Origin of the sequence: Veillonella parvula (assembly GCF_032472435.1) — a bacterium.
Classification (GTDB): Bacteria; Bacillota; Negativicutes; order Veillonellales; family Veillonellaceae; genus Veillonella; species Veillonella parvula_N.
In genome coordinates this window covers 115,343-173,013 of sequence record NZ_JAWEGM010000001.1, presented here as the reverse complement: position 1 = coordinate 173,013, position 57,671 = coordinate 115,343, and the positions used below count along the sequence as shown (strand labels likewise).

45 protein-coding genes, 1 tRNA gene, 1 other RNA gene, 1 pseudogene, 1 riboswitch and 1 other annotated feature (2 of these 50 running past the window's edge) are annotated in these 57,671 nt (G+C 35.6%); of the genes and pseudogenes, 4 read left to right on the top strand and 44 right to left on the bottom strand.

Going from position 1 to position 57,671, the window contains the following annotated elements; translation table 11 throughout:
- Positions 1-1,249, bottom strand: the 5' portion of a protein-coding gene (locus E7A03_RS00750) for a hypothetical protein (protein ID WP_316073571.1). It extends 95 nt beyond the left edge of the window; only the first 1,249 of its 1,344 coding nucleotides appear in the window; the start codon lies at positions 1,247-1,249; its stop codon lies beyond the left edge, outside the window.
- 124 nt (positions 1,250-1,373) lie between these two features.
- On the opposite strand from E7A03_RS00750, the gene E7A03_RS00745 reads away from it, so the two are divergent.
- Entirely contained in the window at positions 1,374-2,033 is a 660-nt protein-coding gene (locus tag E7A03_RS00745) for an HAD family hydrolase (protein WP_316073570.1), read from the top strand.
- A gap of 647 nt (positions 2,034-2,680) precedes the next feature.
- Here the strand turns inward: E7A03_RS00745 and E7A03_RS00740 are convergent.
- On the bottom strand, positions 2,681-3,277 hold the full coding sequence (locus E7A03_RS00740; RefSeq protein WP_287501529.1) for a hypothetical protein: 597 nt from the start codon (positions 3,275-3,277) through the stop codon (positions 2,681-2,683).
- Between the two features lie 307 nt (positions 3,278-3,584).
- Positions 3,585-3,672, top strand: a riboswitch (ZMP/ZTP riboswitch).
- Between the two features lie 89 nt (positions 3,673-3,761).
- Between E7A03_RS00740 and E7A03_RS00735 the strand changes: the two genes are divergently transcribed.
- Entirely contained in the window at positions 3,762-4,973 is a 1,212-nt protein-coding gene (locus tag E7A03_RS00735) for an L-lactate MFS transporter (RefSeq protein ID WP_195394670.1), read from the top strand.
- Between the two features lie 171 nt (positions 4,974-5,144).
- On the opposite strand, the gene E7A03_RS00730 is transcribed toward E7A03_RS00735, so the two are convergent.
- The 9 genes from E7A03_RS00730 to E7A03_RS00690 form a co-directional block, all read right to left on the bottom strand.
- Entirely contained in the window at positions 5,145-6,404 is a 1,260-nt protein-coding gene (locus E7A03_RS00730; protein ID WP_316066416.1) for a hypothetical protein, read from the bottom strand.
- A 66-nt stretch (positions 6,405-6,470) separates the two neighbouring features.
- Positions 6,471-10,358, bottom strand: coding sequence for an AAA family ATPase (locus E7A03_RS00725; protein ID WP_316066417.1), 3,888 nt, complete (start codon positions 10,356-10,358; stop codon positions 6,471-6,473).
- Between the two features lie 277 nt (positions 10,359-10,635).
- Positions 10,636-12,696 carry a protease Lon-related BREX system protein BrxL gene (gene brxL / locus E7A03_RS00720; RefSeq protein ID WP_195394667.1) on the bottom strand — a complete coding sequence of 687 codons (2,061 nt, stop codon included), beginning with the start codon at positions 12,694-12,696 and terminating at the stop codon, positions 10,636-10,638.
- A 14-nt stretch (positions 12,697-12,710) separates the two neighbouring features.
- On the bottom strand, positions 12,711-15,230 hold the full coding sequence (pglZ, locus tag E7A03_RS00715) for a BREX-1 system phosphatase PglZ type A (RefSeq protein WP_195394666.1): 2,520 nt from the start codon (positions 15,228-15,230) through the stop codon (positions 12,711-12,713).
- A gap of 56 nt (positions 15,231-15,286) precedes the next feature.
- Positions 15,287-18,922, bottom strand: a complete 3,636-nt coding sequence (gene pglX, locus E7A03_RS00710) for a BREX-1 system adenine-specific DNA-methyltransferase PglX (RefSeq protein WP_195394665.1) — start codon at positions 18,920-18,922, stop codon at positions 15,287-15,289.
- 14 nt (positions 18,923-18,936) lie between these two features.
- Positions 18,937-22,548, bottom strand: coding sequence for a BREX system P-loop protein BrxC (gene brxC, locus E7A03_RS00705; protein ID WP_195394664.1), 3,612 nt, complete (start codon positions 22,546-22,548; stop codon positions 18,937-18,939).
- Positions 22,549-22,560: 12 nt separating this feature from the next.
- Positions 22,561-23,136, bottom strand: a complete 576-nt coding sequence (locus E7A03_RS00700) for a DUF1788 domain-containing protein (protein ID WP_195394663.1) — start codon at positions 23,134-23,136, stop codon at positions 22,561-22,563.
- Entirely contained in the window at positions 23,137-23,739 is a 603-nt protein-coding gene (locus E7A03_RS00695) for a DUF1819 family protein (RefSeq protein ID WP_195394662.1), read from the bottom strand.
- Positions 23,740-24,159: 420 nt separating this feature from the next.
- Complete coding sequence (locus tag E7A03_RS00690) at positions 24,160-25,368, bottom strand: hypothetical protein (protein ID WP_316073567.1); 1,209 nt, start codon at positions 25,366-25,368, stop codon at positions 24,160-24,162.
- 111 nt (positions 25,369-25,479) lie between these two features.
- On the opposite strand from E7A03_RS00690, the gene E7A03_RS00685 reads away from it, so the two are divergent.
- On the top strand, positions 25,480-25,716 hold the full coding sequence (locus tag E7A03_RS00685) for a hypothetical protein (RefSeq protein ID WP_038125447.1): 237 nt from the start codon (positions 25,480-25,482) through the stop codon (positions 25,714-25,716).
- A gap of 122 nt (positions 25,717-25,838) precedes the next feature.
- Here E7A03_RS00685 and E7A03_RS00680 read toward each other — a convergent pair whose 3' ends face one another.
- The 5 genes from E7A03_RS00680 to infC form a co-directional block, all read right to left on the bottom strand.
- Positions 25,839-26,480 (bottom strand): PdaC/SigV domain-containing protein, encoded by a 642-nt coding sequence (locus E7A03_RS00680; RefSeq protein ID WP_227037082.1) that lies wholly within the window; start codon positions 26,478-26,480, stop codon positions 25,839-25,841.
- Between the two features lie 268 nt (positions 26,481-26,748).
- Entirely contained in the window at positions 26,749-27,303 is a 555-nt protein-coding gene (locus E7A03_RS00675; protein WP_316073566.1) for a hypothetical protein, read from the bottom strand.
- A gap of 143 nt (positions 27,304-27,446) precedes the next feature.
- On the bottom strand, positions 27,447-27,797 hold the full coding sequence (gene rplT, locus E7A03_RS00670; RefSeq protein WP_004696335.1) for a 50S ribosomal protein L20: 351 nt from the start codon (positions 27,795-27,797) through the stop codon (positions 27,447-27,449).
- A gap of 46 nt (positions 27,798-27,843) precedes the next feature.
- On the bottom strand, positions 27,844-28,041 hold the full coding sequence (rpmI, locus tag E7A03_RS00665; protein WP_004696338.1) for a 50S ribosomal protein L35: 198 nt from the start codon (positions 28,039-28,041) through the stop codon (positions 27,844-27,846).
- A gap of 20 nt (positions 28,042-28,061) precedes the next feature.
- A complete protein-coding gene (infC, locus tag E7A03_RS00660) occupies positions 28,062-28,580 on the bottom strand; it encodes a translation initiation factor IF-3 (protein ID WP_008601314.1) in 519 nt (172 codons plus the stop codon).
- Positions 28,581-29,015: 435 nt separating this feature from the next.
- Here infC and E7A03_RS00655 point away from each other — a divergent pair.
- Positions 29,016-30,511 (top strand): annotated as a pseudogene (locus E7A03_RS00655) (DASS family sodium-coupled anion symporter).
- Between the two features lie 164 nt (positions 30,512-30,675).
- Here E7A03_RS00655 and E7A03_RS00650 read toward each other — a convergent pair.
- The 28 genes from E7A03_RS00650 to dnaG all read right to left on the bottom strand — a co-directional run.
- Complete coding sequence (locus E7A03_RS00650; protein WP_315307279.1) at positions 30,676-31,881, bottom strand: MFS transporter; 1,206 nt, start codon at positions 31,879-31,881, stop codon at positions 30,676-30,678.
- Positions 31,882-32,039: 158 nt separating this feature from the next.
- Complete coding sequence (thrS, locus tag E7A03_RS00645; RefSeq protein WP_316073565.1) at positions 32,040-33,950, bottom strand: threonine--tRNA ligase; 1,911 nt, start codon at positions 33,948-33,950, stop codon at positions 32,040-32,042.
- A gap of 141 nt (positions 33,951-34,091) precedes the next feature.
- Positions 34,092-34,324, bottom strand: a binding site (T-box leader).
- A gap of 236 nt (positions 34,325-34,560) precedes the next feature.
- On the bottom strand, positions 34,561-35,550 hold the full coding sequence (locus tag E7A03_RS00640; protein ID WP_316073564.1) for a hypothetical protein: 990 nt from the start codon (positions 35,548-35,550) through the stop codon (positions 34,561-34,563).
- A gap of 101 nt (positions 35,551-35,651) precedes the next feature.
- Positions 35,652-35,927 (bottom strand): DUF4911 domain-containing protein, encoded by a 276-nt coding sequence (locus E7A03_RS00635; protein WP_060919163.1) that lies wholly within the window; start codon positions 35,925-35,927, stop codon positions 35,652-35,654.
- A 3-nt stretch (positions 35,928-35,930) separates the two neighbouring features.
- Positions 35,931-37,175 carry a peptidase U32 family protein gene (locus E7A03_RS00630; protein WP_287518687.1) on the bottom strand — a complete coding sequence of 415 codons (1,245 nt, stop codon included), beginning with the start codon at positions 37,173-37,175 and terminating at the stop codon, positions 35,931-35,933.
- The gene (locus E7A03_RS00625; protein ID WP_004697053.1) at positions 37,175-37,783 is read right to left on the bottom strand and encodes an O-methyltransferase; all 609 of its coding nucleotides are present in this window, start codon (positions 37,781-37,783) and stop codon (positions 37,175-37,177) included. Before E7A03_RS00625 ends, E7A03_RS00630 begins: the two co-directional genes overlap by 1 nt.
- Positions 37,784-37,806: 23 nt before the next feature.
- Positions 37,807-39,240 (bottom strand): endolytic transglycosylase MltG, encoded by a 1,434-nt coding sequence (mltG, locus tag E7A03_RS00620; protein WP_316073563.1) that lies wholly within the window; start codon positions 39,238-39,240, stop codon positions 37,807-37,809.
- Between the two features lie 243 nt (positions 39,241-39,483).
- Positions 39,484-39,780 carry a DUF1292 domain-containing protein gene (locus tag E7A03_RS00615; RefSeq protein ID WP_008601328.1) on the bottom strand — a complete coding sequence of 99 codons (297 nt, stop codon included), beginning with the start codon at positions 39,778-39,780 and terminating at the stop codon, positions 39,484-39,486.
- A gap of 26 nt (positions 39,781-39,806) precedes the next feature.
- Positions 39,807-40,226, bottom strand: a complete 420-nt coding sequence (ruvX, locus tag E7A03_RS00610; protein ID WP_004696363.1) for a Holliday junction resolvase RuvX — start codon at positions 40,224-40,226, stop codon at positions 39,807-39,809.
- Positions 40,226-40,486: an IreB family regulatory phosphoprotein gene (locus E7A03_RS00605; protein WP_004696366.1), complete on the bottom strand. Its 261-nt coding sequence runs from the start codon at positions 40,484-40,486 to the stop codon at positions 40,226-40,228. Before E7A03_RS00605 ends, ruvX begins: the two co-directional genes overlap by 1 nt.
- A gap of 154 nt (positions 40,487-40,640) precedes the next feature.
- Positions 40,641-43,256, bottom strand: a complete 2,616-nt coding sequence (alaS, locus tag E7A03_RS00600; protein ID WP_316073562.1) for an alanine--tRNA ligase — start codon at positions 43,254-43,256, stop codon at positions 40,641-40,643.
- Between the two features lie 277 nt (positions 43,257-43,533).
- Positions 43,534-44,346, bottom strand: coding sequence for a C40 family peptidase (locus E7A03_RS00595; RefSeq protein WP_008714242.1), 813 nt, complete (start codon positions 44,344-44,346; stop codon positions 43,534-43,536).
- A gap of 84 nt (positions 44,347-44,430) precedes the next feature.
- Entirely contained in the window at positions 44,431-45,441 is a 1,011-nt protein-coding gene (locus E7A03_RS00590) for a glycosyltransferase family 2 protein (RefSeq protein WP_316073561.1), read from the bottom strand.
- Between the two features lie 376 nt (positions 45,442-45,817).
- A complete protein-coding gene (locus E7A03_RS00585; RefSeq protein ID WP_008714244.1) occupies positions 45,818-46,195 on the bottom strand; it encodes a hydrogenase expression/formation C-terminal domain-containing protein in 378 nt (125 codons plus the stop codon).
- 68 nt (positions 46,196-46,263) lie between these two features.
- Positions 46,264-46,842, bottom strand: coding sequence for a HyaD/HybD family hydrogenase maturation endopeptidase (locus E7A03_RS00580; RefSeq protein ID WP_316073560.1), 579 nt, complete (start codon positions 46,840-46,842; stop codon positions 46,264-46,266).
- Positions 46,835-47,644, bottom strand: coding sequence for a Ni/Fe-hydrogenase, b-type cytochrome subunit (cybH, locus tag E7A03_RS00575; protein ID WP_004698529.1), 810 nt, complete (start codon positions 47,642-47,644; stop codon positions 46,835-46,837). Before cybH ends, E7A03_RS00580 begins: the two co-directional genes overlap by 8 nt.
- A gap of 14 nt (positions 47,645-47,658) precedes the next feature.
- Positions 47,659-49,560 carry a nickel-dependent hydrogenase large subunit gene (locus tag E7A03_RS00570; RefSeq protein WP_287501482.1) on the bottom strand — a complete coding sequence of 634 codons (1,902 nt, stop codon included), beginning with the start codon at positions 49,558-49,560 and terminating at the stop codon, positions 47,659-47,661.
- Entirely contained in the window at positions 49,560-50,699 is a 1,140-nt protein-coding gene (locus tag E7A03_RS00565) for a hydrogenase small subunit (protein ID WP_119563196.1), read from the bottom strand. Before E7A03_RS00565 ends, E7A03_RS00570 begins: the two co-directional genes overlap by 1 nt.
- A gap of 273 nt (positions 50,700-50,972) precedes the next feature.
- On the bottom strand, positions 50,973-51,302 hold the full coding sequence (locus E7A03_RS00560; protein ID WP_004698670.1) for a thioredoxin family protein: 330 nt from the start codon (positions 51,300-51,302) through the stop codon (positions 50,973-50,975).
- Positions 51,303-51,359: 57 nt separating this feature from the next.
- Positions 51,360-51,710: RNase P RNA component class A (rnpB, locus tag E7A03_RS00555), an RNA gene on the bottom strand.
- Between the two features lie 49 nt (positions 51,711-51,759).
- Positions 51,760-52,863: a Nif3-like dinuclear metal center hexameric protein gene (locus E7A03_RS00550; RefSeq protein WP_316073559.1), complete on the bottom strand. Its 1,104-nt coding sequence runs from the start codon at positions 52,861-52,863 to the stop codon at positions 51,760-51,762.
- A gap of 15 nt (positions 52,864-52,878) precedes the next feature.
- A complete protein-coding gene (locus E7A03_RS00545; RefSeq protein ID WP_077708558.1) occupies positions 52,879-53,610 on the bottom strand; it encodes a tRNA (adenine(22)-N(1))-methyltransferase in 732 nt (243 codons plus the stop codon).
- A 244-nt stretch (positions 53,611-53,854) separates the two neighbouring features.
- Positions 53,855-53,929, bottom strand: a tRNA-Ile gene (locus E7A03_RS00540).
- A gap of 65 nt (positions 53,930-53,994) precedes the next feature.
- Entirely contained in the window at positions 53,995-54,558 is a 564-nt protein-coding gene (gene folE, locus E7A03_RS00535) for a GTP cyclohydrolase I (RefSeq protein WP_287552508.1), read from the bottom strand.
- Positions 54,559-54,644: 86 nt separating this feature from the next.
- On the bottom strand, positions 54,645-55,400 hold the full coding sequence (locus E7A03_RS00530) for a 4Fe-4S cluster-binding domain-containing protein (protein ID WP_316073557.1): 756 nt from the start codon (positions 55,398-55,400) through the stop codon (positions 54,645-54,647).
- Positions 55,387-55,725, bottom strand: coding sequence for a 6-carboxytetrahydropterin synthase QueD (gene queD / locus E7A03_RS00525; RefSeq protein ID WP_012864569.1), 339 nt, complete (start codon positions 55,723-55,725; stop codon positions 55,387-55,389). Before queD ends, E7A03_RS00530 begins: the two co-directional genes overlap by 14 nt.
- A gap of 205 nt (positions 55,726-55,930) precedes the next feature.
- Positions 55,931-57,091 carry an RNA polymerase sigma factor RpoD gene (gene rpoD / locus E7A03_RS00520; RefSeq protein ID WP_004696398.1) on the bottom strand — a complete coding sequence of 387 codons (1,161 nt, stop codon included), beginning with the start codon at positions 57,089-57,091 and terminating at the stop codon, positions 55,931-55,933.
- A 28-nt stretch (positions 57,092-57,119) separates the two neighbouring features.
- Positions 57,120-57,671, bottom strand: partial view of a DNA primase gene (gene dnaG, locus E7A03_RS00515; RefSeq protein ID WP_316073555.1) — the final stretch only. 1,221 nt of this gene lie beyond the right edge of the window; only the last 552 of its 1,773 coding nucleotides appear in the window; its start codon lies beyond the right edge, outside the window; the stop codon is at positions 57,120-57,122.

Genomic DNA, 57,671 nt, shown 5'->3' with positions numbered 1-57,671 from the left:
TTATCATATTACGAAGTTGTTCTTTAGTATAAGACATATTTCTATTATAACTCAATATACTAGTTAAAGCTGTCGTTCCGTCCTGAATATAAAATACCATTATACCCTCTTTATTAGCTTTCTCTTGTTCCACTAAAATACCTGGTACACCATCATTCCATACAATGCGTTTAGAGAAATGGACAAAGTCTTCAGGCGATTGGACTGCATTCATAATCACCTCATCCATAAAGCTAGCTAGCGCAATAGAATCAGTTCCACGCTCCTTAGCTATGGAATCTATAAAGATAGTTTGTGTTATACCAGAAGGACTTTTATAAAATAAACCACTTTTAAAATCTGCTAAAGTAGCACTAACTTTTGCATCATTAAGAATACGATAAATAAAATTTTCACCGTCTATTTTTGTTGTATGAGAATATACATTGCTATCTGTTAAAGGTTTAATAGATGGTAACACATAATTAACCAGTATGGGACTAATTACCTGCCCCATATCCCGCTTAGCTTCAGTTATACCTACATGATATCGAATAGTCGAATCATTATCAAAAGCAAAGTTTAAATTAGAGTAAAATTGAGCTTTATTATTTTTCTTAATTTCGGCATACAAAGAATCCCAATAGCTATCCATTAAACCAGCATAAGAAAAACTCGCTCCGTGAATATCTTCTGGTTTATAAGAAATCGATTCAAACTCTTTTATGTTTGTAGGTCGTTTATAATCTTTACGTAAATCCTCTTCCGTGATCGAATTAAATGGCTTTCCCATATAATCAGAACTTTGCCAATTCTGCTTATTTTCAACTATTAAGCCTGTTGTCATATTATGAGAGAAAAGTTCATACCCTATATATTTATCAGTTATATTATGTTTCTGCACTTTATAATAACTCATATAAGGTACAAGGAAACGAATCCCTTTTCCACTATGATCAATAACCTCTGTTTGCCCCTCATACAGATTAAGGGGACCTACATAGCTTTCTCGAATGACTGTTTCAGCCTCTTTTTCAGATAGGCCATTATCTCTATATAGCTGCTTAGTTTTATCATACTGTTTACTCTTTTGAAAGTCTCTCAAGGCTTCCTCTTGTATATTTCTAATTAAGGAATCATGATGTATATAACTTTCATAAGCATTTGCAGAAATTCTATTATCCGCACCGGGAATATTAACATCAACAGCCCCTACTAAACCAGTAATTAAGCTGATATATACTGAAAATACTATTGTTTTACGAATCATTTATCTCTCCAATTTTAAAATTCCCAACTATAGTACGTTAATTGTAACATAGTCCAATTTTTTATGAAAATTTTCTCCGCCTGTCATATAATAGAATAGTTAATAATTACATTTGGAGGTCCCTATGAAATATACTACCATCGTTTTTGATTGCGACGGCACATTGCTCAATACAGCTACAGATTTAGCCAACGCCGTAAATCATGTTCTACGTACACATAACTTCCCTGAAAAATCTCTAGCAGAGATAAAGGCAGCTCTGGGTAATGCAGTAACCTATTTGATGCGTCAATGTTTACCAAGTTCTGTAGCAGATAACGAATTAGAGCCATACATTGAGGAATTCAAAGCTTACTATGGTGAGCATTTAAAAGACACAACGGCTCCTTACCCAGGCATCCTAGATATGCTTGATGTATTGCGTGAACAAGGTTATAAATTAGCTATCGTATCTAACAAAATCCAAGAAGGTGTAACACCACTCAATAAAGAGTACTTTGGCGATCGCTTACCTGTTGCCATCGGTGAAAGACCAGGATTACAACGTAAACCAGCACCAGACATGGTATTACAAGCCTTGAAGGATTTAAACTCTACCCCAGAAGAGTCTATTTATGTAGGTGACTCTGAAGTTGACGTAGCTACTGCAGAAAACTCCGGCCTACTTTGCATTGGTGTTACATGGGGCTTTAGAGAGGAATCGCTCCATCAAGAACTAGGCGTAACACATATTGCTCGTAAAGCAGAAGATATTCTAAGCATTGTTGAAACCTTGAATAAATAATATATACACCTACTCATGGACCTTATGATAGGATTAGCCATATTCAAGATACTACTCATATATTGAGTATAGTCATTGACATATTCTAAATTCTTGTCAATAATCTATAGCAAATTCATATAAATAAGAGATTTATAATTTAAAATCGTACAAAATCGGGAATTAAAATCTTAGAATTCTTATTTTGTACGGTTTTTCTTTTATTTGCTCAATTTTATTTCATTTTTCACATTATACATTTTACGCATAGCTCCTATTCCAAATCTATTGCCTTAAAAATATGATATATGTTACATTTATGAAATAGTACTTTCACATAAATATGTCATTAATTCAATAGATACAGTGTTGACTAAGAAATGGCAGCATGGTCTGAATTATTCATATCCCTCTTGGGCTTCTATGGTTCTGGTGCTGTACTTGTTAACAAAGTATTCGGTAAAACTATATTTCCTTTAGGTAAAAGCATATTATAATAGTTTGAAAACTATATAAACTCTTGCACAATAAAAGAGGTTCCTAATGGTCACAAGTTGACTCATAGGAACCTCTTTTTAATTTACTTTTACTATACCCGTTCAGCTAAATATTACAGACTGACTAAATACATTAGGATAAACAAATATGGGCGTCTGATCAAATACACCTTATTTATAACTAAACCGCGCATCCATAATCATCTGGCGCAACTGCTCAATGCGAACACCATTTGGTAGCTTGTCTCTATAAAACTGCAACTTATAATAGTAACGAGTATCTTCATAATCAGTAACTAATACCATATCCGTCCTATTATGTAATGGCCAGCCATACATAAATTCGGCTAGTAAACTACGCACACCATCATTATCGACCTCTGTTACATCATACTTAATAGGTAATACCATCTTTGCAGTAGGTTCAGGAACCGTTCTATCTTTAACAATTTTTTCAATCTCATTATCTAAGGTCGCAATTGTATTATCAATAGTTCTAGCCTTCACATGCATGAAGACACCATCAGAGGTTCTAAAGGCTCTCCCATCTATATCTTTAGTTTCCCCCTTAGTCTCCACAGAGTCCTTCAATACACGGAACTGATACGGCCCAAAAAACTTGGTTTCTGTAATAGCATCTAAACCCTCATCATATTGACCATTATGTACATTCGTAACATGTATTAGAGGTCTAATATCGTTAGCGTGTGAAAGCATCGGTCCAGCTAGACACAAGCCTAAACTTAGTAATATAATACAACGTTTCATAAATATCTCCCCACTAAACACTAATATTAATTGTATTGTAACATAGTTAATTCGTTTTTATGATAGTAATTACAAAACGAAAAAGGCCCGACTTAGAAGTCAGACCGTTTCTTCAAATATTTACTTTAGAAGCGAAGTCTGGCGTCGAAACCATTTATGCCTCGCTTTGATATAAATTATATCATATTTAAATAAGGAAAGGAATCTAAGGATTTCTTTCCTTGTTTTCTTTTATAAATCCTCATAGTGCATACGATAGTGACTTATATCACCGACAAGATGTCCTTTCAATTGCTATATTTGTAATATATTCCTACTGGGCTGACGGATACGTAGAATTAACTACATGCACAGTAGCACACATCGTGTGATAGCCGACCGTCTGGGCAAGCTTTTGTTCAGATGGTCTTTTTTATCGCCTTCTCGTAACAAATGCTTCTTTATCTATATCTGAATATCTCACCTATATGAAAGGAGTTTTCTTATGAGAAATCGTTGGTTTATTGCATTAGCAGCCATTGGTTTGCACATATCCATTGGTAGCGTATATGCATGGAGTGTACTCACACGTCCTATTATGGCAGATATGGGTTTTACTTTATCGCAAACAACATGGACATTCTCATTAGCCATTTTAATGCTCGGACTATCTGCGGGCTTTCTTGGATCCTTTGCAGAAAAAATTGGTCCTAAGAAAAGTGGACTTCTCGCTATGTTATTCTGGGTAACCGGATTATTGGGTACGGCCTACGCACTTAGCATACACAAGCTTACCTTACTCTATCTCTTCTACGGCATCATCGGTGGCATTGGACTAGGCATTGGTTATATAACACCAGTTTCTACACTCGTGAAATACTTTCCAAATCGCCCAGGATTTGCTACTGGTTTAGCTATTATGGGTTTTGGCTTTGCTTCTCTCATTGCAGGGCCTCTTATGCAATACCTTGTAGCTCAGGTTGGATTGGTGGATACTTTCATTATCCTCGGTGTAATCTATCTCGTAATTATGGGCGCCTCTTCGCTCTATTTGAAAGCACCTCAACCGAAACAACCACCGCGAACTACGAAAGATAAATCCACTATGTACGTTCATAACCATGGCATGCTAGCTAATGATGCTATGAAAACTTGGCAATTCAGGGCCCTTTGGTGGACTTTCTTTATTAATATTACCTGTGGTATAGGTCTTCTATCCTTAGCGTCCCCTATGGCGCAGGAAGCCATTGGTATGACACCTGCAGCAGCTGCATCGCTAGTTGGTATCATCGGTATCTTCAATGGCGGGGGGCGTATTGCATGGTCTACTATTTCCGATTACCTTGGACGAGCACAAACTTACATACTATTCTTTATTATAGAAATCGTCGCATTCTATCTACTCGCCCAAACCAATAGCGCGCTAACATTCCAAATTTTAATCCTTCTCATTATCACCTGCTATGGCGGCGGATTCGCCTGTATGCCAGCATATCTTGCGGATCTCTACGGTATACGTCAACTTTCTACTATTCATGGCCGTATTCTAACTGCTTGGGGATTAGCGGGCATCGTTGGTCCTATGCTCGTATCATACTTTCACGAAGCAGGATATGGCTATACTACTGCTTTAGAATGTTTTGCCGCTCTATTTGTGTTAAATACAATTATTGCTATAGTCCTGAAATTATACGGAAAACGAGAGTTACACAACTAATAACTCCATTTAAACATGAAGAAACGGCCTGACATGATGTCAGACCGTTTCTTCAACATTAAATTCTAGAAGCGAAGTCTGGCGACCAAACCATTTATGCCTCACTTGGGTATAAATTATATCATATCTAAACAGGGAAAGAAATCTAAGGATTTCTTTCCCTATTTTGCTTTATAACCTAAAGGTTTTCCAATCAAAAGATATAACTACCTCTTTAAGCTTATTATCAATAGCTCTAACTAAACCTATAAAAGGTTCTCCATTATTATCATCCCAAGAATCTAATACTCTATCAATGCCAATATGAATCAACGTGTTTTCATAATAATTTCCATGCCGAGGACGAGCGACACAGTTTTCATAAGTAATATTTAATCGATCTAACTCATCAGTGACAGTATCATTAATCAAAGTATTAAGTTGACTATATATTCTTTTGCGTATTATCTTTCCCTGATTAGTAGAATCATTATTATAATATCGTAAAGATAAATACGCTCCTTTTGAATCATGATCTATCCGCCAAAATATCCTGGGATTAAAGCTTCTAGGTGGCTCAGACCAAATAGCATCTGACTCTGTTCGAGTCCAAAAACGGCGATTAGTCCATGGACTACCGCCCTGATTTGTACCAGTACTATATGGATTCGGATAGATACTCATATCCTTCCATAACCAGGAACCATCTATATTTTCATTATCAAATATAATCTGTAATAAGCCATGCTGTGTGACACGTTCCCATTTTATATAGTGACATCCATCATCATATTGTCCATTTATTGTAGATACAATTTGATACCAATCTAGTTGCTTTTTTAAATGCTCACAATAACTTCTTAAAATATCACTTTCACAGTCATCATAATTTTTTAGAATATCCCAAAACATAGGTCCAGTTAGATAATTATATACTGATTCACTATGAGCTACTTGCCAATCATAATCAAAGTAATAACCCGTCTTGAAGTATACGGTATGGATATGATAATTAGCTAAATCGGCATTCTCTATATTAAGATCTACTAACTTAAAAGCTTTTTCCAATTTAGTATAGGCATTCCAAGGTTTATGGCATTTAAACACAACTTCTAAAGAATCTTTATAAAAGCTAATTTGATTACCATGTTCACTAGTGCTTGTTTTGTCTTCAATGATAATGGCTAACTTGTATTGAGGAATTATAGCTAACACATCAATATTTAAAACCTGCTGCACCAAGATTACTTTATCTATTGATTTGATGTCTACCTTTGATAGCACAACATCACAATTTGATGGCTTATCTATTAACTTAGCTAGTAAATCTAAACCAAGTTGACGATATCTATGTGTAGCTACAATATCTGGCTCATTAATCCAATTTAGACACCAACAAATAAAAGCATCTTGAGATAACTCGCCTGTAGCAAAAGAAAATATATTATTCATTATAACCTCTACCATGAATAGCTAAAGATCGTTTAATATCCTTGGCTATAAATGTTACTAAAATAACTAAAATGGATTTTTAACAGCTAACAAACTATTAACATAATTAGTCAAGATAGGATTATTAACATTTTGTACAATTTGCTCTACAGACGATTTAACACTAGGAATGATATATTCATCAGCAAAATCAAACCCACTCAATGCATCGAATTCAAAATATTGCTCTAATGCAATATCTAACATAGTATTTTCAACTAATAATTGTTGATGTAAAGATAAAACAGCTTCAATTGAAAGGTCTAATGCTTTTAGTGCATTGTCTACTTCATTATAGGAAAGCCCCTCTTCCATTTCATTTACAATATCATCCTCATCATCGTCAGATTCACCCGGATTAATGGCCTCCTCTATAGTTGATATCATATTTACTAGACATTCAACAACCCTATTTGTATCTCCTAGAGTCTGATTAATTTTTAATGCTTCATACTGGAATTTAAGTTGCAATACAAGTTGACTTAATTCTGGAATCTCATAAATAGATTCTTCCCCAAATATATCTACGAGTTCTGATAAGTCAACATCTTCAAGTCTATCAATATAATTGGCAATACACTCACATATATCATCTATTTTGGTTTCTGCATATTCATTGTTTTTCATTAAATTATAAGCAGATGCATATAACTTTAATCCTTCGATAATGTCAGAATCTTCTATTTCCTCATCAGATTCATAATCTGATAAAAGTGTCTCTGCTTGGTTAATTATTTTTTCAGCATTAATAAATCTTGAAAATTGATCCTCTCCATCATAAGAAAATAATTCAATCTTACTTTTATCTAGCCATTTTTCAGATTCTTTATTTTCTAATTCATCTATCTTGAGAGTTAGTTCATCAGATAATGATTTAGATGCATATTTTGAGAGATTTCTAGCCTCATGATACTCACTATATTCCAAACAAATAGCTACTGCTAATTTAATATATTTATTACAATCTATACGTTGCTTAAAATCATTAATTTCTAATAATATTCCATCAACCAATTTTACTACAAACGGATTATTTCCTAAGTCTTTAATTGTTTCTTCTAATGAATTAACAACTAACTCTGCTAAACTACCACTTGGTTTTAGTTCATAATAGTCACGCCACGCAGCTATATTATTTTCATACCGACTTATATTAGATACTATTTCAGTTGAATTCATAGACTCTATAAATAAATATTCAATATGTTTACTCTCAATGTACTCAGGCCAGCTAGTTAAAAAGTATCGCAATATTGAGTCTCTTTCTTCAATATATAGTCCACTTTTAATATGATTATAAAACCAGTTATAAATTGCCTGCAAATCAATATTATGCTTATTAAGGTCTAGAATATTAATTGCTTGTGATTGTAACTCTAGAACGCGATCTTTATAAACCGATTGAATATGTTCATCATCCGTATATTTTTTAATTGCAATATCTGGGTTTAATCTTAATAAACTGTAAAGCCAAGATAAAAGTGCCAACGTCGCCTCTATAGTTGAAGACAACGATTCTTCATCCAACGCTTTAATTTCCTTTAACAAGATTGGTAAAAATAAGTTGCATACATTTAAGCCCCATTGATAATCTTTTTTTACTTTATAATTATATTGAGCATTCCAATCATCAGCTAAAAGCTCTAGCTGTTCATCAACATCTTTTGGAATATTATATAAATATAATGTACATATTTGAGTGCCTAAATAATGAGCCCAGTTTATATCTGAATTTGTTCTTTCTATTTGTATTAGTAATTCTTTGGCTCTCTCAAGATCATTATGACGCAAATAAAATTCAAGCTCTGCAAACTGTGCATCAATAATACATTCAGACTTCAGTCCAATAGCAACTGAAGTCACTTTAGAAATATATTTAGCCTGTAAGGATGAATCAATACTTATTAGTAATAATAGATTTTCAATTATATCGTCATATTGTGATGGCTCCCAAGAATTTCCATACTCCGCTAAATAGTCTAAAAGCTTTCCTATTATCTGTCCTGCTTTAGTAAAATTCCCACTATCAATATTAATCTCTGCAACTGCTAACATTAACTCTGCATCATCTATCTCTGATTCAGTAAAAGTAGTCAACATAAGAGCCGTATTTAAATATTGACTAGCCTTAGAATATTGACCAAAACAGCCATAAAATTGAGCATAAATTTTTAATGCGCGTATTTTGAGATGTTGAATTAATTCATTATCGTTATGTTTAACTAAAATTAATTCATCAATGACCTTATCAAAAAGAGTATCATATAAAGAAATCTGGGACTCAATCGTCTTATATAACCCATCCAACTCTAAAGGTGACGGTGTTTGTTCTTTAGTTTCTTTATATCGCTCTACGAGTCGTTCAATACCAAATAAACCATGTTCTATCGCCTTTAGTGAGTTTTTACCTTTCATATAATGATAAGAAGCCATTTTATGATAGAAATCTCTAACTTTATTAATCTTACTATACTTATCAGAGATAACTGGTTTAGCAACTATATCAGATAAGTCTAAGCTATCAACAGTCTCTTCCATATAGTCAATATCTTTTATTTTAGAAGAATAATACTCACCTAAAGAATCCTCATAATAAGTAATTTGATGAACAGACATATCATTTCGAAGTGCTTCAATTAAGGCTTTAGATTTAATTTGGTAGCGATTTTGGACTTCTAATCCATTATCTACTTCACCTTGTTCAACAATAAAGCCCATTTTAATTAATCTATTAATTGGCCAGTATAAATCTGATTCAATAATCTTACAAACATGAGCTAAGCTTTCAATAGTAAAATATTCCTTAAAAATAGAGGCTACATATAGAATCTTCAATTCTGTATCTGTTAAGTTGCGCAATGCCTCAAGAGCGACTACAGACTTACTTCTAAAGGCTCCTTGCTTTTCAAGACGTAACAGTCTACCTTTTAATACAGGACCATCAGATACATAACTAACTTCATTAAAATCGATCCATCCAGTGGACGTACTTTCAACTGCACCATTTTCGCGTAATACATCTATAAGATTGGACAATAACAACGGATTACCATTACTAGACTCACATAACCAACGTTTCAATCCGTCAGAAAGTTTTTCATCATTATCAAAATTATAGGTAATAAGAGCTTGAACTGATGCAGCATCTAGTTCTTGGACCTCATGTTGAATCATCAATTTTTGAGTTCGGCCAAAATTGTAACGATCCATAAAGCTAAACATTTCATTAATACCATTATGAAGTGAATCAGCCTTAGCTTCTGAACCTCGTAATGAACCAATTAATAACAAATTAAATTTTTTATTATTTAATCCTTGTCGAGCCTCCAACATAATTTGAAATATATGTTTAAACACATTGATAGTCCCTCGATCTGCCCAATGAAGATCATCAAAAACTACAACTAACGGTTTCTCCATACTAAGGCCCAATATAATATCTGAATAGAGCTTAACTTTATCATTTTTATAGGTCTCGGCTAACACCTCCGGATTTGTATCCCCTGCATAGGCAGAGATAGCTAGGTCAATAATTGCACTCGGTAATTCCAATCCAGGAATAAATCCCAGAATCTTACCACCTACATCAAAAACTTTTTCCATATTAAAAGAGCCAAAGAACTTTTTCACTTTAGATTGTTCTTGCCATTTAATCGACTCTATACTATTCAAAAGATCCGAACAAGGCTTATACAAATCATCTGCATCAGTCAAAGCAGAACATTGTACATACAAGGTTTGTACTTCTGGATGTAGGGTAGCAAACTTATTTATTATTGCACTTTTACCAATTCCAGCATCACCATGTAATAAATCAATACAACCTTTTCCTTTTAAGGCAATCTCAAGACGGTTTGATAAAGAATCTAATATACTCTCTCTACCAAATAATTCCCCTACATAACTAACACTCATAATAAATCCCCTTTCAGGAAAACTATATATAATGATATTTATATTATACGTCTTTACTATAATAAATGAAAATAAAATGAAGTCAAAATTTATATAAAATAAAATAGAGATAATTACTATGGTTAATCCATCTGTAATCATCTCTATTTATTATTGACTATTTAATAGGACTTCAATAAGCTATTCTGATACAATCAATCATCATATACTATCTATTTATGGAATAAATAAATCCCATATTTTAATACTCTTGAGTTTAATCACTTTTCGTACATGCTTAGTCTACGCCTAATGCCTTAAATACGGCATCTTCAGCACTACTATAGAAAATGATATTAAAACTTCCAATTAAATCTGATGGAACTGCTGCTAGGTCTGGTGCAGAAGTCATTGGTAGTAAAACTTTCTTTGCTCCACTATCTAGACATACTTGTAATGAGTTTGCTAACTCATCTACTTTTATCATTGTTCCCCCAATACTTATTTCACCAAGTATAGCAAGGCTACTTATAGTGGGCTTGCCTAATGCAATAGAACATAATGCAACAAGAGTTGGCAATGCGAGTTTTTCAGTCATTCCAATACCTTGTAGATCTTGATAGTTTACAATATAGTTTTTAAGTGTAGTACTAATAGCACCACTAATACGCATACTATTAGCTTTTAAATAATTAAAAGCTGTATTTGTAGCTTCTTTACATTTAGACTCATTCCCTAATCCTGTCCGCTCAAACCTACCATTCCCCGGTAACATTTGCGATTCAAGCCGAAATGCACCAATCATTCCAGACTTTCCTTGTGCGATTGCATAGACTTGACCAGGATTACAAATTCCTTCTGGAATGAGCTTACTACCACCTTGTTCTGGCACAGATACATATTTCTCTTCAAAAGTTTCGTTGTCTATATAAGAAAAATTAACATCATAAAATTCCATACCGCCTAGTTTCTTTAGTTGTTCTTTTACACGTCGGCGCATTTCAAGTGATATTTTCAATACTTCTTCTAATTGTTCTTTAGTAAATTCTCCATTAGGATACAAAAGTTTTAGAAATCCACCAACCATTTTTCTAACAGCAATAGTATCTCTCTGATTCAAGTTTTTTCCTAGTCGGAAGTATTTATCAAGGGCATCACCGTATTGCTCCTTTCGAAGCTCTCTAATAAATTCTGCGAGATAATCCGTAATGAATCCATAACTATTTGTAAAATGATGTGGCCTAAATTTGGGTATTTCCCAGCCCGGTATATAGCAGTGCATGCGATCTAAAAAAGCAGTATCAGTCCCCATTTCGTTAGGAAATGGGTCAAATAGACTTGATGTCTTTAATAATACGTCTACACTTTGATTAATATTACCAACAAATACCATAGAGGCCGATGCAGCTTTTTCCTCTTTCCCACGAGCAAACGATCCTGAAGCCATATAGTCCTTCATAATTTGGATTCCATCTTTATCTTTAAAGTTAATTCCTGCTACTTCATCAAAAGCAACACAATCCCATAGTCCCACAAGACCTACGGTTTTTCTACTCATGTTATAAAAAAGATTAGCTACTGTAGTTTGCCCCCCTGATACAAGAATACTATTTGGAGAGATTTCTTTGTATAAGTGAGATTTACCTGTACTTCTTGGGCCAAGCTCACAAAGATTAAAATTATTTTCAACAAGTGGTAGCATACGCGCAATAAGTAACCATTTTTCTCGCTCATTTAATTCATCTGCTTCCATACCAATAGATCGAAGTAATATCTTCATCCATTCCTCTTTTGTAAATTCTTTTCTGCCTTCTTTCAACTCCCCAATATCAATATGTGGCATCTGAATCGGTGTAAGCTTTCTAATGAAAATAGGAGACATATTTTTTTCTTCTTCGTTATACATGTACTCAAGCTGTACAATACACCAAATCCCCCCACAAAGGAGTCTATCAAACTTGCTAGGATAGATTTCTGAAATAGGAACATCTTTAATTCCAAGATTTGAGAATTCAGCTTCGTATGTATCTTTTTTAATATTAAGGTGCACTGTTATTCTATCAATTACAGTATAAGAACCTCTTTGGCGAAGCAATGATTTTATTTTCTCAGCCTCATCAGGGCGTACATAGTTATCAGCCAGTATTCGTTTAACATTATTGACCCCTTCTTCAATAATAGATTCATCTTCTGAGCTACAATATTGTCCTAATAAAAACTCAAGCACATATACTGGTACATTGGCGCCTTCTTTTATCGATTTAGTTAAATCTTTACGAACTATTTTTCCATCGAAGTTAACTCGTAGTTTACGATTAATTTCATCATTGTTACTTGTTATCACTTTACAATCATCCACTAGTTACCTCCCAATTATTCAAAGAAACCGAAATCATCAGAAAAGGCTATATCCATAATAATCTCATGCCGTAAAACCTCAAGATTATTTTTATCGTCATACGCAACTAAGTAATATTTTTTAGACCTATTATATCGCTTATTCTTAAAACTAAAACGAAGTCTAAATATTCGTTTGGCAGTATCCTTATCTTTTTTGTCAGCGATAATTATATTCTCATTAGAAATCTGTTCATTATCCTCTGAAATAAAATAGACTCTATATTTAGCTTCTTTTACTAAATCACTAATTGGTTCTTTCTGAACAAAATCAAGTGTAGTAATAAGATTAGTAATTTTATTTGTGAGACTCACTAAGGCCAACTCTGCTATGGTTGTTTCTTTCTTACCTCGCTCTACTTTAACTTCCAATAAAGGGACTATCATCTCTTGAGGTGAGCAACCTCCATGTACAAAGTTCTGTCCTGCACCGGCAACTTTAAATATATCTGAACCAAGGGGATATTCAATATATCTATCATCCGTATTTCCAAGAACGCGTCCAATTTGAGTAGAGCATACACCTTCTGCTTTCCATTCCTGGTCAGAGAAAGCATATCTTTGTCCTAACTTATCAGATTTAAATACTCTACTAATCTTATCATAAGCCTCTAATTTATCTCTCTTATAAATAAACCCATGATCTGCAGTAACATAAAAGTGATGTGTGTTTGCAAGTGACGAAATCCTACGTATTAAATCATAAATTTCTTTAATTGCTTCTTCACAAGCAATAAATACTTCATTCTCAGTTTTAGCCGCATCACCTCTAGCATCGATCTGATTATGATACACATAAACTACATCTTGCCCCGTGAATATTTCACGCAGCTCTTTCTGTTTCATATTTTTTATTAAATCAAACTGAATACATTTACTGTTAGATTTATACTTCTGTAATTGATCTTCCCTTTGCTGAGTAGAAGCACAAACTCGACCATCAATAAGAACATCAAATTTATCATCATATCCGATAGATTCATACGGCAATAAAGAGGCCATACCGAGAGGCGTATATGATGGTATTACACCTTGAATTGCCGAAATTGTAGCTTTACATTTTTCATCAGTTTCTAACCTTTCATGTAAAGTCTGTGCAACCTCATATCTAAATGCATCTGATATTATTACTACGGTTCGTTCTTTTAAGAATTGGATATTTTGAGAGTAAAAATTCCTTTGTAAATTAAGTCCAGTTTCTCCATTAGCCACTGAGAATTCTGTATTCCAATTAACAGTAATTTGATTTAAATAATCATTTGTATAAATATTCTCTACTAATTCACGAAGTTTTTCAAAACGACTAATATCTTCTAATCTATCAAAGTAAAAATAGAAATATCTATATCTACGATCTATTTTATATGTATTTGTTAGATATTCTTTTACTAGATTCTGAATACCAGTAATAAATTCATACTTACCAGCAGAAATAATATAATACGCATTTTCGATAATAAAATAATTAGTTCTATAGACTTTACCAAAATGTTTTTTTCTTCTCGCTAAACAAACTTCTGGTATAGTTTTTCTTGAAAGTTTAGCATTTATATCCTCATTTTCAAGACGATCTATCATCCAATCAATAAGGATTTCATCAACTCCTGCAAAAATATTACACTCAATCATTGCCTCAGGGTCTATTTTACTTAGAACCGATTTCCCATCTAATGTGTACCAGATTTCTTTAGAAATCTCATCAAAACGTTCTGCATACAAAAAACTATTCATAAGATTATCAAGAAAAACAATAATATTACTGAATTTACTTAAGATAAGTACTTTCCAAGAAGATGGTAGTTCTGCATAAATTGTTTTAGAGGCATATGTTATAAACATAGATATAATTAATTTTTTTAGAGAAGGTTCAGATTCACTATATCCAAAAGCACTATCTACGTGTCGCCAAAAGGCTTCAACCAAATCATATTTTTCAAATTCTGCAATATATTTATTGGCTTCAAGTCCATCATCAGTTAAAATACAACGAAGAACTTCTTCAAATGAGGCGGTCTTACTTTTACATAATACACTCATCAAAGCCACTTCGATTGTGTTTTTATTATATCCTTCAATTTCCAAATCATAGAACTTTTGTGTTCTTTCCTTATTAGCAAAGAACTTAATATATCTTTGAATAACAGGTTTATATCGCTCATCAATGCCCAAATCAAGAGTAAGTAGAGATGCTCTATCTGCAAAGAACGTCTTGGAGTAGCGAATTATGTCTTCCAAATGATTATCTCTAATACTTGGCTTAGCAAAAGGTGCGTATATTAAATAGTTAGTTGTCGTATCTTCACATTCTAAAAAATATTTTATATAAAATTGGTTATCAGTTTTTAGATACAATACTTTTGCGTTATCTAGATTAAGTGAATCTATATCATCACTAAATTCAGCATTGAAGTCATACCAAAATATAAGTTTACGACCATCCCCTATAAACTCACTATTTAACTTATCTACTATTTGATTTAAATTCATTTCTGACATATATTCTTACCATTCTAAAAAGAAAGCAGTTATTTTATAACTAACAATAAGTATTACTAAATCTTAACTAATATCTGTAGTTTCTCTCCATCAATCGTAGTCTGCACTTTTTCGTAGTTAATTTTCACCCCATCATCTAGATCAATATTAATACGAGAATGTGCTAAGTGAGCAACTAAAGCATCGTAGTGCTTAGTTTCCTTTAACTGCTTTTGAAGTTTTTCTTTGCGTTTTATTGCCTTATTAATGGCCTTATTATCATGGCTATTATCAATTATCTCTTGCATACGTTCAATCTCTTTATCATACACCTTCTGCATTCGATGTAAATATTCAACACGCATATTTCCTATAGTATCAGCGTTCCAACGATGCATATAACATAAAGCCTTAAATCCATTTTGTTTACCACTATCAAACAACCAGTAAATAGGACGTTTCTGATATATTTTAATATGATCCTTTATAAAGTCATTTAAGAAATAGTTACGGATAACATCTCTACTTGTATTACCTCTATTTCCAAGTGCATTTGCAATATATTTAAGATTATCCTCAAGTGAATCTTTGCCAAATACAATTTCGATAAATTTACAGAATCTACCAACTATATCATCCTCAAAATATTCTTCGTCAGTAATTGGTATGCAGTTATCCTTATCAGGAATATAAGTGATATATTTTTTGTTATCCCATTCACCGCCAGCATATGCCAGTCCATCAACATCAAGTGAGTATCTACCAAACATACAACCAACGGCATAAGAAATAAGAGATTTAATTTCTCGCTGTAGATTTTCTTTACGTATAGTCACTTCTTTGTCACTTACTAACGGAGATAATTCTATTTCTAACCCATATATATTAATAAATATTTCATTTATTCTCTCTTCATTCGTCTTAACTTTGTTAAATCTCTTAATACACTTTTCTTGCCATAGCATATAACAGCTTTCTAAAGAAAAATTCGAATTATTATTTTCATTCCAACTATCTGTAATATTTTTTTTATTAACAACTAGTTCTCTAAAACTTTGTGCGATACATACTAAAGGATGTCTCTCAAAATCCCATGAGACTTCAAATGCATCCCAGTCTTGTCTCGATAAGGCAACATTTTCTTTTACCATAAGTTCAACTTCATCTCTATATGGAGAGTTAAGAATTACTGGAATCCTTGCCATATCACCAACCTGGGTTGTAATAGTAGGATTTAAAATTCTAATGAACTCTTGTGATACATTGGAGTTTAATAAACCCAGAATATACATTAAATCATGTTTACTTGGGAATCCACTAGAACCTTTAACATCAAAAATGAAGCCTTTATCTGCATAACGTCCTGAAAAATTGGCACTAGTTGTATCTGACCAAGTAATAGCCGGTTTAAAGTAAAATTGAATATTTTGGGGCCTAGAACGCACTTTACCATTTTCATCTTTAAAGTTTTTAATTTCAAAGCCATCATTTTCCCAATTAACAATATACTCCCTGTTTCCATACCATCTTCTATAAGCTCCACCTTTATTGTATGGGAACCATTTTTTTTCTGATATAGCAGCTTCTTCTACAGAACCAATTCCAAACCCAATTTTACTAATATCAACCTCATACCATAATCTTAAAAATCTATCATTATTTGCAGTAGCTAGTCCCTGTTTTGGCGGTGAAATTTTACCAATATTGATTGGAGACTTAAATACGGATTTAGTAGTTTCACTTATCCAATAAGCAATAGGAAATCCCTCAATATCTTTGAACTCATCTATTCTTTTTATAAAAATATTATTAGATGATAATTCTAACTCTTTTAGAAAAGCCATTCTTTGGACTTCCATATCTCCTTTAAATTTATCCAACCTTATATAAGTTCCATATTTACATAAAGAGTCATTTCTCAAAACAAATGCACATATATCTACTGTAGCCTCCTTATAAAATGCTCCTTTTGCCATTTGAACCAACGAATCTATAGACTTTGAGTTGATAATATACTCTCTTAATTTTTCATATGACTTAATAAACATCCATACATTAGGGGTCATAAAGGCAGAGTATCCATTTTTCTTACAGAAATCAAAATTTCTATACATGAATACACTAAATAAATCGCTTGAATATGGTTTATAATGATCTACTACAAACTTTTTTAAAGGTCCCTCTAACTTATTCATATATGGAGGATTTGTACAAACAACAGCATATTTCTTGCTCATAATTATAGCTTGTTTTGTCAATTGAAGCATAAATGGTACTACTGACATCAACCAAGCGGAAGAAAAAATATCATATCGTGATACATTCTTTTCTAAACTTAAAAGATACTTTTTAAAAGAGTTATAATCATACTCTTCAATTGTTTGAAGGGTACCTATTTCTTTTGCATCTTTATAAGCATTTACAAGATATTCCCCAATTTTATTTTGTTCTTTATCATTTGTAATGCCATCAAAAGTAAAACGTTCAATAGAATTACTTTCTTCTATAACAGAAAGATTATTAGATATAGTTTGAGTTAAAGCACGACGATTATAGCTTCTTGCTTTCATCATTATTGCAAAATAAGCCAATTGATAAGCACGTTTATCAATGTCCATACCAAATAGGTTATGTTGAATAATATTTAATGCAGCATCTCGATCCAAATAACCACATTCACGATAAATCTCTATAAGTACATCAAAAGCATAAACAAGAATATGACCACTTCCCATACATGGATCAAAAAAAGTTAAATCTTTAGGATCAATTTTTTCATCCACATAATTAATTTGACCATCTTTAGGAACAACTAAAAAATCAAGTTTCTCTATTAATTTACTATTGGGATTCCGTTCTATCCAATATCGTCCTAACGAGTTATCTACCATATATCGAACTACCCAATCCGTTGTAAATAACTGAGTAGCTGCTGGAATATCTGCCTTCTTTATAGTTCCTTTATATATATTTATAATTTCATCATGTTTTTTTGAAATATAATACTGATATAACCAACCAATAATCTCAACTTGTCCACCTTCACTTGTAATATTGAAATCAGCTTCTTTAATATCATGAACTAATTTATAGACAATTCCATCCAGATCGGTATAAGAAATTGTTAGCAATAATTCAGTGTAATCACTTGTTCTCTCAAACAATTCTGGTAGTATTTCATGAAGTTTATTACACTGCTTAATAAAAAGCATTCGAAATAACTCATCAAATTTATTTTGATTTTTTAACTCAATTACTCTATTCTGTTCAATATCAGTCAAATCTAAATCTGCATTAAATGGATCTGTTACTAAATCGGGTTCTTTCTTTACCACATTTTCAGATGAAAGTACTCGAATACCTGAAGGCAAATAATCATTTACTTCCATAAAACGAATAGCAATTAATCTGTTAAACCAAGTATATGCAATCTCTTCTACAATAGTATCAAATGCCTCTTTATAAGATTTATAGTTCTTTTCTCTATCTCTAATGGTTTGTACAAGAGCAGCTCTTTGCTTTAATTCTTCTCCAGAAATTTGTACATACTCTTTAGTTCCAATATCAAAAAAATGTAAATCTTCTGTTGATTGTGGTAGCTTATCAATAATTCTTTTTTCATTGATGCCTAACATTCCGGCCTTATAAATAATATCTGATATGAGTTTTTCTCTAGCCCATTCGGCGAATTTTCTAATTTCTATTTTATTCACAATTTGCCCCTCTACTAGAACTCAATATTAATAATAGTGTTTTCCTCTAATGAATTAATTAATTGCTTTTCCAATACATCAATATATTTTTTGACATCAGCTTCTGTTTCAATTTGCCAAGAAGATTTATTAAGCTCTTTGAAGCTAATAGTTTTTATTTTTTTTATTGGAGCCAATGATACGCTATTCTCCTGCTCAGTAGGTTCCACAATTGAGGTATCATTTATTTCAGTTTTCTGATTATTAATTAAAATTTCTTCTTCTGAATTAATTTCATTCAAGAAACGAAGTTTTAATGTATTTACTTCTAATATGATACTTTGAAGAACCGCTAAATCATTACATGTTTCTATTTTATCCTTAATTTCTTTAAAGGTTTTAATAAATTTATCTTCTAGAACACCTTGGCAAAGCTTACCATTTAATTCATTAAATACACGCTTCATAGCATCTTGAACTGCCTCATCGACTGGTTTCTGCATTTCTTGCAGTAATGAATCATAAAGATTATTAAATTTATCTAACAGATCCGGTAGTCTAAAAATCTGTCCATAAGGATTAGGCATCTTTATTATTTCATTTATTTCAGAAACTACTTTTTCAATTTCGTTATTAACAACAAAATTCTTACTATTCTCATAAATCCCCATTAATTTAAGTGCTTTATCAAAGATACCTTTTTGATCACTTTCAAAAAAGTTCATTACTATTTCATAATCTTCAGCAAAATCAAGATAATCATCTTTCTCTTTGTCAATACTGCTAAAGAACTCTTTTGAATACTTCATTTGAAGCACGTTCAGCATCAAAGACTTGCCCTTACTTATAATTTGTTTGCCAGGATAATTAGGCTGTGCCTCATAATATCTGTTCAATGAGTCAAGCTTTTCTTTTAATCTATTAGCCTCTTCTAAAAAGCTCTTCATCATAGCATCATCATCTTCGCTTGAAATAGTTAATCTAAATAACTCTTTCATTACCTCTTTGACAGATTTCTTTTGCTTTTCATTAGCCTTAATTTTTATTTCAACCATCAATTTTTCATTGAATTCTTTACGAGTTATATAGCGAATAATATCGTCTTCTGATTTAGAAATTAAAGTAATAGCTTCATTATTTACAAATAGGGAAATATCTCCATCTTTAAATAGTTTGGCAACGATCCATTGGACATCAGATTCTACAAATCCATAAGGAGCTTTTAAAAACCGATCAAGTAAAGTTTTCATAGAAGTTTTAACATGTTTTTGGGTATTGGTAGATATATATCCTTTAACTTCATCTAATGCAAGCGTATTAGAAATTTTATTATCTTCAAGTAAAGTTAGCTGCTTATTTTTAGATTTGAATAAAAAACGAATATCACTTTCATTCATAGCAGCATCAATGTAGTCAAGCTTATGATATACATTAGATACCAATTTACCAATAGCCTCATTAATTCTAGTAGTAATATCTTTCGAAATCGTTTTAACTTCATCAAGATTTACATAGATTCTGGATTCTTTAAGGCTTTCTGCTAAATAAATCTTGGCAGATTCAGCTCTATCTCGCATTTCAATCTTTTTAGCTTCTTTTATCATTTCAAACTTCGTTATAGAATTAGTTGTATCACAACGAATAAATTTTTCAATTTGTAAAGCGGAGCGAATTTCATCAAGGAAACTTCTATCACTAGGTAATACCACTAATACAATATTACTTCGCCCAGAACTTAATCTTAATGTTGTATCATCTACTAATTCATCACTATTAGGCGTAAGAATTTTTAAGGTGATATCATGACTTTGATTAGCTTTATACGGTTTATCATCTACAAACTGATTAAAAGCAAAAGCGTATCTACCATTAAAAGCAGGATAACGATATTTCTTTTCATCATATAATCCATCAAAGATAAGTTCAGATACTTTATTAATTATTTCGCCAGACTCGACATTTTGAGATTCTATTGCTCGATTAATTTCTTGTTCTTCATCAGTAAGAAATATATAGATATCACCATTCTTCTGTACAAGGGTTTGACGAGTCAATCTTGTTAATGCATCCTCAACTTTTGATGTTAAATCCATACGGTCATCATTAATATTTGAAACCATTAAGCTTGTAATATTTTCAATATTGGCTTTAATTTCTTTGACATATTTAATCATAAATAATGCCTTTAATACATTAACATCAAAACTTTCTTTTTCATGCAGTGGATTTAAATATTCATTATCTAAAGCTCTTGAAATCACACCCTTATGCGAGTGATCTAAAAATTGTTCTAAGGCATCATAAAACATATTAAATGGCACGATAGCACCTGCTTCAGTATCCATAATCTTAACAGCTGATTCTTTAAATAAAGCAATCATAGAACGCTCACCTTCAGCAAGATGTTTGCCTGAAGCACCATGAGTGCGAATAGATGTCAGTACACTTGCAAGCAAATTAAACTGATAAGGAATAAATGGGTACACATCTGCAAAATTCTCTCTATCAGTATATAATTTCTTTTCTACACCATCGTTAAAAAGAATAAGATTCTTAATAACTGTCGATTTATCATCATATAATAACTTAAGGGTTTCCCGGCCCACTTTATTTTTTTCAAGAATTCTCTTTCTTATTACTTCATCTACATTTGAGGATGATAAAGAAATTCTAGTATCAAAACGCCCTTGAATCTTAGAAAAGTCATTTCCTTTTGTTTTTGTAATAGAATCAATATCTTGTTGCGAAGTTACAATAATCCATGCTCGACCTTGACAAATAGTTCCCAAGTCTTCTGTAACAGTTTGAAGATTGAGCATAAGTTTAGAGTCATCACCAATATATTGACCAATTTCATCAATTAGAAAAGCTATATGATGATTACTTCCTTTTCTATCTAAATATTCCTTTACTAATCCAGCGAATGCTTCGACTTTATAAGGGTATTCTCCAATAGCTTTCTCACACCAGTTTCGTCCAGCATCTTTACTCATAAACTCAATATCTGATAGAACTTCAACAACATCATCTTGAATAAAGTCAAAGTCGTTACGTGCTTCTAACCAACTAGCACCAAATTTCTCTTTGAATTTTTCTTTAAATAGATCAAACTTTTCCTCATAAGAAAGTTTTCTTTCTAAATCAGCTAAGAAAGGATTAGAACCACTAAAGCCTTGCATTTCATTAAATACATTTTGTAATACAGAAACAATTGCAACTTTCGACTGTTTTCCATTAACTTCGCTTTTTGAGTCAATATTGAACAGCACAACATCCGTAGGCACTGTAGAGGCAAGGCGCATATCTGCTAATACAATTGGATCAGCAATTTTATTATCTTCCTCAAAGTACTGAAGAGCGGTCTTGCCATTTACTTCTCTATTAGCAATTAAATACGATAAAATTTTTAAGAAGTGAGATTTACCACTGCCAAAGAACCCAGATATCCATACCCCCATTTTATCTGTATTCCCATTGATACCTCTTTTATAACCTGCAAAGAAATCCGCAAAATGTTTTTGTAACTCTCGTGTTACAACATACTCTTCTAATTCTTGTTGAATACTAACACTATCATCTTGACCTACTTTAATTACACCTTTAATATCTCTATCGATAGGTTTAGAAAAAATATCCTTAATTTTCATTTTTTTCTCCAACTAATCAACTAACTTAAATGCTCTATAATAATTATCGTCTTTAACTTCCCCAAACAGAACTAATTCTTGTCCATCATAATTACCAGGATAAAACATAACCACCGGTACATCATCTATAACCTGATGTAAATTATTCAATAATGTATGAGACCGAAGTATCGGATAACACTTTCCAATCCCAGTGATAAATATAATTGCATTCTCAGGAGTATTCCCTTTAATGTGCTGTATAATCAAGCTATTTGATGATGTGATTCTTAACATATTACCAACTGATTTAACTATTCTTTCGAATCCATATTTACGCTCAAAATCATAACACTTTTCTAAATACCCTTTTTCTTTCAAAATACTGATTGTAATATCATAAAGATCAAATACTACTACCTTATATTTCTCAATTGAGCTCTCATTCTTTTTTCTGATATAGTTAATTCTTTCCCTTACAATAAGTTCCTTTTCAGCTGGATAATCAAATATATAATAGCCTACTTCATTTCCAAGGCCTTTATTTTCTCTAAAAGATGGCCTTTTTATCATTTCTTCAACTATATCTAATCGTTCATCTAAGGTCATTTATCTCCCCCCAGTTAAAGCCTTTACTAATACCTCATCGCCATTTTCTTTGAGATACCGTTCTAAAGATAAATCAAGAATTGGTACTGTAATTTTTTTTTCTTTATCTACAACTATTAATAGATTTGCATCTACCATATAATTGGTATATATATTACGAAGTCTTTTTTTTGTTTCATCTGTCCAACTAGCAATATCATCATTTTGTATTTCTTTTCTATTAAAGAAAGCACTTATATCAGTATCTTCAATTTTATCAAATCCAAGAATTGCTTTCTCTCTATATACTTCATATAGGAACTCGAAAAACAGACGATCTATTTTTAATATGCATATTAAATTGATAATCTTTTGTGTAGCTAAATCAGATTCCCAAAATAGTTTTATCAAGCCTTCATCTAATTGTTTTACACGATTCCAAATATATCCATAGATTCTTTTAGCTCTATATTCTTTAGCAGCACCGAATAGATTTTCTTCTAAACATAAAGATTTGATTTTCTCTTCTGTCTCTCCATGATTTAGTAAATTCACTACTCGTTTAAACTCTACAAACCAAAAAGATTGAGAAACCAATCCTGCACTATATTTACCATTTATCATCAAGAAATGCCCTCCTGAATATTTAATTAATAAAACTCAGCAATTCTAATTATATTAGGCTTCATTGTTCATTATTTTCATAAATACTTTTAGGTTATTAACGCTTAAGATTATTATCTTATCAATTTAACAATAAAAATAAAAATAAATATTAATCTAACTTTCATTATAACATTTTCAAACTATTTCCGTTAATAAACGACTGTTTATATAAGTTTATTTACAAATTATAATACCAATTTTTAAATATACGGAATTAATACATTTAAATGATTATTTTATACTATTATATATTAATGGTTATATACCTTGTGGTACATACCACCCATAAACGTAGTATATATAAGCAAAAGGCCTGTGAAACTGATTATACAGTTCCACAGGCTTGTATGTTTATTAGTTTCCTATCTTGTTTACAGATCAGTTTTCATATATACCTTTAGGCGTAGCTCCCATCCCAGCTTGGCTTTTAGCGTATTTGTCTTTATCATTTGCATTGTCTACATATTGAACTATATCACGCAAGTCTTTTGATGGTGTTTTATAATCTAAATCGGCCATTATAAAGTGAGTATATAAGTATTTATCATCATATAATGATTGAATGTACATTCTAGATGTAGATCGTTCTACTTCCATATAGATAGCAGGAGTGGCATCATTCCAAACCGTTGCATATTGAATTGGCTTGAAATCAGAATATGGCTTATACATAATGAAGAATCGTATCAATTTATAATTAATTTGATGACGATTAGCCAACTCTTCCGGTTTTAATTCTCTCACCATAATACCTTCACGATATTTTTTACCATCATAGATATAAATTGCATCATTATCAGGGCCATGATAGGCCAAATCACTTGATTTTAAAGTTTGAAAAGTAAATCCATTAATAGTTATGGGTTTAGTTTTTGAAAGTATTTGTTTTGCTGGTTCAATTGAAGGTAGTACATAATTAACTAATGGTGACATTAGCTCTTTATACACATACTCCTGATCATGTGTCTTTAATAGTTCTAGTTCCTTTTTCTTAATCAAATCATAACTAATATGATAAGACATCAAAGGATCGGACTTTACACCAAAGTTAATGGCCCCTTCTAAAGCTCCACTTTTAGTCTGCCCAATCTCCCATGTAGCATTTCTAACAGTAGGATACGAGAACGAATTTTCCTTAGCTTGGCTTTCACCACTCTTACGAATAGTATAATGTATATTTCCTTCAATTAAGCGGAAATTTCCTTTTTGAACATCTGTAGTTAATGGGTCCCCTTTTATAGTTTTACCAAATTGGCTACTCTCTGGTACAGTAAATTTAATATTTGCCCCATTATCCTTAAGAATAAAAACAGAAGAAGACTGTTTTGTGGAATGATACAATTCCTTAGTAAAGTATAACAACTCATCTAGTGTCCATTTTTTAGACCCATTATTGTTATATTCATCTCGTATCTGATTAGCTATAATATTTTCAGTCTTTTGGACTTCATTACCAGTCTTACGATAATTCTGATATGCATCCTTCGATATTGTAGGATCCGCACCTGGTATATTAATATCAATTGCTTGGCTACCTAATGTCACAAAACTAAAACATAGTGCAGCCATTAACGCACGTTTCATCATAAACTCTCATCCTTTCACATAATGTCTCCCCAATATTATATATATAGAATATCATATTTTATTTGACTCATAGTAGTATAATATAAATATAGGAACAAGGAGGTAATTACTATGAAATTTACAAAACGTATACTCATCATGACTGCTTTAGCCGTAACCGCTGTTGTATCTACTGGATTTGCTTACGATTATGTATGCAATAACTCTCAGTACAATTGCAACACTAACACACAATACAACTCCGATAACAATACGAACAATACTAACTATGCACCAGGCACCAATAACAACCAAAATTATTGCGGTCCAAACTCTAATACTAGAGGATGCGGCGGATTTAGAAGATAATATGGTAAATACGATAAAGGCCTATAGTACTAAAAATGTACTATAGGCTTTTGTCGTATATTACAAGAATACTATTTAATTCATCAAAATACAGTTAGGATCAATATAGCAACATACTTTTATCAGGAGTTCATTCTGTTAAAGTATTCAATGGCTTTTGGTGTAAAACCAATATAGGTATTACCAGCTGCGTACGGTCCTAGTTCATATGGTTGGTAAACTAGATCAATGTTCCCCTTACCACGTAAGCAATAGTTATCGGTTACATATTTTACACTCCATCCACTTGGAATATAGCTCTTTGTATGATTACCTGTATAATAACTTAATACATGGGATCGTAAGCCGTTATCCAATTGTGCTGCATTCGCAATTTTTATATAGTTATATAATGGAATGCGTTGACCTGTTACTTTATTATATACAAGACCTCTTGTATTATACATACCATGAGCAGCTCCGGCGTAGTAATAATAGGTAGTTAGTAGGATTGAAACAACTTGACTATCCTCATAGGTAACCTTATAGTTTTGAGAAACTTGATAAATATGTTGGTTGTAATACATATCCTTTGCTTCGAGTACATAATTTGCAATATCTGTATTAATAACTCTTTGAGCATAAGCATGATCTGTATAAACTAAAGGATACTTTAAATCTAAATTTACATCTGATTGACTGCCTGTAACAACAGTTGCATACGTTGGTACAGTTAACATAACACCTAACATAGAGGTCATACATAGCTTTTTAAAGATTCCCATAATAATGTCTCCTTTTACAAGCACCTTAAATAGGTTTATTACTATGTTAGTTCTACAAGCTATAATAAAACTCCTCTTTTATATTTTACTTTTTTGATAGTTTATTTCACTTTATAAAACAGCTAAAACGATTTAGTATTTTACACTAAAATATAAATGTAGCTATATCATACTTTCACCATACAAAAAAGGACCCTCCAAAGAGAGTCCTTAATCTGTATTATTATGCTATTAAGCGTTTTTAGCTACTTCCATAAACTCATTTATCTTATTTCTTATGAAGAGCCATATTTTCAAAAGCTGTACCATAAGCTTCTTTAAAGATATAGTTACCTACAACATATTTAGGATCACGCAAAGCTACATCAACATATTGTTGTGGAATATTACCGAAATTCCCCAAAGCCACACCTTCATAATTAAAATCTTCCACACTATTTATCGTTAATTTCATACCAGAGCTAGCTTGTTTAGCATATATGAGGAGTGAATAGTCTTGTGCATACTGTGGAGTACGTAATACGCTGGCTACAGAATGGTTTATATTATAACGATAAGTAACTAAAACCTTGTGAATATATGAGTTAGTTCTACGACTATTATTATTTTCAACCTCATATACAACTGCCTGTGCTTTATAAATAAACTGGTTCTCTTCTATTCTTTTAATAGAACTCTTGTCTACAAAATACGTAATGGCATTTTTCCCTGTAAGAATAGGAATATTATTCTTATCATTTTTAATAGCTTCCATCGATATAGCTTGAATTTGTAATGGTATTACTATACATACTAACAATAACATAGAAAATAACTTTTTCATTAATTTAAATCCTCTCTTTTAATATTATCACACACATTATATGTATAGAATATCATATTATAAAAGTATTGATAATCTATTACTTTCACCACATAAAAAAGGACCCTCCAAAGAGAGTCCTCAATATATATATGGTTATGCTATTAAGCGTTTTTAGCTACTTCAACAAGTTTAGCGAATGCTGCTGCATCGTTAACTGCCAAGTCAGCCAACATTTTACGGTTAACTTCAACGCCTGCTTTAGCTAAACCAGCGATGAAACGACTGTAAGTTGTACCGTTGATGCGAGCCGCTGCGTTGATACGAGCGATCCACAATTGACGGAATTCGCGTTTTTTCGCACGACGGTCACGACGAGCGTAGTACAACGCTTTCATTACTGTTTCGTTAGCTTTTTTGAACAAACGGGAACGTGTACCACGGTAACCTTTAGCTAATTTTAAAATCTTTTTATGACGTGCATGAGCTGTAACGCCCTTTTTCACTCTTGCCATTGTATATTCCTCCTAAATTACGATGTATCGATCTAATAGTTAACGATTAAGCGTATGGTAAGCATTTAGCTACGCGTTTGTGGTCAGCTTTTGCAACCAATGTAGCTTTACGTAAATTACGTTTACGAGCTGGAGATTTCTTCTCAAGAATGTGGCTTTTGAAAGCTTTCGCACGCTTGAATTCACCAGTACCAGTTACTGCGAAACGTTTAGCCGCTGCGCGACGAGTTTTAATTTTTGGCATAATATAATCCTCCCAATACCTTATTTACTTACTAAAATCATGGTCATGTTACGACCTTCTAACTTAGCTGCTTTTTCAATAGACGCCGTTTCTTTGAGTTCATCAGCAAAACGTGTCAATACCGCCATGCCGAGTTCAGGGTGTGAAAGCTCACGACCGCGGAACATAATGGTTACTTTTACTTTGTTACCTTCAGCCAAGAATTTGGATGCATTTTTCATTTTTACGTAAAAGTCATGGTCTTCAATATGTGGACGTAATTTGACTTCTTTCAAAGTTACGATTTTTTGTTTTTTCTTCGCTTCTTTCTCGCGTTTTTGTTGTTCATAACGATATTTACCGTAGTTCATAATGCGAGCTACTGGTGGTTTAGCGTTAGGTGCAATTTCCACAAGATCAAGATGCTGTTCTTCAGCCAATGCCAAAGCCTCACGGCCAGACATAATACCGATTTGTTCGTTTTCAGGACCTACGACACGAAGTTCACGAGCACGAATCTCTTCATTAATGCGTGGTGTATCCTTGCTAATAGCGTTCACCTCCAAGAGAATAAAAAAAAACGGACGGCAAACACCATCCGAATAGAATTCTCTATATTAACCTCATACTTCTTGGTATTAGGTGAGTGGCGGATGGCCTCTGCTTCATAAATTACTTAATTATAATAACAAATTAGATAGTGAAAGTCAACAACAATCTTAGGTTGCTCTCAGCAATTTATTATTACAACTCTTACAGTATAACAGAGATTATAAGTTCTGTATATAGGTATACTTACTGACACCTATCCCCCTTTATGTATACAATATTTCTATAATATAATTATTAATTCTATAGAAAAAATACGATACAATAATATATATAATATATTCTACCTAACTAGGTATTATCTAACTAAACATTATCTAACTAAACATTATCTAACTAGGTATTATACAGTAATAGGTATTACACAAAGTGAAAGGGGTTTTATTATGAGTGTAACAACTAGTTCGCCTTCTCAAAAGGAGCGTACAACAGTTCAAAATATAGGTCTTATTCTTGCCTTTATTGTTTTAGGCAGCATTTTATTATTACCAACACCAGAGCCATTATCTACCGGTGGTCATCGCATGATTGGTGTCCTCGCCTTTGCTATCATCTTGTGGATGACATCGGCTGTATCCTATCCGGTAAGTGCGACCATGATTACGGCGCTCACGGCCTTATTACTAGGCTTCTCTCCAAATCCAGAAGCGCCAGCGAAAGCTATGGGCACAGCCAATGCCTTAAAACTGATTATTTCAGGTTATTCTTCTCCTGCGATGATTCTCGTCGGTGCCGCTATGTTTATTTCTGTAGCCATGCGTAAAACAGGTCTCGATCGTCGCATTGCCATGCTCGTGTTATCTAGTGTAGGCACAAAGGTAAGCCGTATCTATTTAGGTGTTATTATTACAGGTCTTATTCTAGCCTCTTCTTTGTACCGAGTGCAACGGCTCGTATCGCTTGTCTTGCTCCAATTATTATCGGTATCGTTGAAAACTTAGGTATTGAACGTAAAAGTCGTGTAGCAGCCCTACTCATGGTAGGTGCCGTACAAGCAGATACATTTTGGAATATTATGATTCAAACAGCTGCCGCTCAAAACCTCGTAGCTGTTGGGTTTATGCAAACACAGATGAATACATCTGTAAGTTGGATTGATTGGCTCACAGCAGCTGCACCGTTCTCCATAATTATGGCTATCATTACCTACTTTGTAACGCAAGCTTTTATTAAACCTGAGTTTAAAGAACTCGTTGGCGGTGATGTACAACTCGCTAAAATGCGTAAAGAAATCGGTCCAATGACATTTGATGAAAAGAAACTATTATGCATCTCTATCGGTTTATTAGCATTGTGGGCAACGGGAGGTAAATTACATACCATCGATACTACAACAACTACAATTATAGCAATTGCCTTATTCTTCTTCCCTAAAATTGGCATTATGGACTGGAAATTTGCACAGCCAAACATCGACTGGGGTTCCATCGTTATGTTTGGTGCTGGTATCGGTCTTGGCTCTGTATTGCTTAAAACAAAAGCAGCTACTTGGCTTGCTCAAGTATTCGTCAATGCCTTCTCCCTTGAAAGCGCTAGCGTGTTCATCTTAATTGCCGTAATGGCTGCATTCCTTATTATGATTCACCTAGGCTTTGCATCGGCCACTGCCCTCTCCTCTGCCATGATTCCTATTGTAATTTCTATTGTAGTAGGACATAACGCAGAAGGACTTAATCCACTTGGCGTAACAATGCTCATGCAATATGCAATCTGCTTCGGTTTAGTATTACCAGTAAACTCACCACAAGGCATGGTAGCTTATGGTACAGATACATTCGACGTAAAAACATTTATGACTACAGGTATTCCATTAACAATTATTGGATATGTAATAATGCTCGTATTTGCACTTACATACTGGCACTGGATCGGAATTGCTTAAGTCTAAATATTCTAAATAGACCAAATATTCTAGATAATTCTAATATTTTAAATTAAACATACTATAAAAGGCTCTGTCTTATGACAGAGCCTCTTGATTTTTATATGCGTTTCAATATAAAACGTCTATGTTCTTTTCAATGTAAAGCTTTCAAAATTATTTATTTATTCTAATTCCTTACCTTTTAGTTCAGGAATTAAGAATACGGTTGCTAAAATATCGATTACATAGATAATCGCGAGGAAAGCGATTGCCACTTGGTAGGAGTACAGTGAGATGATCATGCCTACTACCATTGGGCTAAAGCCACCTACAGCACGACCAATGTTAAATAATACATTTTGAGCTGTTGCACGAGCACTTGTTGGATATGCTTCCGCCATCAAGGCACCATAGCCACCCATCATACCATTTACGGAGGCCCCTAAAATAGCACCGGCAAATAGCATAGCTGTTGGATCAGATAGTTGAGAGTAAATCAAGATAGATACCACAGCACATACTTGGAACAAAATAAATGTCGGTTTACGACCAATTTTATCAGCCAATCGTCCGAATAACCAAATGCCGACCATCATACCACATACAGTTACGGCAGTCCACAAACCCGATTTTGTAAGAGAAAACCCTAATTGCTTACTCAAGAAGTTAGGCAACCAAATCATAATACCGTAGTAACCAAAGTTTTGAACAGATGTTAAAATAGCAACACCTATAGATGTCTTTGTAGTTCTTACATCTTTTACTAATAACTTGAATGAGTTCGTATGGGAATGTTCCTTAATTTCTTTACTTTGAACAAAGATTTCTGGTTCATGTAATTTCGCACGAAAGAACCAGGCTACAAAGGCAGGAATAATGCCAACCATGAACATACCACGCCAGCCAATATAAGGGAGTAATACGGGCGTTAACAGTGCTGCGGCCAATACGCCTAACTGCCAACCGATGGCAACATAGCTCGTCGCTTTTGCACGGTGTTGTGCAGGCCATGCTTCAGCTGCTAAGGCCATACCAATACCGAATTCACCGCCTAAGCCGATACCGGCAATTGTACGATATATGAGAAGATCCCAATACCCTTGTGCAAAAGCACATAGACCAGTGAATACAGCGAATAATACAATAGTCCATGTCAACACACGAACACGGCCAAACTTATCTGACAAGGTACCAAAGATAAAACCACCAATTACAGCACCTACCAAGGTCCACGTCACAAGGGAACCTGCTTGACCTGTGGTCAAACCTAAGTCCCCTGAAATTAAGCTCAACATAAAGCCGAGAATCAAGAGATCAAACCCATCCATGGCATAGCCAATAGAGGAACCAATAACAGCTTTCCAACCGTATGAATTTACTTCTTTCATAGTCATTTCCTTTCGCTACTCACAGGTAACAATTAAAGCGAATATAATACAAAATCCCCCTCTTATAATCTCATCACTATTAAATTATACAGACTAATTTAAATTGTGCAAGATGTGAGGGGGATTTATAACATTATAATTACTAGGAGAGTAAATAATTAGTTGCGTTCTTTAATTTCAGTTTTAATAGAATTGAAGAATTCTTCGAATGGTACGGAGCCCAATTCGTCACCACCGTGTTTACGAACATTAACTGTGCCTTCTTCGACCTCTTTATCACCCACAACAAGCATGTATGGAACCTTTGCCATTTGTGCTTGGCGGATTTTATAACCGATTTTTTCGCTGCGATCGTCTACTTCCACACGTACATAGTCACGGTGCATTTGTTTTGCCAAGTCCTTAGCATATTCAACGTGTTTTTCAGAGATAGGCAAGATTTTAACTTGTACAGGAGCCATCCATGTTGGGAATGCACCTGCATAGTGTTCAGTTAAGATACCGATAAAACGTTCCATGGAGCCGAAGCATGCACGGTGAATCATAATAGGGCGATGTTTTTGACCATCTTCACCAACATATTCAATTTGGAAACGTTCTGGCAAGTTCATATCCAATTGAATAGTACCACATTGCCATGTACGGCCCAAGGAGTCTTCGATATGGTAGTCAAGTTTAGGACCGTAGAATGCGCCGTCGCCAGGGTTGATTACGTATGGAATGCCTTTCGCTTCAATAGCATTACGCAATGCTTCTGTCGCTGCTTCCCAAATGGCGTCATCACCCATTGCATTATCAGGTTTAGTGGACAATTCTACATGATATTTCAAGCCGAATTGACTATAGATACGGTCAAATAATTCGATAACTTTCATCAACTCAGATTGCATTTGAGATGGCAACATGAATACGTGAGCATCGTCTTGTGTGAAAGCACGTACTCGGAACAAGCCGTGTAATGCACCAGATAATTCATGACGGTGAACTAGACCAAGTTCAGCGTAACGCAATGGGAAGTCACGGTAAGAGTGCATTTCGTTTTGGTAAACTAAGATACCGCCTGGGCAGTTCATAGGTTTAATTGCATATTCTTCTTCGTCGATGATTGTAGTGTACATATTTTCACGGTAATGGAACCAGTGACCAGATGTTTCCCACAATTGTTTGTTCAAGATGATTGGTGTACGGATTTCTTCGTATTCAAATTCATGGTGAACTTCGCGCCAGAAGTTTTCTAATTCGTTGCGAAGAGCCATGCCTTTTGGCAAGAAGAATGGGAAACCAGGACCTTCTTCTTTGATAACAAACAAGCCAAGTTCTTTACCAAGCTTACGGTGGTCGCGTTTAGCTGCTTCTTCAAGCAAGTGAAGGTATGCATCAAGTTCTTCTTTTTTCTCGAATGCTGTACCGTAAATACGTTGCAACATTTTGTTCTTTTCATCGCCGCGCCAGTATGCACCTGCAATGCTTTGTAATTTGAAAGCTTTTACCTTACCAGTGGATGCCACGTGAGGACCTGCACAAAGATCGATGAAGTCGCCTTGCGCATAGCAAGAGATTACAGCATCTTCAGGAAGATCTTGAATCAATTCTACCTTGTAATCTTCATTTTTAGCTTTAAAGAATTCGATAGCTTCTTGACGAGGCATAACGGATTTAGTAATCGGTAAATTTTCTTTTACAATACGGCTCATTTCCTTTTCGATTTTACCCAAATCTTCAGGAGTCAAAGTATGTTCCATATCGATATCATAGTAGAAACCCTTATCGATAGCAGGTCCGATAGCCAATTTAGCTTCAGGCCATAAACGTTTAACAGCTTGTGCCAAGATATGAGAAGCTGTATGGCGCAAAGTATGTTTGCCCCCTTCATCTTCGAATGTTAAGAACGCAACTTCAGAGCCATCTACAAGTTCTTCGCGAAGGTCTGTTAATTCGCCATTTACGTTTGCAGCTAGTACTTTTTTAGCCAAGCTGTTAGATAATTGTTTTACTGCTTCCCCAAGGGTAGTGCCAGCAGCGTATTCCTTTGCACTACCATCCGGTAAAATGATTTTTACATCTGCCATTTTTCTTTCCTCCAATTTATAAACTAGGATAGCTTTAATTTTTCACTGTCCCCAATATACTCACATACCACACAATACATATACAGTGAGTAAATATCTTGAAGAAATTGGGTAATAAAAAAAGATCCTCTATCCCTACAAACAAGGGACGAAGATCATTCGCGGTTCCACCCTAGTTAACTACCTATACCAATATATGTGTATAGTTAATTCACTTCATTAAGCCCGATAACGGTGGCGGCCGTACTTGCCTACTTAGGTTCGACAAATCAGTTTAAAGGGGGTAACTCTAATATATGTGTAAGGCATTTCCAGCATCTGCCTCTCTCTGGTACACAGGGATAAAAGAATCATGTCCTTTGCATCACTTTTACTAGATTATAGTATCATAGAGGACTAAAAAATTCAATACAGTTTAACTGTAAATTTCTTGAAAACTATAAATTGTAATTTTTTAAATCCATAAATTGTAAATCTTCTCTTCATTTATATTGATACATTTATATTTTAAAGAAAACGGCCCGCGAATGATATGCTCCCCTTTACTAGACAACCAGTAAAGGCAGAACATATCAGAATCTCGAGCCATTTTATATGCATTATTTATAAATTAACGTTTGAAGTTTGTAGACAGCATAGCTCCAATTACTTTTTCCAACTTGCTAGTGGAAAGGTCTGGACCTTTGTAGAGTGTTAAGAGCACGTCGTTAGAGTTATCTTGTTTAGATACCATCATAACACCGCTACCGCGAGCCCCGTTATCATCGTAATCTTTCGCTACGATAACAAGGTTCAAATAATGGTCCTTCATGTATGTATACACCTTGCTTGTACGCGCAGAGGAACCGATCATTTTTGCCATGTTCATACCACGGTTAAATACGATTGTATTTGCATTATGTGGATTTGCCGCTAATTGTTGCTTTTCTTCTTCATTTAGAGGCATGAGATTTACCATGAGGGAGTCACCCATCTTGCCGCGGAACATGGCTGGCATCGTTTCACGCACATCATCAGGAATGCCTGTGTCAGCAGTCAATTTCAATTCCTTAGGCACAGTCATATATAAAACACCCTTGCTATTGCGTCCTACTTCTGTCATACTAAGATCTACAGCGCTAAGCATAATGGAATCTTTAATGGTCGCCACTTGGTTAGCCAATGGTTTTTCAGGAACGCCACGGCTCGCCAATTGTACATCGCCAGATTTAGTTTTCTTTAATGTTTCCACATTCCAGCTTGCACCTTTTTTATCTGCATCGCTAGCTTCTGTGAAAGCATTCGCCCCGTCTTTTGTGCCTACATATACATACGTTTGAGCCGGGATGATGGTATCTGGTGCACCAGATTTATTGAATGCCGCACCATATACTACATTAGGAATCACAGTAGAGCCAATTTGTAAATTGTTGTTAGTTTGGCTTTCCACATCAAAATTGATATTCCCTGTAAACGTCATATCAGGGCCATGATTGATAACAACCACATCCCCTGCTTGAGGAATAACGACAGGGCCTACAGGGCCCGCCATAGCTACACTTGCCATCGATACTCCAAGGCAAGCTGTTAATAATGCGCGTTTCAAAATAGATTGTTTCATAGATATACTCTCATTTCTCTATAATTTGTATACATTTGATGTAATTGTAAATCTAGTATAGTCATAAAATTTCCTCATACGATTTACAATCAAAATTATACTTAACCTTCTATAGTGACATAGTCGGATAAGCTACTTAATACTTCAAGCGCCAAGGGCCTTGTAGATGGTGTGCAACGCAACATGCAGCGCCCACTCGCATCTACAGAGGTCATAACACCTAAATATTCATAGCCTTCAATGATGCGATTGATGAAATTCGTATGCTTAGGATCAATGTGAAAGTACACATACGCTTCTTCTCCAGAGGTGGTTAAATCGGGTACATCTGGAAATGCACCAATTGATTTACTCGGCTCTAAGGCTGCACCACTCATAAACTATTCATCCTCTTTAGGTTTGCACTCACGACGCATCATGGAATACGGTTCAAGTGGTGTATCCATGTAAATGCGTACTTTCATTTGTGCATGCGGTGCTACATCGATAGGATTACCATCTTCATCTGTCATTTTTTCGATAACAGTTTCAACGAGTTCCCCTTTTGGTTGACAGAATTCTACCTTATCACCCACCTTGAAGTTATTACGTTGTTCAAGATCAACGTATTTTTCTTCTTCGTTGTAGCCCATAACTAAACCGATGAAGTCATGACTTTGAGTATTCGTAGATTTACCATAGTTTTGCGCCGTTTCATCAGGACGACCTTCAGCAAAGCCGTCTGTATAAGGGCGATGGGAAATCTTTTCTAATTCTGCAATCCATTCTGGACGAACGTACCAATCTTTACCTTCTTTAAGGTATGTATCAATCGCTGTGCGATATACTTTTGCCACTGTGGCACAGTAGTGAACGGATTTCATGCGACCTTCGATTTTAAGGCTATCAATACCAGCTTCATATAGATCTGGAATGCGGTGAATTAAACACAAGTCTTTAGAGTTAAAGATATACGTGCCATGTTCATCTTCTTCGATTGGGTAATATTCACCAGGTCGATTAGATTCCACAAGAGAATATTTCCATCGACAAGATTGAGAACATTGACCACGGTTCGCATCGCGATTACCTGTCATATAGTTAGACAATAAGCAGCGACCAGAGTAAGAAATACACATAGAACCATGTACGAAGGACTCAATTTCAATATCTACATGATCCTTCATTTCTTTAAGGTCTGCTAAGGATACTTCGCGAGCCGCTACAACACGTGTGGCACCAAGTTCTTTCCACATTTGAACTGTATGCCAATTCGTAGTGGAAGCTTGTGTACTTACGTGAAGCTCTAAACCTGGAGCTACGCGCTTAGCAAGGCTAAAGATACCCATATCGGCAACGATGATAGCATCAACACCGATACTTTCAAGGAATTTCAAATAATCCTCTAAACCTTCAAAATCCTCATTATGAGGAATGATATTACATGTAACATGAATCTTTTTACCATGTGCATGTACAAATTCTACAGCTTCCCTTAATTCCTCGTCGGAGAAATTAGAGTTTCCTGCGCGCAAGCCAAAGCGTTTACCTGCGCAATATACGGCATCCGCACCATAGCGGATAGCCATTTTAAGCTTGTCCATATTACCTGCAGGACAAAGCAATTCCATAAAATGTTCTGCCATTATTTGTTGTGCCCTTTCCACACACTCACACTCATGCCATCACCCATTGGGTAAATGGTAGTGTTAAACAATTCTTTATTTTCAACATATGTTAAGTATTCTTGTAACCGTTTTACGATGGTTTTGAACCGTTTTGGTGGTTCCTTATCGCCCCTTACGTAGCCTCTAAAGAGTACATTATCTGCAAGAATGACGCCCCCTTCTTTCACATGTGGCAAAATAAGTTCAAGTTGTTTTAAATATTGCCCCTTTGGACCATCTAAAAACACTAGATCATATTCGCCTGTGAGTTCCGTTAAGACTTGAGATGCATCGCCTTTCAGCAATGTAATGTTATCGGCATAATCGGATTGGTTAATATAATATTTCGCCATTTCGTGACGCACATCATCCAGTTCAATGGATGTAATATGCCCCTCTTCCTCGTCGAGTAGCGGAGCCATCAACAAAGCGGAGTAACCAATGGCGGTGCCCACCTCTAACACAGAGGTGGGCCGGTATAAACCTATTAATTCTTCAAATAGATGAACCTCAGACTCTCGTAAAATCGGCACATCATTAATCATCGCGTAAATACGCTGTTCATTTAAAATATCATTTAATGTCATGAAAGTAGATTAAATCTCCTACATTATCTATTGTTAGTACCACTAGGAACTACCAACGTAGAGCGTTCAGCAGGATTTGCAGATTCTACCTGAATTTGTGGTACTTGTTGTGCATTAGGAATAACATTCTGCATCGATTCAGGTACAGGTGTCGTCGTTGGTACATACATATTGTTATTTGTATTATTTCCATAGGATGGAGCAGCCGGCGTGACTTGCGTCGATGATTGATTTTGTGTTGAACCTGGTACAGGATCTGGAATCTCAGCTGCTGGAACTGTAGTTGGTGTGTATTTATAACTAGGTTCTACGTCAACATATTGAGAATCTGCTTCCACCGCTTCTGCAGAACTATAATTATAATTAGGCTCTGTAGTCGCTACTGCTACGTCATAGTTAGGACCAGCTTGTGCAGCTACTTCAGTATTAGCAGAAGAATTTTTTACTGTGTCAGCACCATAAATTTTATTAACCGCGGCTAAATGTTCTTCGTAAGATTTAGAGAAGTGATTATGCCCCTCTTTATCTGCTACGAAGTATAAATAATCTGTATTTTCAGAATGTAATACTGCATCTAAGGCTTTTTTACCAGGGTTTGCAATTGGTCCTGGTGGTAAACCTTTAGATACATATGTATTATACGGGCTTTGCAATTGCGTATCACCAATCGTTACATTTTCTTTCGCATAGCCAAGTACATAGGAAATAGTCGCATCAGATTGCAATGGAATACCATGAGCTAGACGCTTTTTGAATACCCCTGCAATAGTTGGACGGTCTGCATCAAATAAAGATTCTCGTTCAACAATAGACGCCAAGGTTACAAAGTCATGAATACTCATATGTTGAGCTTGAATTTGTTTCTTCACAGCTGGTGTAAGGTAACGATTCATTTCGTCAGCCATCATTTGAATAACATCACGAGGCGTAGCACCTACGGGGATTTCATACGTGCTTGGGAACAAGAAGCCTTCTACAGGATATGTAGCAGGTTTTGTACCTTTCATATAAGGGTATGGTACATAGGTCTTAGCTTCAGCTAAGAAGTCCTTCGCCTTCATGATTTGATTCTTTTCAAGAACGATAGCAATATCACCAACTGTATATCCTTCTGGAATTGTAACACGAATAGATTCTACATGACCTTCTTGTAACAAAGAAATGAGTTCGCGCACAGTTACTTTATTAGGTATTTGATAATGGCCAGTTTGAAGCTTATCATTGGTGCCACTCAAGTATAACCAGAGCTTAAAGCCCTGAGTTGAGCGAATTAGCCCTCTTTCAAAAAGCATATCTGCAATTTCAGTACCCGTTTGACCTTTTTCTATAACGACTACTTGTGTTCCATCATCTTGAGCAAAGGTATTCGGTACAAAGTACAATGCACCAAGGCCTCCACCAATAATTAATATACCTATAATAACTAGAATCAAAATATATCTTAAGGCTTTTCTCACGTTGTTGAGTTCCTTTCTGTAACATAACAGTATATCAATTCATTATACCATAAACTCTATATTTCCCCTATATAAAAGGGCAATGATTCCACTTATTCCATTTTATGCAATATATTAATTTTATGTATTTGTTATGCCCTTAGCATGAATGAAGTCCCTTCTTTGTACAACAATGATAATGTATAACAAAATAAAAATAGCGCATTGTCCACTGACAACACGCTAAATTTATGCTAAAGACAATTATTCGTCTTCATCCATGTCTTCATACAATTTTACTAGAGTTTCAAAGTTTTCATCTTCTTCATCCAAAGGTACGTATTCTTCTACGCCTTCTTCATTTGTTTCGATGCGAGCCAAGATCATGTACGTGTCATCTTGACCTTCATGGTCGGCATCTTCATCTTGTACATGTACAAGAACGGCATACTCTTGACCTTCATGGCTCAAGATAACATCTTCTGTGAAGTATTGTTTATTACCATGTTCGTCTTCGAATTCCAAATAATACACTTCACCTTCAAAATTTTGGTCAACCATTGGAAACCCTCCTTAAGGAAAAATACTTATTTATTAAACTGCAAGCGATCTAGATATCCTTGCAAAATTACAACCGCTGCCATTTTATCGATAACAGATTTACGCTTTTTACGGCTCACGTCAGCTGCGATGAGTTGACGTTCAGCCATAACAGTAGATAACCGCTCATCCCAATATGTAACAGGTAAATCGATGACTTCCTTCATTTTTGCAACGAATTCTTCAGTCTTTTCAGCCCGTTCACCTTTTGTACCATTCATATTTTTCGGCATACCTACCACAAGTTCATGTACTTCATATTCAGAAATGAGTTCTTGTAAGCGATTAAAGTCTTTTTCCAGAGATGTTCTACGAATGGTTTCAATACCTTGTGCAGTCATGAGCAGTGCATCGCTACAGGCAATACCAATAGTACGGCTGCCTACATCTAATGACATAATTCTCATTATAATTGTTTAGCCTTTGCGTATTCTTTCAACAATTCTTCAATCAAGTCATCACGCTCTAAACGGCGGATATCGGAACGCGCATTATTATAACTTGTTATATACGCAGGATCTCCAGAGATTAGATACCCTAAGATTTGATTAATTGGATTGTAACCTTTTTCTTGAATAGATTGATAAACACGCGTAAGCACCTCTTCAGCGGTCATCGGTTCATCGTCTACTTTACGGAATAACATGGTTTCATCTGAAACGTTCATCGTATCCCTCCTTTTTATTACATCGGCAGATTTCACTATACAAGTGAAATCTCACCTACTATTATACTTGAATTAAAGCTACAAAGTCAGTAACTTTTTATGCATTATAAAAAATTTCTATAACAGATACAAGTATAATTATAAAATTATATGCCTATTGTAACATAGATTTTAAGGCTTCACCACCAGCTTTTAATGCTTCCATTAATTTAGCTGGCTCTTTGCCACCTGCTTGTGCCATATCCGGACGGCCACCGCCATTACCTCCAGCTACTTGAGCTGCTGCTTTAACAATATTACCTGCTTTTGCACCTTTAGCAACGACATCTTTAGATACTTTACATACAAAGTTTACCTTATCATCGCCCATAGCAGCGCCTACAAGAACCACACCAGAGCCATTCAATTTATCAAGGCCCATATCAGCTAAATCACGCAATTCATCGATGGAGGACGCCTTTACAGCTGCGGCAACAAATTCAACATCACCTATCACAACTTTACCAGCAACGATGTCAGCTGCACCCGCTGCAGAAACTTCTTTACGAATTTGTTCTAATTCTTTTGCTGTGTCTTTAGCTTCTGTCAACACTTGGTGTAAGCGTTCTTCTATTTGAGGTGCTTTAGTTTTAAGCTCGCTTGCCATACGTTCAATAGTCAAACGATCTTGTTTTGCTGCATCAAGAGCTGCACGACCAGTAATCGCTTCGATACGACGTACACCAGAACCGATACCAGCTTCAGATGTTAAACGGAAGGAACTAATGAAAGCTGTGTTGCCTACATGAGAACCACCACATAATTCAACGGAGAAGCCAGGAACCTCTACAACGCGAACTACATCGCCATATTTATCTCCAAAGAGTGCCATCGCACCTTTCGCTTTTGCTTCGTCCATGGACATTTCAGCAATAGCTAGGTCCGTAGCTTTTAAAATTTCTTCGTTTACAAGTGCTTCGATTTGATCAAGTTCCTCTTCCGTTACAGGAGAGAAATGGGTGAAGTCGAAACGCAAGTAATCTGGAGTTACTAAAGAACCTGCTTGGTTTACATGCTCACCTAAGATTTGTTTCAAAGCTGCATGTAACAAATGGGTCGCTGTATGATTGCGAGCCATTGCTGCACGGCGATTTGTATCCACTTCAAGAGTGACATCATCGCCTTCAGAGATGGAGCCTTCTACAACAGTACCGATATGGTATACAGTGCCTTCTGGTAAACGTTTAGTGTTATGAACCTCTACCTTCCCCATTGGGCCCACAATAAAACCTGTATCGCCTAATTGACCGCCCCCTTCTGCATGGAATGGAGTCGTACGTACGATGATAGTAATTTCATCACCGTCAGCAGCTGTTTGTAAACGTTCAGCACCTTTACCTATCATCAATACAGAAGATGCTTCTACAGCCTCGTCCTCAAGAAGTTCTTCGTCTTTCAAGAATGTAATATCCGGTGTTGCTACCTTTGCATCTTCTTTAACACGGGCTTCACGAGCGCGTTCACGTTGCTCTTTCATAGCAGCTTCAAAGCCTTCATGGTCGATTGTAAAACCACGTTCAGAAGCAATTTCCTCTGTTAATTCCCAAGGGAATCCATATGTATCATATAGTTTGAATACTTCAGAACCAGGAACTACAGTTGCCTTTTCAGCAGCTAATGTATCGATCAAGGAGTTTAATAACTCAAGACCTTGTTCCAAGGTTTGGTTAAAGCGTTCTTCTTCATTTTGAACCACGCGTTTAACGAAGTCTTGTTTCTCAGCAATAGATGTAATACCAGGACCAAGAATGTCTACGACTATATCAATAAGTGGTGTTAAGAAGATACCTTCAATACCAAGTAAACGGCCATGACGTACAGCACGGCGTAAAATACGACGCAATACGTAGCCGCGACCTTCGTTGGATGGCAATACGCCATCGGAGATCAATGCAGTGACAGCACGAGCGTGGTCAGCGATAACTTTTAAAGAAACATCTGTATTTGGATCTTCGTTATATGTAACACCAGCGCGTTTTGCAGTGGCTTCGATGATTGGGAAAATCAAATCGGTTTCAAAGTTTGTTTTACAGCCTTGTAATACGGAAGCCAATCGTTCAAGACCGGCGCCTGTATCGATGTTTTTATGTTGTAATGGTTCATAAGATCCATCTGGCATTTTATTGAATTGAGTAAACACTAAGTTCCAAATTTCAAGATAGCGATCGCAATCACAGCCTGGCGCACAATTAGGGTCATCACAACCATGTTCAGGACCTTGATCAAAAAAGATTTCGCTATCTGGACCACATGGGCCTTCGCCAATTTCCCAGAAGTTATCTTCGAGACGCGTGATATGGCTCTCTTCTACACCACAATCATTATGCCATGTATCATATGCCTCTTGGTCATCTGGATATACAGTAACATATAATCTATTTTTATCGAGTTTAATAACCTCAGTTAAAAACTCCCACGCCCAATGAATAGCTTCTTTTTTAAAGTAGTCCCCAAAAGAGAAATTCCCCAACATTTCAAAGAATGTATGATGCCGTGCTGTACGCCCTACGTTTTCAAGGTCACCGGTACGCATACTTTTTTGGCATGTTGTAATACGACGACAAGGAGGTACCAATTTACCTGTAAAGAAAGGCTTCAATGGCGCCATACCTGCCCCGATCAATAACAAAGACGGATCGTTTTCTGGTATAAGAGAAAAACTATCTAATTTTAAATGTCCTTTACTTTCAAAAAACTGCAAGTATGCTTGACGCAGTTCATTACCCTTCATGTGTATATTCCTCCTAAAATTATTTACTCTTCATTATAACTCAAAAACGATATAAAATCTATTAAAAACATTGAGATTATGCGGAATTTACGCACTTTCACACCAATTCAAGTAAACCGTAAAAAATATAATTTTAAATCCATATTTTTTACAATAAAAGTAAAGGTCAAATTTGGTCAATGCTAGTTAAATCATAAATAATAAACATAAAAAGAGGTTATACAAATCAACAAAACAAAATTGATTCGTATAGCCTCTTTTATAGCTAGTTATTAAATTAGCGTACAACGCGTTTTGCGCCGATGTAGCGTTCGCCCCAATAACCAGTATCAAGGTCTGCTACTGCAACACCACGACTGGAAGTGGCGCTGATGAACTTGCCATCGCCAATATAAATACCGGAGTGAGATGGACCTGGTTCATAGGTTTCGAAGAATACCAAATCCCCTGCTTTCAAGTTCGCACGAGAAACTTCAACACCTACGTTATACTGTTCATCTGCCAAACGCGGTAAGGAAATACCTTGTTTTTCAAATACATATTTAACGTAACCAGAGCAGTCAAATCCACTTGGAGTTGTACCACCAAATACATATGGTACGCCACGGTATTTGTCAGCTTCTGCCAAGATTGCGTGAATGCTGCTAGGTGTTTCATTTTTCGTAATATTGTTTAATTTAACGTTCTTGCCATTAATGGATTGACCAGCGATACGACGGGATGTCGCATTACTGTTTGTAAAAGCGGATTTCGTTGCTACTGCTTTAGTTGCTGCATTTTGAGTCAATACTGCCTTCGTAGAACGAGGAGCACCCATCAATGCATTATACGTAGCAGGACCTACGATACCATCCACCGGAAGGCCACGATCTTGTTGGAACAGACGAACTGCCCACTTCGTTTCCTTACCATATACACCATTTTTATCTGTAGCATTATAGCCGTGTTTAATTAGTTGTTGTTGAACCGCTGTAACACTTTTGCCCTTATCACCATATTGTAATGTTGTTGCGCCAACCATGGCTGTTGTGGCACACACAAAAGTTAATGTTAATGCCGTTATTTTAACCTTACTATATTTTGACTTCATATGCTTCCTTTCCAAAAAACTTTTAAAGTAAGTTATTTATTCAAAATATACTAACCGTCTATTTATTTGCATTCACAAATACAGCTAGTCTTCTTTGCTTTTGTTAGTATAAGCCTCTGGTGCCATAAAAATATCTGCACTACTTGGCCCGAGTAACGGAGCCTCTTCATGCTCTTCAAAATTTATAGCTGACTTAACCCAATACAAAGGCCGTTGCTTCACCTCTTCAAAAATACGACCTACATACTCGCCAATAATTCCCAGTCCGACGAGTTGAATTCCACCAATAAACAAGATTGATACGCCCAAGGTTGTCCACCCATTCAAAGCTTGTCCTGTAAGATATACATACAAAAGATGTAAGATGAGCAAAAAGCTCATTCCACCACAAAGTACACCTACATACAAGGCGGCCCGTAAAGGCACCCTTGAAAAAGCGGTTACACCATCGAGAGCAAAGCGGATCATTTTACGCACACTAAACTTTGAGACACCTGCAAATCGAGGTGGTGCCACAAAGTGCAACTCTGCTTGTCTATACCCTAAGGCACCGACAATACCGCGCAAAAATCGACCATGTTCTCTGAATCGTTTCAACGTGCCCAATGCTTTACTATTCATGAGGCGGAAATCGGACCCACCTTCAACAATAGGAACATCGGCCATTTTGTTCATCAGTTTGTAATAATACTTAGACGTGAAAGATTTAGCCCAACTAGCGTCATCAGTTGAATCGCGTATGGTACGCACCACATCATACCCTGATTCCCACAATCGAACTAGTTCAGGAATCAATGCAGGTGGATGCTGCATATCACCGTCCATTGTAATGACTGCATCGCCATGAGCATAATCAAGCCCACATGTAAGTGCCGTTTGATGCCCAAAGTTACGAGCTAACAATAACACTTTAACATGTTTATCATTGAATGCAATTTCACGCAGTATCATAGCTGACGAATCACTAGATCCATCATCCACGAAGATTAATTCATAATCATACGTGAGACCTGACATAACATCAGTTACAGCTTTATAAAAGTTCGCTATATTTTCCTCTTCGTTATATACAGGCACTACAATAGAAAGTAACATAAATCCTCCAAAGTATTTTACTCACATATTTTATGTTAATTAGTAAATTAAGGCAAATGCTAAAGGTTAACAATAGGCTTAATAATGTTTATAAAGTCAGTAAACAAGCTATTTCTCTATAAAATACCAATAAAACCCTTCATTTTCCCTTTATATAAGTACAGCCAATTAATATTATATCAATTTATTTATCAATCTACTCAATAAAGCAATTTATAAAAAATATTTATTTTAGTAATATAGAAACAAATATTATTATTTCTAGCGTTATCAACTATTAATCAAAAATTTATATGAATTTTTATCATAAAATTATCAAAAATGCCTAATTTCATCTATTTTTCATGAAAAAGAGACCCGTTAAGGGTCTCCTTTACTATAATCCAGCAGCATCAATCCAAGATTGTAAATCTTCCTCCGCCAGTTCCATATCTTCTATATAAGCACCAGCTACAACTGGATATTTAGCGACCTCTACTGTATGTAAAATGGAATCATCGCGACCATTTTTATAAGTCCCAATCCAGATCCCAGAAAATTGTGATTCATACCATTCTACAGGTTGATCAGTTTCATTAAAGTTAATCGTAATATGACCCCGTCCAAGAGTTTCTAATACTTCAACTTGTTCTTCCTCTGTTAAACCTGTTTTTTCAATATAAATCGAATATGTTTCACCAGTTTCACGCAAATTCTTTAGAGCCAAACGCAACTCATTTAAAACAGCGCGAACATTACCATAATTTTCAATCATAAATACTCCTATACAGAAACTATCTTTACATTCTATAAGATATCTATACATTATATGAAATTTCCACTTTATGCTTTAGGCTCAACTGTTACGCCCCATTCTCGTAGGACATGCAAAATACGTTTTTTAACCTCAGGCAAGGCACATTGTACCGGCCCGCTAGGTTCAAAACCAATTTCCAATGATTCCGGTTCAACACCGATAACCACTGCATCTTCTAATGGATCTTCTTGAATAGCACGGATGCGCAAAATATCTTGCATTCCTACTTCATGTACAGAAATATGTTCCGTAAAATATTGTTCTAATTCCTTATGAGGAAATTCATATATAGTTCCTGGAGCATCTCCGCCATTAATAGCGTCTACAAGAAGGATTTTCTTCATACCACGCATATACGTGAGTAATTCCATCCCCATAGTGCCACCATCAATAATGGAAATCGGAGGTGTAAATGTGAAAGATTCTTTCAATTCTTTTACTACATGAACACCTAATCCCTCATCGGTAAGCAAAATATTACCGACTCCAAGTAGGACAATTTCATTATCTCCATCATCATAAAGGCTGTTTAAATCAATACACGGACCCTCTGAGTCCGCGTATTGTTTCAAGCCACTGATGATATCAGTACTTGTATTAGTCATTTTCTTGTAATTCTCTTTCTCTAGGATCATTAGGATCACTTGGACGATATGTAGTACCAGATGGTTTATCAATACGTTCCCCACGACGGCGTTTACCATTGAGATCTTCAATATCAATTGGGTCATGAGCGTAATATTTCATACCCGAAACCATAGCAGATACTTCGCCGGATTCCTCCATAACGTCTTCTCGGAATGCCATATACACGTGAACAATAGTAAAGAACAAGAATCCCCACGCAATGTAGTGATGGATAACATGGACTTTATATTCACCACCAAATAATGTAATCACTGGTGCAAATAAAGTTCCTAGAATACCATTAGGATTAACCATCGAATACATTGCAAAACCCGTTAAGATTTCAAAGAAGAACATAATGTATACCATCATATACGCAGTTCTAGCTAAGGAATTACGAAGCCAATGATGTTCATGTTTTTGAGGAATCATTAAATAGTGCAATGTTGTTTCTTTAAGACCGTACCAATACCGTTTTTGACGGAATTTAGGTAATAATCTATCCCCTCGGTTCCAAAGAGCGCCTGCAAAACGGAAGATAAAGGAGAATGTTAAGATAACACCTGCAATGAAATGAATACGCCTCATAGTTTCCATAGAGAACCAGCCATCAATAGCAAAAGTTGGTTCAGGGTTACCCGTAATCGCAGCAAAGCCTGGATCACCAATATATAGTCCTGTCCAGAATAAAGCCGTTACACTAAGCACCATAGTCCAGTGGAATATGCGCAGCCATAGACTAAATACGACATACGCCTTTTTGTCAGTATGTATTAACATAAGCCCACCACCCTTTATTTACACAATGCATCTGTATTGACGGAAACAATTTTTTCGCCTTTTTTATTGTATAAATGGGTTGCACATGCGAGGCATGGATCAAAGGAGTGAATTACCTTCAAAATTTCAAGTGGTTTATCTGCAATTTTTACATGTGTATCAATCATGGAATCTTCATAGGCACCATGTTCATTAGCTGCAGTTTTAGGGCACGCATTCCATGTAGATGGTACGATACATTGATAATTTGCAGAGCGTCCATCTTTAATATGTATCCAGTGACCCAAACCACCACGAGGCGCATCTACAAGGCCAACACCTTTAGCATCTTTATCCCATGTATTTGGCTCAAATTTAGTCATATCCGCTACTGTAGTATCACCATTTTTGATATTAGATACAAGTTTGTTAAAGAAGTATTGGCTAATATTTGCTGCCACTTGTGCATCAAGACCACGACATGCTGTGCGCCCCACCATAGTAGTCATCCATGCATGAGCTGGTACACCCAATACTTGGGATACTGTGTCAATTTGACGAACAATCATAGATTCTGCCCAAGTTGGATCTTTGATAATGCCTTGCTTTACCTTTGTATACACAACAATATATTTTGCTAATGGACCAACTTCTGCAGTTTTACCTTTGAAAGTTGGAGATTTAATCCAAGAGTATTTTTTATCTTCATCAAGGAATTCCCATTTTTCTTTTGTACCAGATTTAGGACCTGTAAATTTAGGATCAGTAACACCTTCAATAGGATGAAGTGTTTTTGTTCCATCTGGATATGTAAACCAGGAATGATCAACCTCTTCACTAAGGTATTGAGGATCCATGAAATCTTTACCTTCTAATGGGATAAATGTTGCTTTATCTACACCTAACGCAAAGTTTTCAACAACGCCATTGGAACGAACAATACATTTCTTATGATAGTCACCATTAGAAATACCGGTGTACGTATCATCAGGATAATCGCCATAGGACATAACGCGTTTCTTCGCAAGGCCACCACCATCAATCATACCTTTTTCTACATATATTTTACCGATAGCTAATAGATCTGGCACGTAGAAATTATCAACTAAGTCTTTAGTTAATGCAATAGATTGCTCTACAGCAGCAAGGCGTTGTGTATTAATAGGGGCATTCATATCATTCATAGAAATAGAGCATGGCATGCCACCTACAATGTAATGAGGATGAGGGTTTTTACCACCAAATACAACGTGAGGAATTACAATATCCCGTTGACGATCAAGAATGTTCAAATAATGAGATACGGCCATCAAATGAACTTCTGGAGGTAACAAGTTATAGTCAGGATGATCCCACCATTGCGCAGAGAAAATACCCAATTGGCCAGATTCAACGATTTTCTTAACCTTTTGTTGTACAGCCGTAAAGTATGCTGTAGTAGCCTTAGAAAACTCTTTAGGATAAGCAGAGTCTTTGGATGCTGTTTCAGCAGGTGCTAAACCGCTTACATTATATGTAGCCAATACATCATTTTGTAATTGTGCGGTTTTAGCAGGGTCGGCACTAAGAGCTGCTACCGGGCTAACCCAGTCAAGGGCATGTAAATGATAGAAATGCACAATATGATCATGCACATCTAGACTACTATGCATAATATTACGTATATAGTTTGCATTTTTAGGAATTGTAATACCAAGCGCATCTTCAACAGCTCTTAACGAAGCCAATGCATGTGTTGTAGTACATACACCACAAATACGTTGTACGAACGCCCAAAGGTCACGAGGATCGCGGTCTTTAGCAACAAGTTCGATACCGCGCCAAGCAGTACCAGAAGACAATGCATCCTCTACTTTACCACTCGCTTCATCAACTTTTATTTCAACCCGTAAATGACCTTCAATACGGGAAATCGGATCTACTACTACGCGTTTCATTAGTGACCTCCTCCATTATTATGTTTCTTTTCATCCCATAAGCCTTGTTCTTTTAAGCGTTTTTCTTCTTTCATATCAAGAATTTTATTACGCGTAAGAGTTGCAGCACCATGAACGATAACTGCTGCAGTAGCACCAACAGCAGCTACTGTACCGATTGTATCAGCAGTCGTGATGGTATTAGCCAATGGAATATCTGGTAAACGTTTGTAGAATACGTCATTATCCCAGAAGCCCTTTTCAGAGCAACCAATACAACCGTGACCGGATTGAATTGGATAGGATAAACCATTCCACCAACGTAAGTTACCACAAGAATTATATGTTTGAGGTCCACGACAACCTACTTTATACAAACACCAACCAGATTTGGATGCATCATCGTCGAATTTTTCAACAAAAAGTCCAGAGTCAAAGAAGGCACGACGGTAGCATGTGTCGTGAATGCGATTGCCATAAAATTGTTTAGGACGGCCTTGAGAATCAAGAGGTGGAATTTGACCGAATAATGCATAGTGCATGATTACGCCAGTCATAACCTCTGGAATTGGAGGACAACCAGGGACCTTAATAATTGGCTTGCCAGATACAACGGAAGATACAGAAACTGTATTTGTTGGATTTGGTTTTGCCGCCTGTATACCGCCCCAAGAAGCACAAGAACCATATTCTATGATTGCTGCAGCTCCTTTAGCTGCTTCTAATAGAGATTCTTTAAACGTACGTCCACCTACTGTACAATAAACGCCATCGTCATCAAGTGGTACACCACCTTCAACAGCCAAGATATATTTACCGGCTTTTTCTTTGATGATTTTTTCTAAATGTTCCTCTAATGGTGCACCAGACGCTGCCGCCAACGTATCATCATATTCAAGAGAAATCATATTCAAAATAACATCAGAAGTAAAGGGAGAGGATGAACGGATAAAAGATTCACTACAACCAGTACATTCATGACCATGCAACCAAATCACCGTAGGTAATTCAGTTGTTTCGGCAGCCTTAACAACGGTGTCTAACATCGTTGGAGGTAGTCCTAAAATAGCAGTGAGTGCTACACAGGATTTCATAAATGTTCGTCGACTCAAACGGCGTTCTTGGAAGAGTGTCCACAAACTATTTATACGATTCTTCATGGAATATAGCCTCCTTACAACAACTTTGCGCAATATAATTATATTACTTAATAAACTACAACGTTTATGACGGAAATCATTTTATTAGCGTCCTCTATCACTTTGAAGAAGTTCAACCAACATGATGACAATCATATTTTTACTATTTTATTATATCACTTAACATTTTTGAAAACTATGAAATTTAACAAAAAAGCTGTATATAAGAAATTAACTTTCCTTATATACAGCCTCATGTTATTCATTTCCTAAGAATTCCTAGTTATTAATTAATCAGATAACTTCCTTTATTAGAGACTCAAGCATATCTGCTTTTTTATAGCCCACAAGGGAATCAAGCATTTTGCCATCTCGGAAGAATACTAAGGATGGGATACCATCAACATCTTCTTTTAACAAAATACCACGAAGATTTTTATCTTCTGCATTAACACTAAAGAATTCTACTTGACCTTTTAAACGCTCTGCTACGTCTTCAATCTCTGGACGCATAACAGTGCAAGGTTCGCACCAACCAGCCCAAAAATCAACAATAGCTAAACCTTTAGCGCCAAGCACTTTCTCATCAAATTCTTGTACACTAGTAATTGCTGTAATTGCCATGAAGTTCTCCTAACAAAGATCTACAATCTTATATACTATCAATTATATGTTAAATATAGAAGCAAGCAATCAATAAGCCGAGTTCTGTTCCGCTTGCGCGGTGACGATTATCTTTCTAGGCGTACAGTCGCCTGCACGCTCGAGCGACACAACCCGGAAGGTAGGCGGGACCACCCTTAACCCTTCCCTATTCGGTCTTGCTCCAGATGGGGTTTACCGAGCCAGCCTGTTACCAGACTGCTGGTGAGCTCTTACCTCACCTTTCCACCCTTACCACTTACGTGGCGGTTTCCTTTTCTATGGCACTTTCCCTAAGGTTACCCTCGCCAGACGTTATCTGGCATCCTGCCCTATGGAGCTCGGACTTTCCTCGAGTCGTATAGACTCGCAACCGTCTTTCATACTTGCTTCAATTCAGTTTATCATAGCTAACAATTTGTTGCAAGAAAATGCATCATTACACAAAGAAGAAATCATTTTGTTCTGTGAAAGCTTTCACAGGAACAGTAAGCCCTGCAGAGATTAAATAGTCACGTAAACCATGTGCCACTATAGACTCAGTTCCAAAATGCCCCGCATCAACTACGAGTAAACCTAATTCCTTAGCCATTTGCGCCTCATGATACTTCACATCACCTGTAATATAGGCATCTACATGTAACCGGGCAGCATCCTTAATAAATTCTGCACCTGCACCAGAGCATAGAGCAATGGATTGAATAGCTTTCGGCACAATACCAACAAAACGAATGTTAGCATCAGGCAACGCTTCTTGTACCCACTCACGGAAAGAATCTAAGTTTAATGCATTAGGCAAGCGACCTACCCGTCCTAGATATTGAGTTGAACTAGTAGGCTCGACTATATTCAAAACCTCATAAGCAACTTCTTCATATGGATGAGCAGCTTTCATAGCCGCTACGACTTTGCTTAAATGCGTACCATCAACGATAGCATTCACTTGTACCTCAGGAACCACTGTCAAAGCGCCAGCTGCCCCAATGACAGGATGAGAATCTTCATTACCAACAAAGCGTCCTTCCCCATGGATACTGAAACTGCAATGCTCGTAATTACCAATTCGGCCTGCCCCTGCATCACCCATCGCCAATCGAACCGCATCAGCCGAGCTTTCAGGTACAAAAGTGGTCACCTTATAAAGCGCCTCTTCACCAGTTTTAATGAAGCCCTTAATATCTATAAGTCCCAATTGCTTCGCCAACATATCATTTAGACCGCCTGGTGCGATATCAAGATTTGTATGAGCACTATATACGGCAATCTTATGTTGAATCAGCTTATTAATCGTACGCCCATGAGCAGTATCACATGATATCTGTTTCAACCCTTTAAAGATTAATGGGTGGTGGCTAACAATTAAATTACAATTTTGTTCAATAGCATATTCTACGGTTTCTTCTGTTACGTCTAACGTAGTCACTACACCTGTAACAACTACATTCCGATCGCCCACCATTAAACCTACATTATCCCAAGACTCTGCATAAGAACGCGGTGCTAATTGCTCCATCAAGGTAATAACTTGTTGAACCGTTATCATACAACTCACTTCTTTCTATTTATTCTCTAAAAGATTACGAAGAAAATTAACTTCCTGCTCTAAATCCTGATATTTATCAGTATGATTTAATTTCTCTGTCATATCATCTAATGCACATTGTCGTTGATATATTAAATACTCTATATATTTCATCCAAAGTGGTGGTCTATCTTGTTCCAATAAAGCCCCTACAGACCACAACAAGGAGTCTTCCGGTAACGATTGATAAACATCTACATATTCAGTCATACCTGTATAAGCTTCCACGCAGTCATTGCGCACGGCTAAAAATGCTGTATAGAGCTTACCAGCATCTTCTACGATAATTTCTAGAACAATAACATATCCCTTTTGAACCATATATTGACGTAATTCTTTTTGTCCATTCTGTGGTTGGAGTACATAGAACTCTAATGGTTCTGGGCCTGCATCTACAATATCTCGCATTAAAAATCCACCCATACCACAACAAATGGCGCCGTTCAACTCGCCCTTTTCTGTCACTTTAAGACCATCGCCTAAACGACAATCTACTTTATCGGCTAGTCCACAAGACTCAACATATGATCTTGCAGACTCTAACGGACCTTTATGTACATCACCGGCAATGACATATTCAGCGCGTTGACGGTTGATGAGCTCTACCGCTAAATAGCCATGATCGGTACCGATATCGGCAATGGCATGAGCCTTTGGTACGATTGAGAATACCGCTTCTAGGCGGTCCATCATAGGTCTAGGTTCCATAACTTCCTCTACTATTACTAATTATATATTACTAACTATTCATTCTTAATTCTTAATTCTTAATTATTTATTCTTGATTATTTTTTGCTTATTTTATGCTTATTTATTTACATATTTGTTCTCGTTTATTTATTTCTAAACATAATACTATTCAAAAATAAGCTTTGTTAAGTTACACAAATAAATGATTTACATATAAAAATAACCGCCCTTGAATTCTCAAGGACGGTAGATGTCAACATAATGGTGGGCCCACCTGGGTTCGAACCAGGGACCGACCGGTTATGAGCCGGTTGCTCTACCCCTGAGCTATAGGCCCTCAGTTAGTTTCTAGCTTATTAATTATACCGAATAGACTATCATTTAGTCAAGGCAACTCAAATGTTAAGACTGTTTCATTAGCATAAAACGGTGAATCATATGATCTTCGTTAAATACGCCTTTAGTAGTTAGTGTAGTCGTTTGGCTATCTGTAGATTTAATACCTCGTGCACTCATGCAGCTGTGAGACGATGTAATGTGCACAATAACATCATCAGACCCTGTCGCTAAAGAAATTACCTCCACAATATCTTCGCCAATTTTTTCTTGTAGTTGTAAACGCTTACAACACATTTCAGCTATGCGAGGAATCTTAGATAAACCTATGACACGACCTTTTGGAATGTACCCAATACTAATACTCATATCATACATCAATGCCATATGATGTTCACAATGAGAGAAGCAAGTAATATCCTTTACTACTACCATTTGGTTTGTATCTACAGCGAAAGTCTTACCATACATGTCTGCAATCTCAGCATTTGTATACTGAATGCCTTCATATACCTCTTCCATCATTTGAGCCACCCGTTTCGGTGTTTCTAACAAACCATCCCGCTTAGGATCCTCACCTAAAGCTTCTAACAACTGATATATAAGTGATTCTATTTTTTTCGTATCCATATTTACCCCTTTATATCAAGATTTCATCAGCCCTCATATCATACTATACATTAGAAAAGATACTGATACCACACATTCTAACAATACTATACACCCTTTGCATCTGGATCCCAGACAAATTTATGGATTTGCAATTGAAATCGTACATTCTGCAAATTATATGCTTTCATATAATCGATAATCGATGCCGCCTCAATCTTCCCCCATACAGGCGATACATATATTTGAGCCGCTGTAGGATATTGGTCAATTATGTGACGCATACAATCCAAATCTTCTGGAGAACCAACGACAAACTTAATCAAATCACGTTCTGTAGCCACCTTGAATATATCTATATTCATAGACTCTTCGGCTAAAGAAGACGGTGTTTTATAATCATAGGTAAACCACACATTTTCTCTCTGAAAGCTCGGTACAATCGTTCCATTTGTTTCAATATTGAAATCATAAGGACTATTATTAGGCCTCTCTCGTTTATCAAATGTATCTACATCTTTATCTATATCATTAATACGAGTTAAATCACTTTGATTTGATGGACTGTTTTGTATCTTTAAAGCCTTCCGACTATTTAATTCATCAATTAACTCTACAACAGCAGCTTCCTGTAATAGAGGCTCCCCACCAGTAATAGTAATGCGATGATTACCTAAGCTTTCAATAACATCCGCCACCTCACATATAGTCATCTCTGTGAAAATACTATCAATGCCGTAACTATAAGTCGTGTCGCAATAGGAACAGCGAATATTACAATCATGAAGACGTAAAAATGTAGTCAGCAAGCCTTGCCGACTACCTTCCCCATCAATGGAGGCAAAAATCTCAATCACGTTCATAAATAGCTGTGTTCCCTTCAGATTCTTGAACCTCTACTTTAAAGCATTTTGGGCCCAATTCATCAGCAATCCATTTTGCCATATTCTCCGCAGTGGGATTAATGTCGCCTAGTACATCGTTGATATGGCGATGATCCAAGCGACCATGAATTTTTTCTTTAATAATCGTAAAGTCGATGACCATCCCGTTATGATCTAACTCTTCAGAACGAGCATGAACTGTAATAATCCAGTTATGCCCATGAAGATTTTGACATTTACTCGGATAATCTAGTTGTAATTGATGAGATGCACTCACCTCTAACCGTTTAGTAACTGTAAACATTATATCTCCTATCCATCACATAAGCTTTCAACTTATATCTATTACATAAGACTTATCGCTATTACATGAGACCCTTCTCTACTACATAAGTCTTATCATAAAATGCTTTTTATTGTAAGATATTATTATTTTTTATTATAACACAAAAGGGTTGTAATACAGTGCTATACAACACTGCATTACAACCCTTAAGAGTTTCAAAATATTATAAGAAGTCTTTGATTTTATCACGTTTACCGCGGTTGCGCAATTTAGTAAGCGCTTTACCTTCAATCTGACGAATACGTTCACGTGTAACATTGAAATGTTGACCAACTTCTTCCAATGTACGAGGCTTACCATCCTTCAAACCAAAACGTAAAATCAATACTTGTTGCTCACGATCAGTTAAACATGTAAATACATCTTCAATCTGCTCTTGCAATAAAATATAGCTAGCTGCATCGTCTGGAGCAATTGCATCTTGGTCCTCGATGAAGTCCCCTAAATGGGAATCTTCCTCTTCACCAATCGGAGTTTCCAAGGATACTGGCTCTTGGGCGATTTTTTGAATTTCACGCACCCGCTCTACAGTAATTCCCATACCTTCAGCAATTTCTTCTGGCAATGGCTCACGACCCTTGTCTTGCAACAATTGTCTAGAAATACGAATCAATTTATTAATTGTTTCTACCATATGTACAGGAATACGAATCGTACGAGCTTGGTCTGCAATAGCACGCGTAATTGCTTGACGAATCCACCATGTAGCATACGTTGAAAATTTATAACCTTTAGTATAATCGAATTTATCTACCGCTTTAATCAGACCTAGGTTACCTTCTTGGATCAGATCCAAGAACAACATACCGCGACCTACATAACGTTTCGCGATACTTACAACTAATCGCAAGTTAGCATCTACCAATTTTTTCTTAGCCTTTTTGCTAAGTTGAATATCTTTATATGTAGCATCCTCTTGTGCACCAGCTTCGATTTGCTTAGCTAATACGATTTCTTCGTCAGCTGAAAGCAATGGTACGCGACCAATCTCTTTTAGGTACATTCGTACAGGGTCATCGATATTAACACCAGAATCAACACTTAAATCGATAGAAATTTTCTTCTCGCTAGAAACTTCGTCTTCATCTTCATCCGTTTCAATTGTATGACTATCTGTATCATCAGCATCAATATCTGCCACAATCTCTACATTCAATTTACCCAAAGTCGTATAAATATCATCTAATTGTTCCGCAGTAATTTCCGTCTGCTCATGAAGAGCATCTGAAATCTCGGATTGTGTCAACACACCGCTCTTACGGCCTTTTTCAAGAAGTTGCTCAACAATCTCCTCTATTTGACTTTTTTGTACTTTCTTAGCCACAGCGCTCTCCTTTTTAACCATTAATGATTTACTTAGACCATTCTCTAATTAAATTCTGTATTTCCTGACACTTATGTAATTCGCTAATAAACGTCGAATCTCCTGCTCGTTTTAATTGATCCGCCATAATTGAATGCGCTTTATACTGTTCACGCAATGAATGGAGCCTTATCTTACGGATTAATGCAGGCACTTGTACCTTATATTCATCGTCACTCATGACGACCAACCTAGAGTAAATATCGTATTCTTGAGAAGATAAAACAGATTGAATTGCAGTTTCATCTAGACGACCTTCGGACTTATACAAGGTGAATAGCTTTTCTATTATACCTCGATATTCAATTTTTTCAAAGTCCTCTAATGGCAAATAGCTCATCATATGTTGTAATACTTCGCCATCTGTGAAAGCTAAAGACAATAATTTTTCCGCATCCCCCTTTGGTAAATCCTGTGTTGGCAAAGGTGTTGATGCAGTATCCACTAATTTAATTTGTCCTTTTTTCACATAATCTCTAAAGTATCTAAAAATAGTACTATTATCAAGCCATAATGGCAATGCCAATGTTTTTAAAGCATC

Bases quoted from the DNA above. Each gene is read 5' to 3' on its own strand.
- E7A03_RS00745 (WP_316073570.1), top strand. From the start codon at position 1,374: ATGAAATATACTACCATCGTTTTTGATTGCGACGGCACATTGCTCAAT.
- E7A03_RS00740 (WP_287501529.1), bottom strand. From the start codon at position 3,277: ATGAAACGTTGTATTATATTACTAAGTTTAGGCTTGTGTCTAGCTGGA.
- E7A03_RS00735 (WP_195394670.1), top strand. From the start codon at position 3,762: ATGAGAAATCGTTGGTTTATTGCATTAGCAGCCATTGGTTTGCACATA.
- E7A03_RS00730 (WP_316066416.1), bottom strand. From the start codon at position 6,404: ATGAATAATATATTTTCTTTTGCTACAGGCGAGTTATCTCAAGATGCT.
- E7A03_RS00725 (WP_316066417.1), bottom strand. From the start codon at position 10,358: ATGAGTGTTAGTTATGTAGGGGAATTATTTGGTAGAGAGAGTATATTA.
- pglZ (WP_195394666.1), bottom strand. From the start codon at position 15,230: ATGTCAGAAATGAATTTAAATCAAATAGTAGATAAGTTAAATAGTGAG.
- brxC (WP_195394664.1), bottom strand. From the start codon at position 22,548: ATGAAAATTAAGGATATTTTTTCTAAACCTATCGATAGAGATATTAAA.
- E7A03_RS00700 (WP_195394663.1), bottom strand. From the start codon at position 23,136: ATGACCTTAGATGAACGATTAGATATAGTTGAAGAAATGATAAAAAGG.
- E7A03_RS00695 (WP_195394662.1), bottom strand. From the start codon at position 23,739: ATGATAAATGGTAAATATAGTGCAGGATTGGTTTCTCAATCTTTTTGG.
- E7A03_RS00690 (WP_316073567.1), bottom strand. From the start codon at position 25,368: ATGATGAAACGTGCGTTAATGGCTGCACTATGTTTTAGTTTTGTGACA.
- E7A03_RS00685 (WP_038125447.1), top strand. From the start codon at position 25,480: ATGAAATTTACAAAACGTATACTCATCATGACTGCTTTAGCCGTAACC.
- E7A03_RS00680 (WP_227037082.1), bottom strand. From the start codon at position 26,480: ATGGGAATCTTTAAAAAGCTATGTATGACCTCTATGTTAGGTGTTATG.
- E7A03_RS00675 (WP_316073566.1), bottom strand. From the start codon at position 27,303: ATGAAAAAGTTATTTTCTATGTTATTGTTAGTATGTATAGTAATACCA.
- rplT (WP_004696335.1), bottom strand. From the start codon at position 27,797: ATGGCAAGAGTGAAAAAGGGCGTTACAGCTCATGCACGTCATAAAAAG.
- rpmI (WP_004696338.1), bottom strand. From the start codon at position 28,041: ATGCCAAAAATTAAAACTCGTCGCGCAGCGGCTAAACGTTTCGCAGTA.
- E7A03_RS00650 (WP_315307279.1), bottom strand. From the start codon at position 31,881: ATGAAAGAAGTAAATTCATACGGTTGGAAAGCTGTTATTGGTTCCTCT.
- thrS (WP_316073565.1), bottom strand. From the start codon at position 33,950: ATGGCAGATGTAAAAATCATTTTACCGGATGGTAGTGCAAAGGAATAC.
- E7A03_RS00640 (WP_316073564.1), bottom strand. From the start codon at position 35,550: ATGAAACAATCTATTTTGAAACGCGCATTATTAACAGCTTGCCTTGGA.
- E7A03_RS00635 (WP_060919163.1), bottom strand. From the start codon at position 35,927: ATGAGTGGTGCAGCCTTAGAGCCGAGTAAATCAATTGGTGCATTTCCA.
- E7A03_RS00630 (WP_287518687.1), bottom strand. From the start codon at position 37,175: ATGGCAGAACATTTTATGGAATTGCTTTGTCCTGCAGGTAATATGGAC.
- E7A03_RS00625 (WP_004697053.1), bottom strand. From the start codon at position 37,783: ATGACATTAAATGATATTTTAAATGAACAGCGTATTTACGCGATGATT.
- E7A03_RS00615 (WP_008601328.1), bottom strand. From the start codon at position 39,780: ATGGTTGACCAAAATTTTGAAGGTGAAGTGTATTATTTGGAATTCGAA.
- ruvX (WP_004696363.1), bottom strand. From the start codon at position 40,226: ATGAGAATTATGTCATTAGATGTAGGCAGCCGTACTATTGGTATTGCC.
- E7A03_RS00605 (WP_004696366.1), bottom strand. From the start codon at position 40,486: ATGAACGTTTCAGATGAAACCATGTTATTCCGTAAAGTAGACGATGAA.
- alaS (WP_316073562.1), bottom strand. From the start codon at position 43,256: ATGAAGGGTAATGAACTGCGTCAAGCATACTTGCAGTTTTTTGAAAGT.
- E7A03_RS00595 (WP_008714242.1), bottom strand. From the start codon at position 44,346: ATGAAGTCAAAATATAGTAAGGTTAAAATAACGGCATTAACATTAACT.
- E7A03_RS00590 (WP_316073561.1), bottom strand. From the start codon at position 45,441: ATGTTACTTTCTATTGTAGTGCCTGTATATAACGAAGAGGAAAATATA.
- E7A03_RS00585 (WP_008714244.1), bottom strand. From the start codon at position 46,195: ATGATTGAAAATTATGGTAATGTTCGCGCTGTTTTAAATGAGTTGCGT.
- E7A03_RS00580 (WP_316073560.1), bottom strand. From the start codon at position 46,842: ATGACTAATACAAGTACTGATATCATCAGTGGCTTGAAACAATACGCG.
- cybH (WP_004698529.1), bottom strand. From the start codon at position 47,644: ATGTTAATACATACTGACAAAAAGGCGTATGTCGTATTTAGTCTATGG.
- E7A03_RS00570 (WP_287501482.1), bottom strand. From the start codon at position 49,560: ATGAAACGCGTAGTAGTAGATCCGATTTCCCGTATTGAAGGTCATTTA.
- E7A03_RS00565 (WP_119563196.1), bottom strand. From the start codon at position 50,699: ATGAAGAATCGTATAAATAGTTTGTGGACACTCTTCCAAGAACGCCGT.
- E7A03_RS00560 (WP_004698670.1), bottom strand. From the start codon at position 51,302: ATGGCAATTACAGCAATTACTAGTGTACAAGAATTTGATGAGAAAGTG.
- E7A03_RS00550 (WP_316073559.1), bottom strand. From the start codon at position 52,863: ATGATAACGGTTCAACAAGTTATTACCTTGATGGAGCAATTAGCACCG.
- E7A03_RS00545 (WP_077708558.1), bottom strand. From the start codon at position 53,610: ATGGAACCTAGACCTATGATGGACCGCCTAGAAGCGGTATTCTCAATC.
- folE (WP_287552508.1), bottom strand. From the start codon at position 54,558: ATGGATACGAAAAAAATAGAATCACTTATATATCAGTTGTTAGAAGCT.
- E7A03_RS00530 (WP_316073557.1), bottom strand. From the start codon at position 55,400: ATGAACGTGATTGAGATTTTTGCCTCCATTGATGGGGAAGGTAGTCGG.
- queD (WP_012864569.1), bottom strand. From the start codon at position 55,725: ATGTTTACAGTTACTAAACGGTTAGAGGTGAGTGCATCTCATCAATTA.